Source organism: Rhodococcus sp. NPDC060176, from assembly GCF_042728675.1.
Classification (GTDB): Bacteria; Actinomycetota; Actinomycetes; order Mycobacteriales; family Mycobacteriaceae; genus Rhodococcus_F.
In genome coordinates this window covers 282791-338668 of sequence record NZ_JBHWYS010000004.1, presented here as the reverse complement: position 1 = coordinate 338668, position 55878 = coordinate 282791, and the positions used below count along the sequence as shown (strand labels likewise).

Annotated in this window: 59 protein-coding genes and 1 tRNA gene (2 of these 60 only partly in view); 25 read left to right on the top strand and 35 right to left on the bottom strand. The window is 61.2% G+C overall.

The window, feature by feature from the left end:
• Window positions 1-509: the 5' portion of a LamB/YcsF family protein gene (locus tag ACFWEM_RS21165; protein ID WP_054827080.1), read on the bottom strand. The gene continues 295 nt to the left of window position 1, outside the view; only the first 509 of its 804 coding nucleotides appear in the window; the start codon lies at window positions 507-509; its stop codon lies beyond the left edge, outside the window.
• 191 nt (window positions 510-700) lie between these two features.
• Here ACFWEM_RS21165 and nac point away from each other — a divergent pair, with 191 nt between their 5' ends.
• Complete coding sequence (gene nac / locus ACFWEM_RS21160) at window positions 701-1624, top strand: nitrogen assimilation transcriptional regulator NAC (protein ID WP_030535780.1); 924 nt, start codon at window positions 701-703, stop codon at window positions 1622-1624.
• On the opposite strand, the gene ACFWEM_RS21155 is transcribed toward nac, so the two are convergent.
• The 14 genes from ACFWEM_RS21155 to ACFWEM_RS21090 all read right to left on the bottom strand — a co-directional run bounded on the left by ACFWEM_RS21155 (window position 1618) and on the right by ACFWEM_RS21090 (window position 14634).
• Window positions 1618-2544, bottom strand: a complete 927-nt coding sequence (locus tag ACFWEM_RS21155; protein WP_007731707.1) for a D-isomer specific 2-hydroxyacid dehydrogenase family protein — start codon at window positions 2542-2544, stop codon at window positions 1618-1620. The genes nac and ACFWEM_RS21155 overlap by 7 nt on opposite strands.
• A 45-nt stretch (window positions 2545-2589) precedes the next feature.
• On the bottom strand, window positions 2590-3372 hold the full coding sequence (locus ACFWEM_RS21150; RefSeq protein ID WP_007731708.1) for an SDR family oxidoreductase: 783 nt from the start codon (window positions 3370-3372) through the stop codon (window positions 2590-2592).
• Complete coding sequence (locus tag ACFWEM_RS21145) at window positions 3369-3890, bottom strand: gluconokinase (protein ID WP_064442978.1); 522 nt, start codon at window positions 3888-3890, stop codon at window positions 3369-3371. The genes ACFWEM_RS21150 and ACFWEM_RS21145 overlap by 4 nt, the downstream gene beginning before the upstream one ends.
• 104 nt (window positions 3891-3994) lie before the next feature.
• Complete coding sequence (gene yut, locus ACFWEM_RS21140; protein ID WP_378536661.1) at window positions 3995-5038, bottom strand: urea transporter; 1044 nt, start codon at window positions 5036-5038, stop codon at window positions 3995-3997.
• 34 nt (window positions 5039-5072) lie between these two features.
• The gene (locus tag ACFWEM_RS21135) at window positions 5073-6020 is read right to left on the bottom strand and encodes an urease accessory protein UreD (protein WP_378536659.1); all 948 of its coding nucleotides are present in this window, start codon (window positions 6018-6020) and stop codon (window positions 5073-5075) included.
• Window positions 6017-6658, bottom strand: a complete 642-nt coding sequence (gene ureG / locus ACFWEM_RS21130; RefSeq protein WP_003943822.1) for an urease accessory protein UreG — start codon at window positions 6656-6658, stop codon at window positions 6017-6019. The genes ACFWEM_RS21135 and ureG overlap by 4 nt, the downstream gene beginning before the upstream one ends.
• Before the next feature lie 10 nt (window positions 6659-6668).
• Window positions 6669-7382: an urease accessory protein UreF gene (locus tag ACFWEM_RS21125; protein WP_378536657.1), complete on the bottom strand. Its 714-nt coding sequence runs from the start codon at window positions 7380-7382 to the stop codon at window positions 6669-6671.
• Window positions 7366-7953 (bottom strand): urease accessory protein UreE, encoded by a 588-nt coding sequence (gene ureE / locus ACFWEM_RS21120; protein WP_037131214.1) that lies wholly within the window; start codon window positions 7951-7953, stop codon window positions 7366-7368. The genes ACFWEM_RS21125 and ureE overlap by 17 nt, the downstream gene beginning before the upstream one ends.
• Before the next feature lie 69 nt (window positions 7954-8022).
• Window positions 8023-9741, bottom strand: coding sequence for an urease subunit alpha (locus tag ACFWEM_RS21115; protein WP_003943847.1), 1719 nt, complete (start codon window positions 9739-9741; stop codon window positions 8023-8025).
• A 35-nt stretch (window positions 9742-9776) separates the two neighbouring features.
• Window positions 9777-10214 carry an urease subunit beta gene (locus ACFWEM_RS21110; protein WP_378536654.1) on the bottom strand — a complete coding sequence of 146 codons (438 nt, stop codon included), beginning with the start codon at window positions 10212-10214 and terminating at the stop codon, window positions 9777-9779.
• Window positions 10215-10243: 29 nt separating this feature from the next.
• Complete coding sequence (locus ACFWEM_RS21105; protein ID WP_003943837.1) at window positions 10244-10546, bottom strand: urease subunit gamma; 303 nt, start codon at window positions 10544-10546, stop codon at window positions 10244-10246.
• A 51-nt stretch (window positions 10547-10597) separates the two neighbouring features.
• Window positions 10598-12277 (bottom strand): ammonium transporter, encoded by a 1680-nt coding sequence (gene amt / locus ACFWEM_RS21100; protein ID WP_378536652.1) that lies wholly within the window; start codon window positions 12275-12277, stop codon window positions 10598-10600.
• 574 nt (window positions 12278-12851) lie between these two features.
• Window positions 12852-13847 carry a squalene cyclase gene (locus ACFWEM_RS21095; RefSeq protein ID WP_378536650.1) on the bottom strand — a complete coding sequence of 332 codons (996 nt, stop codon included), beginning with the start codon at window positions 13845-13847 and terminating at the stop codon, window positions 12852-12854.
• A gap of 91 nt (window positions 13848-13938) precedes the next feature.
• Window positions 13939-14634 (bottom strand): Imm52 family immunity protein, encoded by a 696-nt coding sequence (locus ACFWEM_RS21090; protein ID WP_378536648.1) that lies wholly within the window; start codon window positions 14632-14634, stop codon window positions 13939-13941.
• Between the two features lie 245 nt (window positions 14635-14879).
• On the opposite strand from ACFWEM_RS21090, the gene ACFWEM_RS21085 reads away from it, so the two are divergent.
• Window positions 14880-15017, top strand: coding sequence for a hypothetical protein (locus tag ACFWEM_RS21085; RefSeq protein WP_378536644.1), 138 nt, complete (start codon window positions 14880-14882; stop codon window positions 15015-15017).
• Between the two features lie 285 nt (window positions 15018-15302).
• Here ACFWEM_RS21085 and ACFWEM_RS21080 read toward each other — a convergent pair whose 3' ends face one another.
• The 6 genes from ACFWEM_RS21080 to ACFWEM_RS21055 form a co-directional block, all read right to left on the bottom strand.
• The gene (locus tag ACFWEM_RS21080) at window positions 15303-15980 is read right to left on the bottom strand and encodes an SMI1/KNR4 family protein (RefSeq protein ID WP_378536642.1); all 678 of its coding nucleotides are present in this window, start codon (window positions 15978-15980) and stop codon (window positions 15303-15305) included.
• Window positions 15980-18739 (bottom strand): hypothetical protein, encoded by a 2760-nt coding sequence (locus tag ACFWEM_RS21075; RefSeq protein WP_378536640.1) that lies wholly within the window; start codon window positions 18737-18739, stop codon window positions 15980-15982. Before ACFWEM_RS21075 ends, ACFWEM_RS21080 begins: the two co-directional genes overlap by 1 nt.
• The gene (locus tag ACFWEM_RS21070; protein ID WP_029254242.1) at window positions 18736-19074 is read right to left on the bottom strand and encodes a hypothetical protein; all 339 of its coding nucleotides are present in this window, start codon (window positions 19072-19074) and stop codon (window positions 18736-18738) included. The genes ACFWEM_RS21075 and ACFWEM_RS21070 overlap by 4 nt, the downstream gene beginning before the upstream one ends.
• 62 nt (window positions 19075-19136) lie before the next feature.
• Window positions 19137-19529, bottom strand: coding sequence for a hypothetical protein (locus ACFWEM_RS21065; protein WP_095969688.1), 393 nt, complete (start codon window positions 19527-19529; stop codon window positions 19137-19139).
• Between the two features lie 91 nt (window positions 19530-19620).
• A complete protein-coding gene (locus ACFWEM_RS21060) occupies window positions 19621-20304 on the bottom strand; it encodes an MspA family porin (RefSeq protein WP_378536637.1) in 684 nt (227 codons plus the stop codon).
• Between the two features lie 590 nt (window positions 20305-20894).
• Window positions 20895-21746 (bottom strand): arabinofuranosidase, encoded by an 852-nt coding sequence (locus ACFWEM_RS21055; RefSeq protein WP_378537162.1) that lies wholly within the window; start codon window positions 21744-21746, stop codon window positions 20895-20897.
• Window positions 21747-21997: 251 nt separating this feature from the next.
• Between ACFWEM_RS21055 and ACFWEM_RS21050 the strand changes: the two genes are divergently transcribed.
• Window positions 21998-22492: a DUF1877 family protein gene (locus ACFWEM_RS21050; RefSeq protein WP_378536635.1), complete on the top strand. Its 495-nt coding sequence runs from the start codon at window positions 21998-22000 to the stop codon at window positions 22490-22492.
• A gap of 402 nt (window positions 22493-22894) precedes the next feature.
• Window positions 22895-23275 carry a hypothetical protein gene (locus ACFWEM_RS21045; protein ID WP_378536633.1) on the top strand — a complete coding sequence of 127 codons (381 nt, stop codon included), beginning with the start codon at window positions 22895-22897 and terminating at the stop codon, window positions 23273-23275.
• A 434-nt stretch (window positions 23276-23709) separates the two neighbouring features.
• Here the strand turns inward: ACFWEM_RS21045 and ACFWEM_RS21040 are convergent, their stop codons facing one another.
• Window positions 23710-23982, bottom strand: coding sequence for a hypothetical protein (locus ACFWEM_RS21040; protein WP_024488045.1), 273 nt, complete (start codon window positions 23980-23982; stop codon window positions 23710-23712).
• A 531-nt stretch (window positions 23983-24513) separates the two neighbouring features.
• Window positions 24514-24915, bottom strand: coding sequence for a hypothetical protein (locus tag ACFWEM_RS21035; protein ID WP_378536630.1), 402 nt, complete (start codon window positions 24913-24915; stop codon window positions 24514-24516).
• Window positions 24916-24950: 35 nt separating this feature from the next.
• Between ACFWEM_RS21035 and ACFWEM_RS21030 the strand changes: the two genes are divergently transcribed.
• Window positions 24951-25109: a hypothetical protein gene (locus tag ACFWEM_RS21030; RefSeq protein ID WP_378536628.1), complete on the top strand. Its 159-nt coding sequence runs from the start codon at window positions 24951-24953 to the stop codon at window positions 25107-25109.
• Between the two features lie 414 nt (window positions 25110-25523).
• Here ACFWEM_RS21030 and ACFWEM_RS21025 read toward each other — a convergent pair whose 3' ends face one another.
• Window positions 25524-27233 (bottom strand): hypothetical protein, encoded by a 1710-nt coding sequence (locus ACFWEM_RS21025; protein WP_378536626.1) that lies wholly within the window; start codon window positions 27231-27233, stop codon window positions 25524-25526.
• Window positions 27234-27569: 336 nt separating this feature from the next.
• On the opposite strand from ACFWEM_RS21025, the gene ACFWEM_RS21020 reads away from it, so the two are divergent.
• Window positions 27570-27737 (top strand): hypothetical protein, encoded by a 168-nt coding sequence (locus tag ACFWEM_RS21020; protein WP_378536624.1) that lies wholly within the window; start codon window positions 27570-27572, stop codon window positions 27735-27737.
• Between the two features lie 290 nt (window positions 27738-28027).
• The gene (locus ACFWEM_RS21015; RefSeq protein ID WP_378536622.1) at window positions 28028-28279 is read left to right on the top strand and encodes a hypothetical protein; all 252 of its coding nucleotides are present in this window, start codon (window positions 28028-28030) and stop codon (window positions 28277-28279) included.
• A gap of 135 nt (window positions 28280-28414) precedes the next feature.
• Here the strand turns inward: ACFWEM_RS21015 and ACFWEM_RS21010 are convergent, their stop codons facing one another.
• Complete coding sequence (locus tag ACFWEM_RS21010; RefSeq protein ID WP_378536620.1) at window positions 28415-28978, bottom strand: hypothetical protein; 564 nt, start codon at window positions 28976-28978, stop codon at window positions 28415-28417.
• Window positions 28979-29024: 46 nt separating this feature from the next.
• Complete coding sequence (locus ACFWEM_RS21005) at window positions 29025-29918, bottom strand: hypothetical protein (RefSeq protein WP_378536618.1); 894 nt, start codon at window positions 29916-29918, stop codon at window positions 29025-29027.
• 99 nt (window positions 29919-30017) lie between these two features.
• Here ACFWEM_RS21005 and ACFWEM_RS21000 point away from each other — a divergent pair, with 99 nt between their 5' ends.
• Together ACFWEM_RS21000 and ACFWEM_RS20995 are read left to right on the top strand one after the other, a co-directional pair.
• The gene (locus tag ACFWEM_RS21000) at window positions 30018-30671 is read left to right on the top strand and encodes a hypothetical protein (protein WP_378536616.1); all 654 of its coding nucleotides are present in this window, start codon (window positions 30018-30020) and stop codon (window positions 30669-30671) included.
• Window positions 30671-31819 (top strand): tyrosine-type recombinase/integrase, encoded by a 1149-nt coding sequence (locus ACFWEM_RS20995; protein ID WP_378536614.1) that lies wholly within the window; start codon window positions 30671-30673, stop codon window positions 31817-31819. Before ACFWEM_RS21000 ends, ACFWEM_RS20995 begins: the two co-directional genes overlap by 1 nt.
• A gap of 60 nt (window positions 31820-31879) precedes the next feature.
• On the opposite strand, the gene ACFWEM_RS20990 is transcribed toward ACFWEM_RS20995, so the two are convergent.
• From ACFWEM_RS20990 to ACFWEM_RS20980, 3 genes are all read right to left on the bottom strand, one after another.
• A tRNA-Ser gene (locus tag ACFWEM_RS20990) sits at window positions 31880-31966 on the bottom strand.
• A gap of 51 nt (window positions 31967-32017) precedes the next feature.
• Window positions 32018-32443: a MarR family winged helix-turn-helix transcriptional regulator gene (locus ACFWEM_RS20985; RefSeq protein WP_020968140.1), complete on the bottom strand. Its 426-nt coding sequence runs from the start codon at window positions 32441-32443 to the stop codon at window positions 32018-32020.
• 128 nt (window positions 32444-32571) lie between these two features.
• Complete coding sequence (locus ACFWEM_RS20980) at window positions 32572-33810, bottom strand: lactate 2-monooxygenase (RefSeq protein ID WP_378536612.1); 1239 nt, start codon at window positions 33808-33810, stop codon at window positions 32572-32574.
• Here ACFWEM_RS20980 and ACFWEM_RS20975 point away from each other — a divergent pair.
• A complete protein-coding gene (locus ACFWEM_RS20975; protein ID WP_192712875.1) occupies window positions 33809-34798 on the top strand; it encodes an NAD(P)H-quinone oxidoreductase in 990 nt (329 codons plus the stop codon). The genes ACFWEM_RS20980 and ACFWEM_RS20975 overlap by 2 nt on opposite strands.
• A gap of 15 nt (window positions 34799-34813) precedes the next feature.
• On the opposite strand, the gene ACFWEM_RS20970 is transcribed toward ACFWEM_RS20975, so the two are convergent.
• Entirely contained in the window at window positions 34814-36016 is a 1203-nt protein-coding gene (locus ACFWEM_RS20970) for a cysteine desulfurase-like protein (protein ID WP_378536609.1), read from the bottom strand.
• Between the two features lie 132 nt (window positions 36017-36148).
• On the opposite strand from ACFWEM_RS20970, the gene ACFWEM_RS20965 reads away from it, so the two are divergent.
• From ACFWEM_RS20965 to ACFWEM_RS20940, 6 genes are all read left to right on the top strand, one after another.
• The gene (locus ACFWEM_RS20965; RefSeq protein ID WP_378536607.1) at window positions 36149-36718 is read left to right on the top strand and encodes a bacterial proteasome activator family protein; all 570 of its coding nucleotides are present in this window, start codon (window positions 36149-36151) and stop codon (window positions 36716-36718) included.
• 64 nt (window positions 36719-36782) lie between these two features.
• Window positions 36783-37655 (top strand): ABC transporter permease, encoded by an 873-nt coding sequence (locus tag ACFWEM_RS20960; RefSeq protein ID WP_378536604.1) that lies wholly within the window; start codon window positions 36783-36785, stop codon window positions 37653-37655.
• A gap of 10 nt (window positions 37656-37665) precedes the next feature.
• Window positions 37666-38472, top strand: coding sequence for an ABC transporter ATP-binding protein (locus ACFWEM_RS20955; RefSeq protein ID WP_050655610.1), 807 nt, complete (start codon window positions 37666-37668; stop codon window positions 38470-38472).
• Window positions 38469-39365, top strand: coding sequence for a glycosyltransferase (locus tag ACFWEM_RS20950; RefSeq protein ID WP_019746444.1), 897 nt, complete (start codon window positions 38469-38471; stop codon window positions 39363-39365). Before ACFWEM_RS20955 ends, ACFWEM_RS20950 begins: the two co-directional genes overlap by 4 nt.
• 198 nt (window positions 39366-39563) lie before the next feature.
• Window positions 39564-40652 (top strand): ribosome small subunit-dependent GTPase A, encoded by a 1089-nt coding sequence (rsgA, locus tag ACFWEM_RS20945; RefSeq protein ID WP_378536601.1) that lies wholly within the window; start codon window positions 39564-39566, stop codon window positions 40650-40652.
• Window positions 40653-40698: 46 nt separating this feature from the next.
• Window positions 40699-41526 (top strand): TylF/MycF/NovP-related O-methyltransferase, encoded by an 828-nt coding sequence (locus ACFWEM_RS20940; protein ID WP_378536599.1) that lies wholly within the window; start codon window positions 40699-40701, stop codon window positions 41524-41526.
• Between the two features lie 3 nt (window positions 41527-41529).
• Here ACFWEM_RS20940 and ACFWEM_RS20935 read toward each other — a convergent pair whose 3' ends face one another.
• On the bottom strand, window positions 41530-43383 hold the full coding sequence (locus tag ACFWEM_RS20935) for a glycosyltransferase (protein ID WP_378536597.1): 1854 nt from the start codon (window positions 43381-43383) through the stop codon (window positions 41530-41532).
• Window positions 43384-43519: 136 nt separating this feature from the next.
• On the opposite strand from ACFWEM_RS20935, the gene ACFWEM_RS20930 reads away from it, so the two are divergent.
• Complete coding sequence (locus tag ACFWEM_RS20930) at window positions 43520-45739, top strand: hypothetical protein (protein ID WP_378536594.1); 2220 nt, start codon at window positions 43520-43522, stop codon at window positions 45737-45739.
• On the opposite strand, the gene ACFWEM_RS20925 is transcribed toward ACFWEM_RS20930, so the two are convergent.
• Window positions 45694-46377 carry a class I SAM-dependent methyltransferase gene (locus ACFWEM_RS20925; protein WP_378536591.1) on the bottom strand — a complete coding sequence of 228 codons (684 nt, stop codon included), beginning with the start codon at window positions 46375-46377 and terminating at the stop codon, window positions 45694-45696. The genes ACFWEM_RS20930 and ACFWEM_RS20925 overlap by 46 nt on opposite strands.
• Window positions 46378-46484: 107 nt before the next feature.
• Between ACFWEM_RS20925 and ACFWEM_RS20920 the strand changes: the two genes are divergently transcribed.
• Both ACFWEM_RS20920 and ACFWEM_RS20915 read left to right on the top strand, forming a co-directional pair.
• A complete protein-coding gene (locus ACFWEM_RS20920; protein ID WP_378536588.1) occupies window positions 46485-47513 on the top strand; it encodes a glycosyltransferase in 1029 nt (342 codons plus the stop codon).
• 2 nt (window positions 47514-47515) lie between these two features.
• Window positions 47516-48442, top strand: coding sequence for an NAD-dependent epimerase/dehydratase family protein (locus ACFWEM_RS20915; protein WP_378536585.1), 927 nt, complete (start codon window positions 47516-47518; stop codon window positions 48440-48442).
• On the opposite strand, the gene rfbB is transcribed toward ACFWEM_RS20915, so the two are convergent.
• Window positions 48439-49446: a dTDP-glucose 4,6-dehydratase gene (gene rfbB / locus ACFWEM_RS20910; RefSeq protein WP_378536582.1), complete on the bottom strand. Its 1008-nt coding sequence runs from the start codon at window positions 49444-49446 to the stop codon at window positions 48439-48441. The two genes, ACFWEM_RS20915 and rfbB, sit on opposite strands and share 4 nt — an antisense overlap.
• Window positions 49447-49553: 107 nt before the next feature.
• Between rfbB and rfbA the strand changes: the two genes are divergently transcribed.
• From rfbA to ACFWEM_RS20880, 6 genes are read left to right on the top strand one after another with little or no spacing between them, the layout of a single operon-like run.
• A complete protein-coding gene (rfbA, locus tag ACFWEM_RS20905) occupies window positions 49554-50429 on the top strand; it encodes a glucose-1-phosphate thymidylyltransferase RfbA (protein WP_378536579.1) in 876 nt (291 codons plus the stop codon).
• A gap of 1 nt (window position 50430) precedes the next feature.
• Entirely contained in the window at window positions 50431-51042 is a 612-nt protein-coding gene (locus ACFWEM_RS20900) for a dTDP-4-dehydrorhamnose 3,5-epimerase family protein (protein ID WP_378536577.1), read from the top strand.
• Complete coding sequence (locus tag ACFWEM_RS20895; RefSeq protein WP_378445565.1) at window positions 51042-51512, top strand: GtrA family protein; 471 nt, start codon at window positions 51042-51044, stop codon at window positions 51510-51512. Before ACFWEM_RS20900 ends, ACFWEM_RS20895 begins: the two co-directional genes overlap by 1 nt.
• Entirely contained in the window at window positions 51509-52339 is an 831-nt protein-coding gene (locus ACFWEM_RS20890; RefSeq protein WP_378536575.1) for a glycosyltransferase family 2 protein, read from the top strand. Before ACFWEM_RS20895 ends, ACFWEM_RS20890 begins: the two co-directional genes overlap by 4 nt.
• Before the next feature lie 42 nt (window positions 52340-52381).
• The gene (locus tag ACFWEM_RS20885; protein WP_378536573.1) at window positions 52382-53500 is read left to right on the top strand and encodes a S1C family serine protease; all 1119 of its coding nucleotides are present in this window, start codon (window positions 52382-52384) and stop codon (window positions 53498-53500) included.
• Window positions 53501-53534: 34 nt separating this feature from the next.
• A complete protein-coding gene (locus ACFWEM_RS20880) occupies window positions 53535-54407 on the top strand; it encodes a RimK family alpha-L-glutamate ligase (RefSeq protein ID WP_378536570.1) in 873 nt (290 codons plus the stop codon).
• Here ACFWEM_RS20880 and ACFWEM_RS20875 read toward each other — a convergent pair.
• Together ACFWEM_RS20875 and ACFWEM_RS20870 are read right to left on the bottom strand one after the other, a co-directional pair.
• Window positions 54393-55364 (bottom strand): alpha/beta hydrolase, encoded by a 972-nt coding sequence (locus ACFWEM_RS20875; protein WP_378536568.1) that lies wholly within the window; start codon window positions 55362-55364, stop codon window positions 54393-54395. The two genes, ACFWEM_RS20880 and ACFWEM_RS20875, sit on opposite strands and share 15 nt — an antisense overlap.
• Window positions 55365-55383: 19 nt before the next feature.
• Window positions 55384-55878 carry the 3' portion of a PIN domain-containing protein gene (locus tag ACFWEM_RS20870; protein WP_378536565.1) on the bottom strand. Its footprint extends 423 nt past the window's final position, so the window shows 495 of its 918 coding nt (coding positions 424-918); its start codon lies beyond the right edge, outside the window — the gene reads right to left on this strand; it ends in the stop codon at window positions 55384-55386.

Below are 55878 nucleotides of genomic sequence, written 5' to 3'. Positions count from 1 at the left end.
GCGCGATCCGCGATTCCGACGATGCCGACGCTCAATCCGCGGGCAGTCGCCTCGTCGGCCAACGCCCCGTCCTGGGCGAGCACGATCAACGACGGATCGAAGGCCGCGACCGCATCGACGACGGCGCGCGCGTAATCCTGGCGTACGGCAACAAGATTCCCGAGCTTGCCGTGGGGAGCGATGTGCGACAACGACGTTCCGTTCGCGACCGCAAAGGCGTGAAGGGCGCCGAGTTGGAACAGCACGTCGGTTCGGACCTCGTTCTCACTGAGATCCATCGCGCGACGTCCGAATCCGGCGAGGTCCGGAAAACTCGGATGCGCGCCGATGCCGATACCGCGCGATACGCACCCCCGCACGGTCGCATCCATGGTTCGTGGATCGCCTGCATGGAATCCGCAAGCGATGTTGGCCGAAGTCAGCGTGTCGAGCAGAGCATCGTCGGCGCCCATGGTCCACGTGCCGAAACCTTCGCCGAGATCGGCGACAAGATCGATGCTGGTTGCCATTTCGGTCCTTCCGGTTCGTTTACTTGTTCGTACGGGCGCCGTTGCCCGTGGTTGGTCCGACTGTCGAAGTTCTGTGTGTCGACTTCGGTGTTTCTGGGACGCTACTCAGGAACGCCAAAGGGTTGTTAATACCGTTTCGCGTTGGGGTGATCGGAATTCGATATGTCCGTTGAGCTGGTAGTTTGCACAGCATGGACACGAGAAGGCTCTACTCGTTCGTACGAATTGTCGATGCCGGCAGCATCACCCGAGCCGCCGACATCCTGCACATCGCACAACCCGCCCTGAGCCAACAGATGACGTCGCTGGAAACGCAGTTCGGTCAGCAACTTCTGATCCGCAGCAAACAGGGTGTCGAGCCGACCGATGCGGGGCACGCACTCTATCGGCATGCTCAGGTGATTCTGCGTCAGGTGGAGAGTGCTCAGGCCGAGGTGTCCGTGGTCGGACGGGCGCTGGCGGGTGGCGTCTCGGTCGGCCTCGCCCCGTACAGCACCGCGACGGCAATCGCCTTGCCGCTCTTGGCCCGTGTGCGCGAGCAGCACCCGAATATCTTGTTGCACATCAACGAGAACTTCGGTGGCGTGCTCAGCGAAGCGATGATGACCGGTCGCATGGATCTGGCGTTGTTGTACGACGCCGGCCCGATCAAGGGTGTGACGTTCGAACGCTTGCTCACCGAGGAGCTGGTGGTGGTTGCGCCGTTCGGTACCGGACTGGCAGGCGAATCGGGATCCGACATCTCCCTGCCCGAGATCGCCGAACTGCCACTATTGCTTCCGGGTCGGATGCACACCATCCGCAAGGTGGTGGAGCAGGCTTTCGACCGTGCAGAGCAGCAACCGAACGTCGTGGCCGAAGTGGAATCGGTGATGACGCTGTCCGAGGCCGTACGCACCGGATTGGGTGCGACGGTTCTGCCGTGGTCGGTGGCCCGCAGGGTCATGGACGTCGAAGCGCTCGAGCTACGACGCATCGAGCCGGGCATCGAAGTGCATGTCTCCCTTGGCACCCCGGCCAATCAGCCTCTCTCCAAACCGGCCGAGGCGGTGCGCGATGTTCTGCGCACCGTCGTTGCCGATTACGTGAAGGGAACCAACGCGAGCGGTCAGTAGCCCGCCGACGGATCGATCACGGCGGCGAGGTCCTCACCTGCGGCGAACCGGGCGACGTTGGCTGCAACGTGATCTGCCAGGACGCGGGTAAGCGTCGTAGCCGGGTTGGCGACGTGTGGAGTGATGATCGCGTTGGGCAGCTTCCACAACCGATGCCCGTCCGGCAACGGCTCGGGATCGGTGACGTCCAGTGCCGCCCCGCCGATCGAACCGGCTTCCAGTGCGTCGACCAATGCGTCCGTGTCGACGAGGGTGCCACGCGCGATGTTCACGATCCAGCTCGACTCCGACATCTGGTCCAGTTCGGCCTTGCCGACCAGATGCCGCGTCGCGGATGTCGACGGTGCTGCGATCACGAAGTGATCTGCCTTGGACCAGATTTCGCCGGTGCGGTCGGCCGAGAGCGTTTCGGAAGCACCCTCGACAGGGGTCCCGGAGCGGGTGATCGCGATGACCTTGACTTTGGACGCGGCGAGGTACGGGATCAACGCACGGCCGATTCCGCCGCAACCGATGATCGCCACTGTCGAGCCCTGCAAAGTGCCCACCCGCGGGTCGAACTCTTCCTTGCGCCACGATTGCGCCGCCAATTGTTCGGGGAGAGAACGAACTCCAGCGAGGAGAAGCATCATCGTATGTTCGGCAACATTGCCCGCGTACGCTCCGGCAGCGGACGTCCAGACCCGCTTGTCGTCGATCACCCCGGCGTCGAACCAGGGCTCGATGCCGGCGAACGGCAACTGCACCCAGCGAACCGAATCGGGTAGCGACGACGGGAACGTCTCCGGTCCGTGTACCCACACGACGCCCTCGGCGTCTGCCAGTGGAACGAGAACTCCACCGGCTCGGCGTATTCCGTCGGCGACGTGAGGATCCTCGACGGGACCGAGGTGGATGCGAGGGGCGCTGGCGTCTGTCATGTGGGTGCTTTCTGTTCGAGTAGCGGACGATCTAACAGCGGACAATCAGACGACGGCCGTCATTCCGCCGTCGACGTAGAGGATCTGACCGTTGACGAAATCCGAAGCCGGGGAGGCCAAGAACAGTAGCGACCCGATCAGCTCCTCGGTACGGCCCCAACGTCCGGCGGGTGTCCGCTTGGCGAGCCACGCGGTGAACTCCGGATCGTTGACCAGCGCAGAGGTCAGTTCGGTGTCGAAGTATCCCGGTGCGATCGCGTTGATCTGCAAACCGAAGGGTGCCCAGTCGGCGCACATTCCGCGGGTGAGCATCTTGAGCCCGCCCTTGCTGGCCGCGTACGGTGCGATTCCCGCTCGGCCGAGCTCGCTCTGCACCGAGCAGATGTTGACGATCTTCCCGTGTCCGCGCTCGACCATGCCGCGGGCGAATTCACGTCCGACGTAGAACGCACTGGTCAGGTTGGTGTCCATGACACGCCGGAAGTCGTCGTCGCCGAACTCGAGAAGCGGGGCGCGGTGCTGCACGCCGGTGTTGTTGACAACGATCTCGACCGGGCCGACCTCCGCCTCGATGCGTGTCGCCGCATCCCGGACGGCGGCCGAATCGGTGACGTCGAACGCGTATGCGTGCACCGTTGCGCCGGTCGCGTCGGCGATGCGTCGACGCTCGGCTTCGAGCACGTCGGAATTTCGGCTGTTGAGCACCACCACCGCACCCGCCTCGGCGAGACCAGTCGCGAGGGCCGAGCCGATGCCTCGGCTCGAACCCGTCACCAGCGCGACCTTCCCGGATATGTCGAACGGGCCGGGGCTTGCGGTGCTACTCACGCTGTGACGCTCCTCTGAGATGTATGGATGTAGTCGACTGCCTCGCCCACCAGTGTGCTCGGTTCGGAGACGACATTCAGCGTGATGCCGCGCTCGTCGTCTGTAAGCGGTTCGAGAGCCTCGAACTGGGAGATGAGCAGACTCTCCGGCATGAAGTGCCCGGCGCGGGAACGCATACGTGCGGAGATAGTCTCGAAATCACCGGCCAGGTGGACGAACTGCACGTCGAGACCGTCCGGGCGCAACCGGCCCCGATAGTCCTTTCGCAGAGCCGAACAGGCAACGACGCCTGTTCGTCCCGCATCGGCACGCTCGGAAAGCCAGGCCGCGATCGCGTCGAGCCACGGCACGCGATCTTCGTCGGTCAACGGTGTCCCCGAACGCATCTTGGCGACATTGGACTCGGGATGCAGATCGTCACCGTCGACGAAGTCTGCCCCGAGAGACGTGGCGAGACCCACTGCCACGGTGCTCTTTCCAGCACCGGCCACACCCATCACAACTACCTGCACGGTCATGCTTCGACCATGCCCGACTACCGAAGGCCAGACAATACTCGAGTGATACCGGTTCGCGAGGGTGCCATAGCGGAACGATCTAGGAACTTCTGCGCGTTCGAGCCCTATCCGTTCGCCTTCGCGATCGAGTCCTTGCCCTCGGCCGCTCCACCCTCGATGGTGTCGTGCTGGACAGGAACGAACTTCTTCTTCGGCAACAGGAACAGCCACGTCGCGAAGACGAACGGACCGGTGCCCGCCGGCAGACCGATCGGAGCGAAGGCAGATACCAGGGTGCCGTGGATGACAACAGTCACCAGCACTCCGAAGACCGTGTAGACGAACACGCGCCACGACGGGTTGTAGAACACCGAGCCCAGGGCGATTGCCGTCAGCACCGAACTGAGCCCGTAGAGACCATTGCCGATGTCGACGGTGTTGGCGCCCAGCGCGAGTACCGAACCCATTGCTATCGCCGAACCCATGAGCGCGAACACCGCCGCCCAACGCGACGCGACCAGCAGCGCGATCACGAAGATGATTCCGGTAATGGTGTTGTTGATCAGGAATATCTGGGAGACGTTGCGGAACAGCGTGTCCCACAGAAAGCTGAAGGTGATGTCGGCATGGGCCGACGCGTCCCCGATGTGCTGAGGAAACTGGCCCGCGCTGAGGTCCGACGTTTCGATCCGAAGAAATTGGAATGCTGCCAGGAGAAAGAACCAGTTGACGAGGTTGAACGGAAAGGTCAGCGCCGGTACGCCCCAGGTCTTGAAGACATTGGCGACAGCCAGGAACGCGATGGTCGACGCAGCAGCTCCCACCACGAGGTAGATCCACAGCATCACGCCACCGGCAAGGAACGTCGGAAAGGCAGCTCCCACAAGAATTCCGTTGTAGCCATACAGGCCGATACGCATCGAATCGTCGTCGGAGTGCAGCATCATGCCGGTGACGGTGGACACCACCAGACCCACCACGGCACCGATTGCGACGGTGATCGTGTCCGCGGCTATCGCGCCCCAGAAGATGCCGACCAGAAACAGCAGGCCGGTCAGCGCATTGCCCTGGAACATCACCTGTCCGGAGCCTTTGAGATTCGTGTCGATGAATCTGAGCACGACGTTCTTGTCCGCGACGTCGTCCCAGGGTTTGGTGATGGTGGTCATCGCACGTCCCTCGATCCATATCCGGCGATCCGCGTCATCCCCAGAGTGGGACGGGCGGAATGGTGGTGTCCAGAACTGCCTTTCGTACCAGAGCCCAGAAATCACGAACCTTCGCCTTGACGGGTTCGCTCTCGGGACCGAGGACTTTGAAGATGAGACCGGCGTCGTTCGGTAGCCGACTAGCTCCGGAAACGACCTTGCCGTCACGGCCCGGAACTATCTCCTCGAGAATGGCGTCGGCGTGCTCCTTCGGTGTCAGCAGGATGACATTGCCGAACACGTCGTGGTCACCCATGATTCCGCCGTATCGCACGGGGAAGCGTGCCGGTTCGATCACCAACTTCTCGGTGAAGAGATTCTTCCCGTCCGGACGCTTCGCCTTGATCAATGTGGAGTACAGGTCGTAGACGAATATCTCTCCGCCGTCGTGATACTTGCGACCCGGCATCACGATCTCCGAGAACAACAGCGTTGCAGTCGGATCCACCGTGATGTCGGTGCGCGCGTAATACCTCGCGTTACGGTGTGGGATCGTCACTCCCGGCATCAGTTCGAGATACGAATTCTCCGCGAGCACCACTTTCTGGAGTTGTGACGCGTGATTGGCATCCATCCGGTGGACTTTCGTGGCTGACTGAGTGGTTACGTGCGCGAGGGAACCCGGCTCCATCTCGATCGTCAGGAACAGCCGATCGCCTTGCAACACACTGCCGGACGTCGAGATCATGTAGACGCACGGCATGGTCGGCAACGCCTCGTCCCAGTACAGCGCCTGCTGAACGAGCAACGGTGTCTTGCGATACATGTCCCGCAGGATCGTCTTGTCGCCGCGGTCGACAAATCGCATCTCGAGAACGCCGGTCTTACCGACCTTGCCGGCCGGCGCCTGCTTCGGCTGGTCCTGGTATTGATCGAGTTCCGGGATGGTCGGGATCGGCCCCGGGAGCGACCGCGATGCTCCCGGGACGGGCGGTGCACTCACGGTACGCTCGCTCCCACTTCCTCTTCGTCGAAGAGGACTCCGTGCACGATGAGGTCCACCACTTCCTTGATGCCTTCCCCGGTCATGCAATTGGTGAAGACAAACGGCTTGTCGCCGCGCATTCCCTTGGAGTCGCGATCCATGACGCCGAGATCGGCGTTGACGTACGGTGCGAGGTCGGTCTTGTTGATGACCAGGATGTCGGACTGCGAGATTCCCGGACCGTTCTTGCGCGGAATCTTGTCGCCTGCGGCCACATCGATGACGTAGATGAAGAAGTCGACGAGAGCCGGACTGAATGTCAGAGTCAGATTGTCGCCGCCACTCTCGATGAACACCACGTCGGTGTCGGGGAACGTCTTCTCCATGTCCTCGACCGCCGCGAGATTCATACTCGGGTCTTCGCGGACGGCGGTGTGTGGGCAGGCACCCGTCTCGACACCGACGATACGTTCTTCCACGAGAACACCTTTGAGAGCCTTGCGCACATGCTTGGCATCTTCGGTGGTGACCACGTCGTTGGTGATGATCAGAACGCTGGTGCCCCGCTTGATGAACTCCGGTGTGATCGCCTCGATGAGCGCGGTCTTACCCGAACCCACGGGTCCGCCGATTCCGATGCGCGTTGTCTTCTTCATCGTTCTCCTTCTAGTTCATGAACATTCGGACGTGCGCCTTGACGTGAACGGCAGCCAGAATGTCGATCATCGGGGCGAAATTGGACATGTCGTCGAGTCCGTAGTCACGCACTGCGGCGTACTCACGGCCGGTAGTCTGATTGACCTCGAACAGAATCTCCTGTGTCGCGAGGTGATCGACTCGGACGATGCGAAGGGCAGCGCCGAGCAACGTCATCGCGACACCGTACTGATTGACCGTGAAAGCGTCCTCTTCCGGAGAACCCATCTCCGCGAACGCAATTCCGAGGCCGACGGGGTAGGTACCCGGCGTCTCCCCCGATGCGATCGCGGCCAACCACTTGTTGAACAGGGTCTCACCGGCCAAGCGCCCACCGAGTTCGGCCAATTTCTTACCCATGCGGGTACTCATCGTGCGTGCTTCTTCGTTGAGTTTGCGTTCGATCACTGCATGATCGGCCGCGAGGATCGCCGAGAAATCACCGGCTGCCGCACCCCGGTGCGCCGCGAGTACGGCGATACCGTCGCACGTCGCGCCCTGATGGGTGGCCGAGAGCACAAACTCCCGCAGCGACGGACCACCCGTGACAATTCCTTGCGTCACGGCCGATTCCAAACCGTTGGAGAACGAGAAGGAGCCGACCGGGAACATGGAATCGGAAAACTGCATCATCCGCATCGCGCGGTTAATGCTGAGCCCAGATCCCTCAGACGAGAGGGTCATGGGTATGCCCCTCGCCCTCACGCGCGGCCGCACCGAACAAACGGCGTGCCTCGTGTGGAGCGATGTAGGGAATGACCTCGGCGCCCGGGATGAAGGTGTACTCGATGCCCTCGAAAGCATGTGTCCGCATCACCGAGCCCATGACTGCCTTGTCGACGGTCAACGGAACATAGACCTTCATTCCCTTCACCACCGCAGGCCAGTGCTGGTTACCCACGGCATGTCCCAACTCCAAGCACGTCTGAATCATCTTCTCGGGCGTGACGTCGACCAGTGCGCTCAGGTCGATCTCCAACACGTCCTTGAGGTTGATCCTGGCCACGACCACGGTGTTCGCCGGCTCGTCCCACAGCAGAATGTCGCCGTCCTGCAACTGAATACCCCGATCGAGAGAAACGGCCAGTTCACGGCCACCGATCGTGGTGCGTCGCAATCGACTCTTCTGTGCTTCCCACTGATCGAGCGACAAGACGTCCACTACAGCCTTTTCGAGTCGACCGGCCCACTCCTCGTCGGTCTCCTTCCCGAGAAGCGCGTCGACTCGCGTCGGCTTGCCGCTCGGCGCTGTCATCTCGCCGTGCGTGTGTGGCGCCGCATCGGCGCCGTGCGTGTGTGTGATTGTTCCCGACACTGGAGACCCCTAACTGAAGAAGTAAAGTTGGTTCAAGCGAATGGATTCGGCGGGTTCGACGTACGCATGGACGCCGTCCGCAGTCACCGCGAAGGTCTCCGGGTCCACCTTGATTTCCGGAGTAGCCGAGTTACGAACCAGATCACGCTTGGTGACCGTCCTCGTGCCCTCGACGGCGACAACCTGACGTTCGAGTCCGAGTCGATCCTTGATGCCGTCGTCGAGCGCCGCTCGCGAGACGAACGAGACCGAACTCTGCGGCAACGCCTTGCCGAATCCACCGAACATCGGCCGGTAGATCACCGGTTGTGGTGTCGGGAGCGACGCATTCGGATCTCCCATGGCGTGCCAGCTGATCAGACCGTTCTTGATGATCGTCTTCGGCTTCGCGCCGAAGAATGCGGGCTCCCAGAGAACAAGATCCGCCATCTTCCCGACACCGATCGACCCGACCACATGCGAAAGACCGAACGTCAACGCTGGATTGATCGTGACCTTCGCGACGTAGCGCAACACGCGGAAGTTGTCGTGTGTCGGCGAATCCTCGGGCAGCTTGCCGCGGGACCGCTTCATGCAGTCCGCTGTTTGGATCGCGCGAAGCCAGTTTTCTCCAACCCGGCCCATCGCCTGTGAGTCACTCGAGAACATCGAGATGACGCCCATGTCCTGCAGTACGTTCTCGGCACCGATCGTCTCGGCGCGAACGCGAGACTCGGCAAACGAAACATCCGAGGGCACTTTGGGATTGAGGTTGTGACAGACCATGATCATGTCGAAGAGCTCGGCCTGAGTGTTGATGCCGTACGGCAACGTCGGATTGGTCGACGCCGGAAGTACGTTGTCCTCGCCCGTCACTCGCAGGATGTCGGGTGCGTGCCCGCCGCCCGCACCCTCGCTGTGATAGGTGTGAATCGTACGGCCTTCGAAGGCCGCGATGGTGTCCTCGACGTATCCGGCCTCATTGAGAGTATCCGTGTGAATGGCGACCTGAACGTCCATTTCGTCTGCCACCCGCAGAGACTCACGAATCGTAGCCGGTGTCGCACCCCAGTCCTCGTGGACCTTCAGACCGGCCGCACCGGCCTTGATCTGTTCGACCAGCGACTGATGCCCGGACGAGTTGCCCTTGCCCAACATGCAGACGTTGACCGGCAAACCCTCGTTGGCCTTGAGCATCATCTCCATGTTCCAGATACCGGAAGTGATGGTGGTGCCGTTGGTTCCGTCGGTCGGGCCGATGCCGCCACCGATCAGCGTCGTCACTCCCCCACTGAGGGCGTGGTACGCCTGCTGTGGTGACACGAGGTGCACGTGTGGATCGATGCCGGCGGCAGTGAGGATCATCTGCTCACCGGAAATCGCGTCGGTCGCCGGGCCGGTGGTCAGCCCCGGGGTGACGCCTTCCATCGTGCTGGAGTTTCCCGCCTTGCCCCAGCCGACGATCTTGCCGTCCTTGATTCCCACGTCTGCCTTGACGACACCGATGGTTGCATCGACGATGACCACGTTGGTGATCACGAGGTCGAGGGCACCGTCGATGCTGCACGACTCCGGATCCTGGCCCATGCCGTCGCGCAGCGTCTTGCCGCCGCCGTAGATCGACTCGTCTCCGATGGTTCGAAGATCTTCCTCGACCTCGATGTACAGGTCGGTATTACCCAGTCTGATCTGGTCACCCGTGGTGACCCCGAACAGACCCGAATACTCTTGTCTCGAAATGCTTGTCATGGGTGTTGCTCTCCTTCGTCCGCCTTGAACGAGAATCAGTCGGTTTGAGGTTCGGACAGGAAGCCGAGTTCTTCGGCACGCTGGACGGCTCCGGGGAGCCTCGGCCGGTAGGCGGCGTGGGTCGGCGCCCAACCGTCGACAAGTCCGTTGAAGCCTTGAACCCGTTGCTTGCCGCCGAACGGCACCAACGTCACTTCCTTCTCGTCGCCCGGCTCGAACCGGACCGCCGTGCCCGCTGGAATGTCGAGGCGCCAGCCGAAGGACTGTTCACGATCGAAGGACAACGCGCGATTGACTTCCATGAAGTGGTAGTGCGAACCCACTTGGATGGGACGGTCACCGGTGTTTCGAACTCGCAACTTCAAACGTGGACGACCCTCGTTGAGTTCGATCGGCTCGTCCCGCAACACGTATCCGCCGACCGGCACTTTCTTCTCGCCGCTGGAATCCTTCTTCGTCGATTTGCTTGCCATCTTGGAGTGCTCCTGACATCTCGGTCGGGCTACTGGATCGGGGAGTGCACGGTGACGAGCCGGCTACCGTCGAGGAACACCGCCTCGACCTGCACACGCGGGATCATCTCTGCGACGCCTTCCATCACGTCGTCGACCGTCAAGGCGTGCGATGCGTCGGCCATGACCTCCTCGAGAGTCTTGCCCTCCCGAGCTCCCTCCAGAGCGGCTGCAGTGATGACTGCGACGGACTCCGGATGATTGAGTTTGAGCCCCTTTGCCTTTCGCCTCAGTGCGACATCCGCCAACATGAGAATTGTCAGCTTGTCGAGTTCTCGCGGTGTCAGATGCATTCCGAACGCTCCTTGTCGATCATGCGGTAACTCCCTGTCGTCGAATACATGTCAGCTCCCCTGTTCCGTCGCTTCGGTGAGAGGTTCGGCCGCTTGCTGGACGAAACCGCTCCTCCTGCCGCCCGAGTACTCGTTGATCGCGTCCAGAACCGCCTGGGCATGTTCCGAGGCGACCAACACCTCGACACGCAACCGCTCTGTGAACACGACGTCGTTGCGTTGCCCGCGGAACTTGAGTGAGGCCGAGTCACTCGCGGAGACATGCGCTTCCGATACGACTATCGACTCCGCTCCAGCCGCCAGCAGCGCCTCCCGTAGCTTCTCGGACTCGATGGTCTGCAACACCGCGGTGATGAGTTCGTGCTTCGGGGCGCCGAGGTTCGGAACAAGTTTTGCCCCGTCGACCAGGACGCCCGAGTCGAACCCGCTGGTCTGCGGCGCACCACCTGCGTCGACGAATGCGGCGTTGTAGCGGTACGCGTCCATGCCTTGCTGACGACGGTCGATGTCCACCTGGTCTTTCGGAGCCAGCTTGAGACCGATGGTCTTCTCGATGCCCGTGGCGATCAGCCAGGTCACCACGAACGAGAATGCGATGACGACGATCAACGCCAGCGCCTGCTCGCCGAGTAGTCCTACGCCGCCACCGAAGAAGAGTCCGTCGCGGCCGATCGAATTGATCGCCTTTTCGCCGAACAAACCGAGAAGGAGTGAACCGAGGATGCCGCCGATGAAGTGGACCGCGATGACGTCAAGCGCGTCGTCGAACTTGAAGATCGACTTGAGCGCGAGCGCGAAGTGGCAGACCAGTCCGGCAAGCGCGCCGATCGCCAACGCGGAGAAGGTGCTGACGAAGCCCGCGCAGGGGGTGACGGTCGCGAGACCGGCTACCGCGCCGGTGATTCCACCGATCGCCGTGGCCTTGCCCTCGGTATACCTTTCGATGACGAGCCAGACGACCATGCCGCCCGCTGCGGCGATGTGAGTGTTCATCAAGGCTTGTGCCGCAACACCATCGGCGGCCAATCCGTCGCCTGCGTTGAATCCGAACCAGCCGAACCACAGGATGCCTGCGCCGATCAACGCCAGAGGTACCGAGTGAGGGACTGCCTCGGCGTTGGGCCATCCCGGACGTTTACCAACCACCAGCAAGATTGCCAGGGCGGCGGCGCCGGCGGATGCGTGGACGACAATTCCGCCGGCCCAGTCCTGAGCTCCGCGGAGCGCCAACCAGCCTTCGGGGTTGAAGAGCCAGTGCGCAATCGGGGGGTAGACGATGATCGACCACAGCACGAGCAGAACGGCCCAGCCCAAGGGCTTGAGCCGGTTTGCGGTCGCACCGGTGATCAGCGCGGGCGTGATGATCGCAAACATCATCTGATAGACCACGAACGCCAGAGTCGGTACCGCGACTGCACCTTCGATCAGGTGGAAGCCCGGGGCGGCGGCAGTGTGTATGTCCTGCAAGCCGAACAATTTCAGGTCACCGAGGAAGCCGGAACCCCAGTCTCCACTGAACGCGAAGCTGTATCCGAACACGACCCAGGTAATCGAGACGAGTCCGAGTGGGACGAGGTTCTGCTGCAGCATGACGAGCGCACTGCTACCGCGCACCAGACCGGCGTAGAAGAACGCGAGTCCGGGAACCATGAACAGAACCAGGCCCGCGGAGATCAGCACCCACGCCGTGTCCCCACTGTCTATCACTGCTTCTGCTAACACCATTTCCATCGACATCGACGACCTCCGAGCATTATTCGGACCTGAACAAAGTCATTGGTTAGAGCAGCAATTCGCGACGTTCCGGTTCGCTGCGACAGTTACGCTACGCCCCATAGTTGCACCTTCTGAGCACAATCGGGGGAACATCCGGTTTTCACGTTTAGCAGATCATTCTTCTGGGAAAAGATGTGACTTTGCCTGAACATTGCGGACGCTCCACAACTTACAATTGAGGGATTAAATCTCGTCGAAAGTGGTTTGAGTTTCACGAAATTGGGAAAGTCGCCACAGGTGAGCGCGGCTTTCGTTGGACAAATGCCGCTTCCATCTCGGGACTTAGCTCCCTAACCGAGACAGCCGCGAGAGCCTTTCTTGATGACCAACGTCGGTGCCCCACCTATCCAATCGGGTAGGTAATTTCGCCAAACATCTTCTCACTTGTTCAGATGATTAACCATTACACCACTGAGGGCAATCCTGTCGTTAATACAGCTTTCATCCCAGACTGGATATTCGACTGAAATATCGAAGATCACCTTTCGATAACCTTTAGCGATGAATGACTTTTGCTGTAACGCTTTTGTTATGCAGTATCCCGAAGGGAGGATTGATCCCACCAGTCGAGCACACGCATACCGGACAAAGTCAGCCACTTCGACGGCTCCCCCACCTCTGCGTCGACCTCGAACCACACCCGCCCCGGTTGGCGACCGGCCTGGAGCCACGTCCCATCCGAGGCGCGAGCGGCCCGGATCATCTCGATTGCGTCCGCCATTCGCGGATCCGGGTCAATACCGTCAAACAACGACGCTTCACGGAAATACTCGGCCGCGTTGAGCACGTTGTATCGCCACCGGAACGGGTACGCGAACCGGCCGACCCAGGGCCCCACCGGTTCGCCGGTCGAGAGTCTCCGGAACAGACCGCGCCGCATCAAGAATTCCTCACCGGATCGTCGAGCCGCGCAAGTCTCATTTGTACCCCCGGTCGCGATCTCGTACGCGAGAAGCCCTTTGAGTGAATTGAGGGTCGAATGAAACGACGATCGCGTAGAACCTTCGATCCACTCGCAGTTCCACCCACCATCCGGAAGTTGATGCTGCACAAACCAATCAGCCAGTTCATCAACACGCATGTCGAGCCACACACCGTTTGCCACCGTCCAGGCGTTGATGCAGCAATCGACCTCGCCGCCCCAGTACGGCCGGCCCTCGTACTCCCAGCGACAGTTCTCCGCGAGCAGTTCTGCGGTACGACGCTCCCGCAGAACACTGGCGTCGAGGCCCCACTCACGCAATGAGTTGAGCGTCCAGGTTGTTGCCGTCCAGGGTTGCGAACTTTGTTCTGCTGCTTCGGGTCCCGCAAAGCCGAATTCTGACGGGAAGAACGCCCCACCCGCCCATTGGCCGTCTCGGTCCTGCAATGAAAGCAGGCGTGCACCAAATCCTTTGGTAGCGATCGCCGCGCGCGTCGCCGCCCACACAGTGGGCGCTTCGTTCAGCAGGTCGCGCTCCACCTGCCACCGAATCGCCGGATCCGAATCAAGGAGCCACGCGAGCAAGTCGGTTCGGGATGCCATCTGGCAATACTATCGAAAGGCGAAGCAGGCCATCCGGTTAACGCATTTCTCGACGTCTGATGCAATGGTGAACTCCGGACCCGTTGCGGGCCTACACCGGGTAACCCAACGCCGCCCGCACCGCCACTATGTCGGCGGCAGCGACCTCCATTGGCTTGTCCCCCAACCGAATCAACGTGCCAGTGGGCAGTTCCTCTACCACCGCAGATTGGGGCAGCGCGCTGCGATCGAACGTAACTCCGGAATGGAAGTACGTTTCCCATCCCACCTGGATCTGACCTCTAACTCGCGGTTGCAGATCGAGGTAGTCGCCGATGCTCCACCGAGCCCGATCCGGTTCCCAATGCTTGACGATCACTTTCATGATCGCGTCCCCGACATCCGGTTCGAGCAACCGTCGCAATTCGGGGGGAACATCCTTCTCCGTCGGCAACGACACCCGGACACTGTTGGGGGCACTGGTTTCCAGCCCGCCGACCCTGGCGATGATCCGCCGCGCGGTCCCGTCTTCGGGCGACAAGTCGACGTCGTAGCCCGGTCCCGGAGTGTCCGAATACCCCATCTCCTTCGAGCGGGAATGCTCGAAGATTCGCACCAACCCGTCCACGCTGAGATCTGCTGGCACCTTGTCGAACTCGGCAGTCGAGACCCACGGCAACGCCAACCCCGGGTCGATCGCTTCCAGATCGTCGAGGAAGGCCCGCATCGTCTGCGCCACTTCCTGACTCGACTGCACCCGTGTCCCCCAATATCCGGCTAAAGTCGGCCGCCGCCCGAACATGCTCATCGCCCCGCCCTTTCCAACCATTGAACTTAGGAGCCCACGCTCGGCGGTCGTCACCACGTCAGAGGAAGATGGAGACGCCATCACATTCGTGAGCTGGGCGGGAACGCCTGGTGTCAAGTCTAGGGTGCCAGAGCCCTCGTGAACCTTGGGTAGACGCACCTCCGGTCGTTCCGGTCGGCAATCCTGCTGCAACGCGGATGCTTCGGATATCGTCGGCGGCCCACTGGGCGCTTGGATCACGCTGGATGACGATCGTTCTGTTCCTGTACGGAAAAGCCTCCACCCTGGGGCGGGAGTTGTGTTTCGTCGATCAGCAACTCAAGGCCGAAGTAGGTGCAACTGCCCACGATCGCGTCGCCGGGTACCTTGCGCTGAGGCGATGATTCGGTCCGGTGGTAGAGCACGGTGACGCGAGAGTCCCAGATATCGGCCAGCCCCTGTACGACCCTTAACGCCAGCGCAATCAGCGATTCGTCGGCAATGGTGCAGGAAAACGAGTCGATGCGTGAGGTACCCCCCGAAACCGATCATGACCTTGAGATCCCTTGTGGTCAGACAAATTGATCATCTGCTCTTTGGAGACTGGATCCCAGGCACGTGCCACGTGGGGCAAGACCGCACACAAATTGCTTAGACTGTCTCCAGTCTGGATATCCAAGGCGCAGGCTCTAGGCACCGAGTCCGACGTTGGTCCAGATATCAAGGTAAGTGGAGTAATCGACCAGTTCAGGGGGTTCCGTCGATGACCACACAACACCCCTTGTCGATTCCTCACCAAAGTACAAGCAAAGATAACCGCCGCCGCCCGATCTGAATGTCGCGATGCAACGAGCCGGATCTGGGTACTCTTCAGGGGACAGCCCGTCCAGAATAGACCATTCAAAGCTGTCAATTCGAAACATATCTTCAAGAGGCAGTGGCCCGACAGTCTTACCGGCAATATAGTACCAACCGTTGTGCAAATTTGAATAGAAATTCTTTAGACTGGGGGGGAATTTATTCCAATACCCTGGAAGTTCATCACCATCCACTACCGGTGGCGTACCCAAATAGTAGAGATCGGTCCCGTCTGCCATTTTAATTTTATATAGAAGAAAGAACCTATTTTCAGACCTGAGCAACCGAACATCGGATAGATTCTCTTTAATGTTTCTGTAAGTGTCGCCCAATATCGGTCGCCCAAATACATCCCATTGGTCCAATATCCCCGAAATTCGAGCTGCAAGGTCACCATTTAGTGCATCCAACCAATAAATCGGAAGCGCCGTACGTTCAAGTGGTGTCAAGTCGTCAATCTCCACAAGCACGGGCGAGTCGATATACCGCGAAATCTTGACCAGATCCACTACTGAACTCCATTCAATATACTAGATATCATTTGACGAATTTCCTCAGTAAGATGAGTTTCGATTTCGATCATAGCATCCCGGAATTCAGGGGAAACCGGGATTCCGCCCTTCACATAGCCCCACCAGTCTGCCCAACTCTTGGCGCCCTTTGACGTATTCGCAGTCGGGCTCAAACCCAGGAAGTTATCGACGTAGTTCAATACTTGAATTTGCTGCTCGAAGGTCAACTGCGTAAAACCAGGCATGTCGAATATGACCCTCATCGGTACGGTGTGATCCGCCTCGAGGACGTCGGGCAATGTGAGCCCGGGAAGAACCGGGTCCGGTCCGCCACCTTCGTGATCAAGGTTAACTATGTCGCGGATCACATTTGTCGGCGTTTTTCGACGCAGCGACGCATACAATTGAGCTAAGTCAGCGGCCGTCAGCGGGTTGCCTTCGGAATCCAAGCGAGGATCCTCGGGTGCAGCCTCACCCGAATCAGATGACTGCTGCGGAGGTGATTCTGGACTTGTCTCGGCACCATCGGTGAGTGAATCTACGACTTCTTGCACCGCGTGAATGAAGTTCGACGCTAGTACCCGCTCGACGGATGAACGTTCGGTGGGATCTGGGCGGACCGTCGGATCGGCGATCGTGCTCGGATCGGGATCAAAGGGGTCGAACTCCGGGGGTCCGGGCTGGGTCGGCGCACCGGGAGTCTCGGGATCGACCGGAATGTGGCCTGGGTTGACCGGATCGACGGCCGGTTGCTCGCCAGGTTCGGGAGCCGAAGGTTGTTCGGGGTCAACGAATCCAGGTGTGGTGGTGCCGGGGTCTACTGGTGGTTCGAAACCCGGATCCGACGGTGTTGCCGGATCGCCTGAATCCGGCTCGCTGGAGGGATCTTGCGGCTGGGTCGGATCGTGATCACCAGGCAGACGCGGTACAGGCCGCGGCGTGGGCCTCCGAGGCGGCGGCTTCGCGGCAGGTCCGGCCGGCCCGGGCTGGGTGTGGCCGGGAGTGTCCTGCTCATGCGCTGGTGGCAGTTTCACGAACGGAGAAAGGACAGTGCGAAGAAGTGCCTGATCCTGCGGAGAAAGCAGGGCTATAGCCTTCACAAGCACTTCGGCGAGATCTACTCCGGCCTCGAGCGCCCATTCCTCGAGGCTTTCCATGCGGCCGAACAGTTCCGAATCCCCCAGACCCACACCTGCAAGGATTTGCGCGAACAAAGCTGCGATTCCAGCGGTGAGCATGAGCCCGGCTTCGGCTGCACTGAAGATGCCGCCGATGATCGGAATTCCTGCCAATTCTGCTTGGGGTGTGTCGGTTTCGTTCGGTGTAGCGGGCGCTGGGTCGATGGATGGGGATGTCCCGGCACCTGGTCCGTCCCCGCCGATGTCTCCGCTGATGTCCTCGGCCGGCGACTGTTGCGGGATCTGCTCCGGCACTTGCGCCGGAGCCTGCTCAGGGACTTGTGGTTCGGGCTCGACCGCGGGTGGGACTGGTGGTTGAGTGGGTTTCGGTTTCTGGACTGGTGGATTGGGGGCCTTGTGGCCTTCGACCTGCGGTGTCTCGTTCCAATGTGGACCGTCATCTGAGCGGGTGCCGTCGTCCTCACCGGAGATCTTGGTCGGGCGCGCCGGAGCAGAGGATTTCTTGCCGCTCTGTGTGCGATCCTGCGGGTCCGCCAAAATCGGATACAGCACATTCTCGATACCCGTGGTGTCGACGACCTGGACGAGTTGCCCGTCCCGGATCTCGTAGTGCGTCGGGATGGGTGTGCCGTTGGCGTCGTAGGCCCACGGGGCATCGATCGTCGAGACCGGGTTTCCGTCGGCGTCGAAGACAGTGACCGTGCCGTCGTGGTTGACGCTCATGTGACCGCCGGGCGGCACCGTCACCGGAATCACGGATTCGTGCGACGACGTTTCGTCGTGGATCAGGAAGAAGAACCGGCTTCCGCCGGTGATCGGATCGAACACCCGCAACGAGGACTGTCCGCCAGGTGCGTACGCAGTCGACGGCGACGCGGCAGTCCCGACCGCCTGGGAGAGTACTGATTCGGGCGTGCGGGGGCTGAAAGGTCCCGGCCGCCCGCGCACTCCAATACCCGCAGCGGTGAACGCCGCAGCGCCGATCAGGGCGAGTTCGAGATACCGGTCACGACTTTCGCCCTCCCCGGATGTAGCGACATCTGCTGCCGGGTCCGGAACCGGCTGGACCGGTGCGATATTCGAATCCGAATCCGCGGGGATCGGTCCGGGACCACGATCGGTGGTGGTTCCCTCACCCGGGGTGGGTGTGGGTGAGGGAACCGCTGATGCCGATGCATTGGGGAATGCACCGACACCAGTTTCCGAGGCCGGGGACTCGGAAGCAATGGGCGGAACCTCGATCGTCGGAACCGGGACGATGGGGGTGCCGTTGTAGGTGGGAAAGTTCGTCGGAGCATTGGCCCCGACATTCGGGCCACCGCCTGGAGCCTGCACACCGGGGAGCCCGACAGTGGTCGTCGGCGCAGCTGTCGCCGTCGTGGACGGCGCGCTCAGGCACGGGTTGATGATCTCTGGCGGGATGGGCGCACCAGGTGGCAGCGACGCAATGAGATTCAGGTAGATCTGATGATCACGTGCCCGCACCGCCGCGCAGTCTTCTTCCGGCGTCGCATTCGCCGGAGCGGCGGAGAGTGCGATTCCCGCACCGATCGCTCCGGCCGCTCCGGCGGCAAGCACTCCCGCGAGAGTCCGGCGAAGGCGTCTACCGGACTTCACCGGTGCGCACCACGATTGTCACTCTTCTTCGTTCGGAGTAGCGCGATGAGTTTGTCTGCGCCCCACCAGAACAACCGTCCGGAGATCGACATCCACAAGAAGAACGCCAGGTAAACCAGGATCGTCCCGTAGTCGTTCGCCCAGCCGGCGAGCTTCCCGATCACCGCGAATGCCGCGATCAGCAACCCCAGTCCAACTGCCGTAGCGATCACAGCCTTGGAGAGTGGACTGAGTTCACTGTCCGGATCCCAGTCATCAACGTCTGCAACGTCTTTACTATCGACGGCAGTGGATTCCGACTGGACACTGCGGCGTTCGGCGTTGTTGACGGTCATGGCTGAAACTCCAAATAGGAAGGGAGAGCAAGGACAACGGGTCGCCGGCGTTCGGCCTGGTATCAGTTCCAGTACTGCTCCGTCAGCACTATGTGCCCCTCACTGGCGGGGTGATTCGGGTCGGAGACAAAGACATTGGCATGCCCACCACGCGCTGCTGCTTCACCGAGCACAGCTCCTTCGAGGGCGTCGACCTTGCCATCGGTAACAGTTATCGCGGAACCAGGCGCCAACCAGACCCCCCTCAGCGAACCGGGAACGATGTTCGCAATCGCATCAGGAATCGGGCTCGCCGCCAGCGCCGCCGTTTCGGCATTCGAAAGTGAAAGTCCGATCCGGCCATGTTCCGGTTGCACGATCGGAGTTGCAGCAGATGCCGCGCCGGCGCCGAGAACACCGATCAGGGCGATACCTGCGGTGAGGGTTCCGGCAGTGGCCAAGGTACGAATCTTCATGATTTCTCCTTTGTGAGCGTGATGAGTAACCACCCCGGGACGGGACGGATCAGGAATTACTCGCCAGCAGCGCCGGCGAAGTGTGCAAGGGTCAGAGCCAGGTGGGATCGGAGTACACGAACAACGTGTTGTCGGACGTCGCCGTCGACACCGAGAGTTGTGCGTACGAGCGGATCGTCACCGGCCCCATGCACGCATCAACCTTCACGTGCACGTTCTCTGCCGTGATCGACGCCTTCGACGACTCGAGATCCTTCTTCCCCAACGGAATCGTCGTGATGGTCCCCGGCGCAATCGTCGACTGGATGCTCGGATTCACCGACGCATTCACACCCACGTTCGCCGACGGGACACCCGAAATACTCACACCGACAGACGGACCGAGCGAAAAGCCAAGCCCCAAGCCAAGTCCGGAGGAGACATCGATCTGGCAGCCGATCTGCAACCCCTGCTCGACATAACCGGTTTTCACTGCCGAATCACCCTGACCGCCGATCGTGCCGGTCACCTTCGCCGACACGAACCCCTCACGGGTGAACGCCGTCGTCGCCAGATTCGGCACCGGGTTCGCCGACAGTTTCGTGGCGGCAAGATCCAACGACCAGCCGTCATCGGTGACCGTGCTCGCGAATTTGTCCGCCAACGCCGTTGGCGTTGCCGATGCGCTCCCTGCGAAGACAACACCCGATGACAGCGCGGCAACCGCACACGCCGCGAGCCCTACCGCGGCCCTCGATCGACGATGGGATACGCCGTTTTGCGATTCGATCGACATGAACTGCTCCTCCACGTGACACAGCAACCAGAGCGGTAGCCGGCAACTAACTGAATTAGTTACCGGACGGTACCAATCGTCCTGTTTGCCCGCCAGCGCGCCATCTCCCCCATCTTGGATTTAGGGTGAACTTTCGGTAACAGATATATATCGACAGGCTTATCAGCAGCGAAAAGGACCTAGGTCCCACTATGAGCAAGGTCACGGTTTAAAGGTAAGAAGATCCCTCAGAAACAGTGCGGCAAATCGAATCGAACCCGCATTTCACGGGCCTCAGAGCAGTTGAAGGCCGAACTTGCGGGCATCAAGCCAGTGCGCGTACTTGAATATGAAACTAACAGGCATTACTTGGCAATCGATCGCAAATCAAGGCGCCCGAGCGGGGCCTGGGAGCGCAACTCTGCACGGTTCACGCGGAGATACTCACTTCGTGGTCGGCGCGAACTCGTCGGACCCACTGGCATCGCATCGTTAGCTCGTCAATCACTGATTCATGCAGACGACGCACACAAGTAGTACGCCAGTACGAGAAAAGGCTCTGACCAAGACCGGAGTCCTTGATCAGAGCCCTAACAACTCGGGGTCGAAAGCTATGCCGGTTCTCTCATGATGCCGAGATGCCGTGCAGTCCCGGACACCCCAGGAACCTCTTGCACAGGCGACCAGGTGTTCAGCCCGTCCGCGCTGTCGGAGTAGAGATACTTACCTTCGGTATAGGCGTCGAGATAGATCCGCCAGTCGCCGCTCGGCAACTGAACCACGGCCGGACCTTCGACAAGGGAGCCCCAATTCCCGGGCGGGACAAACGAATAAGGTCCCGTCGCCGAAGGAGCGACCGCATGCTCGACGACCTTCCTCGTCTCGTTCTTGGTGAACGCATGATAGGTCGATCCGACTTTGACCACGGTGGTGTCGATGTGGTCCGCACCGATCCCGGCGAGCGGAACAGGCGGGCTCCACAACCGGAGCGACGGTTCCAACGCCGTCATCAGATACGGCACAAATCCTCCACCGGTCGACATCGACAGGATGACGTTGACGCGATCGCCGTCCACAAACCATTCAGGCGCCCAGGCCTTGGTGACGAATGGTGACAGCGACGGTCCGTCGCTGAAACCGGCCGAACCCGAGAAGCCCGGCGGGCTCGCAGAACCGGTGCCATCTCCCGTACCAGGCATCAAGGCGCAGCAAAACGGAACCGGATAGTTCCCCAGCGGCGTCCAGTTGATGCGGTCGCTGCTACGTGCGAACCCGATGTTCGCCCCACCACCCGTCGTGTAGGTGAGGTAGTACAACCCGTCCGTGTTCCGGAAGATGCTCGGATCACGCACGAGCCCAGACGGCGGCCTGTACGCCGACTGCTGGACGAGCTGAAAGCCGGTGCCGTCGGCCGACTCGTAGACATCCATGTCACGGTCGCTGGCAATGCTGAACGCCACCATTGTGTATTTCCAGTCAGGCGGCGGCGCGGCGCTGCTGGCAGGGGCTGCGACCAGCAACCCCGCGACGACGAGGATCACCAGCGATACAACAGAAAGGCCGGTCCGTTTTGTCGGAATCACCGATGAAGTATGTATGACAGCAGGCCCACCATGGGTAACTTCGGCCGGAGGCAGAGCAGGATCGTTACCTAAGGCGATTCGTCTTGTAGTGACGGCGGGACGCCGGCAAGGTCGGCCGTTAGCATCACGCCATGGAACTTGGGGTGCATTTCGCGCTGTCAGACAGCGTGGCAGCGGAACTTCTGGACGCGCGCGGCGACGACGACAAACTCGGCGCTGTGGTCGAGGACATCGAGGAGACGGGCCGATCCGAGTTCTCGTGCGACACGGACAAGGCGTGGGATCCGATCCTGTGCGCCCTCTCCAGCACGGGGTACGAGCGCGTGTCCGAGAACTGGCCGGCCTACGGCGTGATCTTGGGGGACGAAGACCTCAACACCGACACCGACGACCAACTCGTCACCTACCTGGCACCCGATCGGGTCGCCGAAGTCTCCTCGTACCTGGCGGAAATCACCGAATCCGAGTTCGGCGTGCGCTACGACGCGATGCCACTCGACGACCGCAACCCGGAGTACGGCTCCGACGAGCGCGGGTACGCCTGGGGCTGGCTTCGGGAAGTGGCGGACTTTTTCCAGCGCGCGGCCCGAGAGAATCACCACGTGGTGTTCACCGTGCGGTTCTGACAGTCGAGAGCCCACTGCCGAAGCAGCGCGCCCTCGAAGAATGAAAGACCGCTTGACAGTGGCGCTCAACTGCGGAGGACCCTCTGCGCGGGTTCTTGCTCTGACAATTCCTGTGCCGCAGCGTTTCTGGGTGACCGAGTGCGTGTCCTTCTCGCAGCCAGACTTACCAGTAACGGAACCGTAACGACAGTCCGCGCGCTTCTCTGGCATTCACGATCTTGACCAGCAGATTCACTGAAACAGTTTATTCTTCAACGGATTTCCAGTAGTGAGCTGCATCTCAAACCAACACAATGGATTGCTCATTGTTTGCGACATGTCGTTGACTGTTACCGGAAGAATCAGACAAAGTGGCCCGTGGAGGCGCCAACTCGAGTGGGCCACCGACGAGGGAGAAGCCGAATGACGCACCTACGCAAGATGATTACCGCGGCCGCATTGATACCTGCCGGTATCGCAGCCATCGCACTCAGCGGCGCGGGCGCAGCATCAGCTGTTACTCCGATCGCCGACAACGGGCGCATCGGCGTGCAGATGAACCAGGGCGAGACGGCATTGTTCGGCCAGCTCAATGCCGGCGCTGCGATCGAAAGCATCACTAACTCCACCCAGATCGGCGTGCGCCTCGCACCAGGATCGCGCTTCGAGAGCGGCCCAAACGTCGTCTGGGGACGTCTCGACCAGTTCGCCAACGAAGCAGCCTCCCGTGGTGGAGAAATTTCTCTCGGCGTACTCAACCCGGCGAGGGGTTCACAGCAGTTCTTCTTCATTCAGAACTGGTAGTACCCTTCGCCGTCGAATTGATGCTTCGCTCTTCCTGTGGCGGGGCGGAGCATTTTTCGTTTCCCGTGGCCACGTTCGTCGCCGAGTGTTGAACAGGCGACGTTATCCCGGACGACTTTTGCGAGGACTGCAAACGGGCACCGATGCGTGCGGGAATTCCCTGTGCCGCTGCGTAATAACGCATCCACAACCGACCCCTGAGGCGAACGAATGAGGTGGACTCGCAAAGAGATAGCGATCATCGTGACCGCCACCGCGGTGAAACGGGTGCTGCCGTCATGGTGCGAAATGGTGTGACGCTGTTCCCAGCAGGATCCGGTCCCACAGGGTTCAGCGTGTGCATGGTGAATGGCAAGCAAAACAGCAGCGCGGGACCATCGCTGAGGTGGTCAAGACCGTCTTTGATTAATCGTCCCCGGACCGAACAAAAAGGACTACGGAAGCAATTCCAAGAATTCTTGGATAAATTCTCGAACTGCCGTCTCATTTTTGGATGCCTTCGCGGGATCGTCCCACCGCACCGCATTTACTATTTCAATCTGAAACCACGCACCCCTCAATTCCTCGAAATCGGGCGCATTTTCGGATTCACGTGCGTCCACATAACTCTCAAATATATCGACGAGCGTTTGTAAGGATATTTTACCTTCCCTGTAATCACGACTAACTTGCTCGCCTTCAGTGCGATATTTTCCGTTTCCCGTCATATCAACTTCACTTTCCTCTTAGCCGTCCAAATGAGGTCGTCACAACTGTACCGACCTCGTTTACGACGACTGATAGGTTATTTGCCGAATCATAGAATACGATCGTTGCGTCGCTGCTAGGGTGGCCACCCCATTTCGAATTGCCTGTTCGACAAGGGAGGGGAGGCTGCCGCGCCTCTGCATTCGATCAAACGCATGCCCAGTGTATTCGCGACCGTTGACCACTTCCGGAGGATTGGTTCCTGGCTTTACGTCCAATTCGCGGCGGATGCTCGAAAAAATGGGATGAGCTGCAGAGACTAGGGGAAGAGGACTACCGCTCGCGATGGCGTTGACAGCTACTGAATTGGGCTGCGCGAAGAGCAGTTTCGAGCCATCGATCATCCTGGTTGCTGTACAGCTTGCGCAAACCGGGCGCGTGTACGCCGCCATGTGGAAAGTACTGTTTCCCATGGCATCTCACTACAAGCTGTTCGGGTACGCGCGAGGGTGGTATTGAGGACATCACGTCAAAGCGCTCTACGCGCCGGCTCAGGTGTTGACCTGATTTCCGTCAGAATCGGTATCTCGTGCTTGGCGGTCAGTGTCTTTGTAGTGCAGTTTGTCGTACCTGTTTACCGGAGGTGCATCCTTCTGCTCGCGGTAGAGCGCCCGTGTCAGCCAAGCACCGAAAACATCGTTGAATCCGGTGGGATGCCTTCGCGTGAGGAAGGGGGTCCACCACCACGCCACGAACACAGCAGCGAAACCGCACAAAAGGACAGGTCCGAGAATCGACCGCTGAGGAGCGGTGAGCCAAGCGAAAACGATGGTCAGGATCGACGAACTCCAGTAGATCGTTCTCGCATGACTGCGGTACATCACGTAGGGCGTGGATGCGATCAACGCCACAGCCCCTGTGGTGATCGCACAAATTGCATAAAAGGTGGTCATGGTGCCGATTCCGCTTGAGGAACGGTGTGTTGTCGGTGCACAGGACTCTTCTGCTGGACGCTGCTGTACAGGTAGTCGATTTTACCTGGAATCATCAGGATGTGGTCGTGTTCCACTGGGATGCGGTAGGCGAGGTAGTCGTGATCGGTGATCAGGGCAAATGGATGGCCGCCCTCGAAGGCGAAGACGTCTGAACCGTCAGCCTGCGAATCCTAGTCTGCTCCCACATCACAATAAGCAACTGCTGGCCAGTGTCACTTGACATGACACTGGTCGCGCAAGTGAGTCAAAGCCTGCCTTGATTAGTCGCCCCTGGACCGAGAAAAGAGACTACGGAAGCAAGTCCAAGAATTCTTGAATAACTTCTCGCACCTCCGACTCATTTTTGCTCGAATTCGAAGGATCATCCTGGTTAATTGCATTCATTATTTCAATTTGACCCCAGGCCCCCCTCAGGGTTTCGGAATCTGATGCACGCTCCGATTCGCGTTCTCTCACGTACCTCTCGAATATTTCAACTAGCGCATGCAAGGATATTTTTCCGTCACAATAATCGCGATTAACCTGCTCAGCTTCCAGGCGGTAAATTGATTGATCCGTCATGTTTTTCACTTTCCCGATAAATTGCCAAATGAGGTGGTCACAACTCTGCCCGTTTCATTGATGATAACTGATAGGTTGTTTATCGAATCATAGATCACGGTCGTGTTTCCTCTGCTCGGGGTCGCCACCCCTTCACGAATGGCCTGTTCAACCAGGGATGGGAGTATGTCGCGCTCTTGCATTCGGTCGAACGCATGCCCCGTATATTCACGACCGTTGACTATTCCAGGACGATTGGTTCCGGGCTTTACATTTATTTCGCGATCTCCGCGCCCACCCACAGGTGTCGAGGCCGGTCTGTCTCCGACGGGAATAGTCGGATCGCTAGGGGCTCTATTCCCGGCCTCACCGGCGGTGGCGGCTGCCCTGCGACCTGCGGCTTCGGCGTCTGCGGCGGTTCCGCCGCGCCGCAGAACAGCCTCCACCGCTTCTTGCACGGCAGCTCCGCCGACTCTGCCTCCTGTGCCTACGATCGGAATGAGGGAGACGATATTTGCTGCTGCGGCAGCGATCTCAGCCGGGGAATGCTCGGGTGAAGGGTGTGCTCGTTGACCGCGATTGAACCCGAACGGATCGACGGCGGCATCGTGCACGGGGACTACGAGGAAATTTCGCCACGCATCCCCGAGCGTTCCGACACTATCGACTGTTGTGTCGACCGCGCTTTCCCCGACACCCCACGCGCTGTCCCACACTTTTTGCGGGAACGATCGATCGTCGGGCGCGTTCGGATCTGGCGGGATCGGCACATTGCCGGTGAACCCGGCAGGCACGTCCCCGTGAGCTTCGGCAAGCTGATTCGCAGCTTGTTGACGTGGACTGACAGTGGGTTTGGGGCCCGGGCTGGTTGTGGTGCGTGGCGACTGATTTGGTTGCGCGGGTTTCGAAGGTGCAACCGGAGAGACTTCGCCGTGTGCTTGGGCGAGTTGGTTCGTTGCTTGTTCCTGAGAGGTCGGCGCGGGCTTCGGTCCAGGTTTGGTGGTGGTGCGCGGTGACTGATTGGGAGATGCAGGTTTCGTGACCGGAGCGGAGCCTTGGGTGGTGGTCCCGGCGTACTTACCAGCGGTGGTGCCGCTGTTCGTGGCTCCGGAAGTGTTGCCCGAGTTCGTGTTTCCACTGTTCTGCGGTTTCTGCGGACTTGTGCGCGAGGTCATCGAATTCGGCTTGGGTGCGGCGGTGTTCGTATTTTTCTGGACTTGTTTCGAAGCGACAGAGGTGGGTGCTTTCGCCTTCTTTTCCGGCGGATCAGCCAAAATCGGGTACGCGGTCGCTTCGTCGGCGTACACCTTCTGGATGAGACAGCCGCCGCGAACTTCGTAGCCGGTCGGAACACGATTGCCGTTGGCGTCGTACGCCCACGGAGCTGCGACGACCGAGATCGGGTTTCCGTCCGCGTCGAAGACGGTGACTGAGCCGTCCGGATTAACGCTCATATGCCCGCCGGGCGGGACGTCGACGGGGATTTCCGCTTCGCGTGAGGACGTCGCGTCGTGGATGAGGAAGAACGTACGACGTCCTCCGCCGGGTTCGGTGACCGTGATCTTCGACTGGCCACCCTTGACGTACTGCATCAGCGGTGAGGCGAGGGTACCGACTGTCTGGGAGAGGATCGATTCCGGCGTACGCCCACCCAACGGTATGCGTGGGCCGAACGGTGAACGACGCCCACGTACTCCGATCCCGCCGGCTGTGAATGCGGCGGCACCGACCAACACGAGTTCGAGGTACCGGTCACGGCCGTCGCCTTTGTCGAGCCCCGAGGGGGTGACCGTGGGATTTGATTCCGATTGCCCGGGAGCACTATTCGGCGTTCCAGAGGGAACAGGTCCGGGACCACGATCGGGGACCGCTGTGGGTGCGGTCGATCCAGCGGGCTGCGGGGTAGTCGGGGCGGAAGCGGAGGGATTTGAACTCTTATGGCGCCCCCCGTGGACGGGCCAAAATGACCACTACCAGCGGATACACGTCTCGCTCAATACTCCCAGATCGGCCCGAATCGTGGGTAAGTGTGGGCAAAATGTGGGCACGAGAACGCTGGCACAATCGACCGCATGGACCTCAATACCGACTGGCGGCAGCGCATGCCACCGAAGTCTCGACTACAGGATGTGCCGCGCGAGACGCCGATCGCCAGACGCAAGCGCGAGAACGAAGAGTGGACGTCGAAGTGTGGGCCGGTGACGGTGCGGAAGATCGGCGAGGGCGTAATTTCTCCGTGACGCCTTCCGGCGTACTGCTGACGTGAAGGGCTGGGCGTGAAATGTGGATAGTGGCCATAGGCAAGGCTTTGGAAGTTGGGGGTCTGGCGTTAGCGGCGAGAGGACTATTCCTCGCATGGCGACACTCCGCCGATGGCGCCCTCTTCTTTCCTGAATGGGTCCGCGACTTGAATACGTTCCCCCGTCGACGAAACGCCACCGTCTTCGCTACCGCTACCACCCTCTCGATTGGCTCAGCGGCGGCACTTGTGGAAGTCGGGGTAGATCCCAATCAGCCATTGGCGCCCAGAGTGGCCGCGCTCGAAGCGAATCTGAATGCCGCGCGAAGAGACATTTTCGAGCTCACATCTGAGCTACGCCAGCAGGCGCACAAGTTCGAGGCCGAGGATAGGCGGATCGAGCGAACCCTGCTTTCCGCCTTGGCGGAAGAAACCCGGACGCAGAGCGGCTACGCGGTGATCGAGCTACGGACGGCTGTTCTGGGACTCTCTTTGTCGGCACTTGGAGTCGTGATCCAACTTCCACAGTCACTTGGCATGTAGCCCATCCGTGCAGTTCAGTTTCTGACTGCGCGCCCCGAAGCACGGATAGACGACACTTACCACGGGTCCTACAAAAAAAGGTGCGTCCGTCCGCCGATGATAGGTTTCAACACCGATCGGGTCCAATCACATGCGTCAGGAGTGTATTTGGCGGCCAGCTACTGGCGTGACGCGAGTGGTTGAACCAAGCTGCACGATATCGTCCGGCACGTCCAGTGCCTCAAGTTTCAACTCTACGAACTGCACGAGAGTATCGAGTCCAGGAATCAGACTGAATAGAGTCCAGAAGCCCGCGAATGCCGCTATCCCAACCACCGCGATAAATGGCGCCGCGGGTGCAGTCGGAGTGAAGCATGCAACGGCCGTCAGTAGGGCCACCGAGAAGATCCCCAGAACTGCAGTGAACAGAAATGGTGCAAGGTACCTAACAGGACTCTGGTTAATCGCGCGAAGCTTCCGAAGGAACGGTTGATCGAGAAATGCGACCAAGACGGATAGCCCGGCCACAACCGCTCCGATGACTACGCCAACAGAAGCTGCCATCCACGGACTAACTGCAATGACCACTGCGGGCTGCTTCCACGCGAGAAACCCTGCCGCGGTCCCGCCGATGACACCAAGGAGCAGATCGAACCGCAGCACCTCACTGAGCTTGAAGTCGAGTGCTCCGCGTAGGTCCGCGGCGAACAATTTTGCCACTACATCCACCTCCCGATGCCTGACCGTACGATCCCGGTCCGACACATCAGGGTAGACCGCCAGCGTTCTTGGCATCGACATAGTCGGACAATGCTCGTTGTACCAATTCCATACCGCGATGAAGATCGGACCCAAATTCGTCAATTAAGACCGTATCTGATGTCATCGAGCTCCTGAACCGCACGATTGGTCCGCCATCCGTGGGTCTAGCCTCGAGCTCGATCGAAGCGTCACCGGTCTCAACACCTTCGAGTTTGGCTGCGAAATCTGCGGTATCGGTACTAAGCACTCCATTTCGCCCGGCCTGGAACTCTTCCCTCATCGCCGTGGCGTTCATGGCCCTCATGTGTTCACGGGCGCTATCGAGGTCCAGTCCTGGGTTCGAGAATTGAAGCCTTCGCACCAGTTTCACAACCCTAGGGTTAGTTTGAATCCAGTCTTGAACAGTCTTACGAGAGGTAACTAGGTCGAATTCCCAATCTGTCGGCCAGAGGTTCAACTCCCGCACCGCGTGATTCAGCACTGCTGAGAATCCATCTTGGAAGACTCGATACTGGATTCTTCGAGATGTGGCGAAAGCTACCCAGCGGCCCCCTGCTTCAAGATTGACTGCAAATGGGACCATGGTGCTTGGCGACGCGCCGGCAGACGGCGTTACCTCGCCCTTGACCCAGCTCCACGAATCGTTGTCGAATACCGTTCGCGGGTCAATCACGGTGTAGCCGAGCACGCCGGTCATATACACACCGTGCGGATCGACCGACAAGTCAGCGGCTATCCATTCGCGGTCCTGACCACCTTTGACCTTGACCACGGCTCGCGTCATTCGACTTTCGGCCAGCGTTTTCAAGTCATCGCAGAACGAATTCGCGCCAAGGGCGATTTGCCTGTCGGCGCGTCGATTTATCCGGCCAAAGGTGACGGTTCGAGTTTGACTCACCTGGCTGAACATAGTGGCTGCGAAACAGGCATCCGACTAATGGGTCGCTTTCGCCACGTCCGTAACGCACTCCAGCATTTCAAATCATGTCGATGAGACGTGCAGCCGCGTCGCGGCCGCACGTCCGCCACCATCGCGTTTTCGATACCAGTATTGCTATACAGCTACTTGAAACTTGAGCTGTTCAGTCCATCTGCGAACGCAGTCGCCATCGGGCGCAGTGTCCGGCAGAACTTCGAGGAACGCATCGATGTGGTCGCGGATGCCGGCAGGGATGACGAGGTCGAACTCGATAGCATCTTGCAACACGAGATCGACAGCAAAGGCAGGGTCACCAATATCGAGGACGCTCTCGATGTAGGTACGAGCCTCGACAGGCAGGCTGGGCAGGATCGCAGCGGCGATGATGCCCGCTTCACGATCGGCCTGCTCCTGATTCATACCGCCACCCTTCTCATGCCACCGGGCTTCGATACCGACCGGGAGGTGAAAGCAACTGGAATTCGGTCGATTTCGGCAAAGAATCTGTGGTACTTCCTGGAGGGCATGCGATCATCGAGGACGGAGGGTCTCGATTTTCCGATCCGGTCACTTCCTCCCTTTTCGAGGCTTGTGCAGGGCCAGAATTGGCGATCAACGAAGAATCCATCAGACCTGTTGGTCAGTCGAGAGATGGAGACCGACGGTACGGAGGTGAGCATGCAGACAGGCTTTGGGTACAGCAGCATTTTCGCCGAGGACGAAGACGACTAATGGCAACCATCGAGAGCTACACGACGGCGGCCGGCAAGCGCTGGCGCGTCCGCTACCGAACACCCGATCGTCGACAGACCGATAAGCGCGGATTCGCGACTAAGCGGCAGGCTCAGGACTTCGCCTCCACTGTCGAGGTCGAGAAGATGACCGGGCAATACGTGCCACCGAAGCTTGGCCGGATCACAGTCGGTGAGATTGCTCCTCAGTGGCTTGAGCGCAAAGAATCCGACCTCAAACCGTCGGCGTACAAGTCGCTCGAAACGGCGTGGCGCATCCACGTTGAACCGCGCTGGGGCAGCAAACGACTCTCAGACATCGACCTCGATGCCGTCGAACGGTGGATCGCGGATATGGGCCGGACCATCAAAGATCCGAAGGACAAAGACAAGATCCTGAAGAAGGGTAGCGGCGCAACGGTCGTGATCCGCGCCTACGGCGTGCTCGCCGGCATTCTCGACAGCGCGGTGAAGTCGAAGCGCTTGGCGAAGAATCCAGCGCGCGGCGTCGAGAACCTGCCACAGAAACAGAAGAAGCCACGCGTGTACCTCACCCACGACGAGGTTGGCAGACTCGCTGCAGTATCCGGCCAGCACAAAACTCTCGTACTCACGCTGGCCTACACAGGACTGCGCTGGGGCGAAGCGATCGGATTGCGCGTCGAGCACCTGGACCTGCTCCGTAAACGCCTGCTGGTGGTCGACAACGCGGTGCAGGTAAAAATGACCATGCACGTCGGCACACCGAAGAGCGACACGCATAGAAGCGTGCCGATACCCGATTTCCTCGTGCTCGAGTTGGCGAAGCAATGTGAGGGCAAACAACGAAGTGACCTCGTGTTCCCCGGCCGTGATGGTGAATACTTGCGCCGGTCCGTCAGCTTCACCGGCTGGTTCACCAAGGCCGTCGACAAATCCGGTGTCCCCCGCGTCACTCCGCACGATCTGCGGCACACCGCGGCAAGCCTGGCGGTATCGGCCGGCGTCAACGTCAAAGCGCTACAGCGGATGCTCGGACACGCGTCGGCGGCGATGACGCTGGACACCTACGCGGACCTGTTCGACGACGATCTCGATGCCATCGGAAGCGCCCTCGATCAGGCACGTTCTGACGCAAGTGTGGGCAAAGTGTGGGCACGAGCGGACTGATTCCCGACTAATCGGGCACGGAAAAGCCCCTCACCTGCATGAACAAGTGAGGGGCATCTGCGGAAGCGGAGGGATTTGAACCCCCGGTGGGTTTAACGCCACGCTCGCTTTCAAGGCGAGTGCATTCGGCCGCTCTGCCACGCTTCCCTGGGCGATCCTATCGGGTGTTCCCACGGACCGCGAAAACGGCTCCAGAAGTCAGCGCTCGCCGATGGCTTTGTCGACCTTCTCGAAGACGTCTGCCAGCACGTCCAGTTCCTGGGGAGTCAGCAGATCGACCAGATTGTTCCGAACCCCGGCCACGTGAGTAGGTGCCGCCTCGGCGAGGCGACGCCTACCCTCTTCCGTGATCCGCGCGAGCACGCCGCGACCATCTTCGACGCAAGTGTCGCGCACGACGATGCCCTGAGATTCCATCCGCCTGATCTGGTGCGTGAGGCGGCTCCGCGAAGACAGCACGCCGTCTGCCAAGTCACTCATCCGCAACGACCCGTCAGCTGACTCCGAGAGCATGACCAAAATGCGGTAATCGGCCAACGACAGGTCGTGTGAATCCTGCAGTTCGCGGTTGAGAACCTCCATGAGGCGCTGATTACCGTCCATGTAGCCGCGCCATGCACGCATCTCGCATGGCGTCAGCCACGGTGTCTCACCGTGCGCCGCCTGCGATGTCTCCTCGGTTGTCGCTTCAGCTGTCACAGGTTCCAAGTTTAGACCTGTGTCCGCCCGTCACAGTAAGACTCACCCTAAAGTCACGAATTGGACATCAGGATCGAACGGTCGATTTCGGCGACCGATGCCAGCCCCGCCAGCCCCATCGTGAGATCCAGGTCGGCCAGGAGACTCCGGAGCGCATGACGCACTCCGTCCGCTCCGGCCAATCCCAATCCGTACACCCACGGCCGCCCGTACAGCACTGCATCGGCACCCAAGGCCAGAGCCTTGATTACGTCTGCACCACAACGAATTCCGGAGTCCATCAGGATGTCCACCTCATCCCCCACCGCATCAGCGACGGGACCGAGAGCATCGAGTGCCGAAATCGACCCGTCGACCTGACGCCCACCATGGTTGCTCACGACGATGCCGTTGGCGCCGGCCGCGACGGCCTCACGTGCGTCGTCGGGGTGGACAATTCCCTTCACCGCGATCGGAAGTGTCGTCCACTGGCGAAGTTTCGCGATATCCGCGATCCGCACCGCGTGATTGCCGAACAACGACACCCACGTCAGAACCGCGATCTGCAAGGCTTCTGCACTCTCCTCGGGAGGCGTCGCCAGTTTGGCGCGGAACACCGGATCCGACAGGTAGTTTGCAATACCCTTCGCCTGCAGGAACGGAAGGTGACCGAGCTCGAGATCCCTTGGACGCCAACCCATACCGGGAGTGTCGGCAGTCAGGACGATAGCCTTTGCGCCCGCCGTCTCCGCTCGGCGGACAAACGACTCGGCAAGCTCGTCGTCGGCCGGCCAGTAGAGCTGGTACCACCAGTTCTCGCCGGAGGCCGCCGCGACGTCTTCGATGGTCGAGGATGCCGCCGTCGAAAGAATTGATCCGATCCCCAACTCGGCAGTGACCGAACCGACAGCAACCTCGGCGTCGTCGTGGACCAAGCCGAGCACGCCCACCGGAGCGGTGAGGATCGGTGCGGCCAACCGCGTCCCCAACACCTCGACGCCCAGGTCGCGTGCGTCGGGCGCCGCAGTCCCCCGCAACATCCGCGGCACAATCGCATGCTTGTCGAACGCCCGCAGATTCGACACCGCGGTCCGTTCGGTCGACGCGCTACCGGCGATGTATCCGAAAGCCTCCGGTGAGAGTTGCTCGCGCGCGGCATCTTCCAAGCCCGCCGCAGTCATCGGCAAAGCCGGCTTCGCGCCGCTCAGTCCCGTCAGATAGATCTCGTTCTGCATGTTCCCGAAGTAAGTCACGTCCGCGACGGTAGCGGCAAAACACCCGTCAGCGGGGAGATTCGCTAGCGTCGTATCCATGTACGCCATAACGATCGATCAGCCCGGCGGTCCCGAGGTCATGAAATGGGCGCAACAGCCCGATCCTGAACTACCTCGCGGGCACGTACTCGTCGAGGTCGCCGCGACCGCGGTCAACCGCGCCGACCTGCTCCAACGTCAAGGCTTCTACCCGCCGCCGCCCGGCGCGAGTGACATCCTCGGCCTCGAATGCTCGGGTGTGATCACCGAACTCGGCGAAGACGTCACCGGTTGGTCCGTCGGCGACGAAGTCTGCGCATTGCTGGCCGGCGGCGGCTACGCCGAGAAGGTTGCGGTCCCGGCAACACAACTTCTCCCGGTTCCCGCGGGCGTCGATCTCCGTGTCGCCGCGTCCCTGCCGGAAGTTGCGTGCACGGTGTGGTCCAACGTCGTGATGCGCGGAGGTCTACGACGCGGACAGGTCCTCCTCGTCCATGGCGGTGGCGGCGGAATCGGCACCCACGCCATCCAGGTCGGCAAAGCCCTCGGCGCCCGCGTCGCAGTTACCGCGGGTTCGGAGGAAAAATTGAACCGCTGCCGCGAATTGGGCGCGGACATTCTGATCAACTACCGCGACAGCGACTTCGTAGCATCACTCGCCGAAGCCACTGACAACCACGGCGCCGACGTGGTTCTGGACAACATGGGAGCGTCGTATCTCGGACGCAACGTCGACGCACTCGCCATGGACGGCCACGTCGTGATCATCGGAATGCAGGGTGGCCGCAAGGGCGAGGTCGACATCGCCAAGCTGATGGGCAAGCGCGGAAACATCACGTCGACGGGCCTGCGTGGGCGTCCGCTCACCGGCCCCGGCGGTAAAGCGGACATCGTCGCCGACGTCCGCGCGAAGCTGTGGCCGCTGATCGCAGACGGATCGGTTCAACCGATCGTGTCGACCGAACTTCCGATCACCGAGGCGCCATTAGCCCATCAATTGCTGGATTCGCCGGAAACCGTAGGCAAGGTCATCCTCACCGTGAAGTGAGCCGAGCGGGGTCGATCAGCCCAGGGCGCCGAGTTCGGCGACCAGCTGATTGATCTCGTACCGCGTCGTGTACGGCGCAAGGCCGACGGTGACCGCGCCACCTTCGTCATTGACACCGAGGGCGTCGAGCAGCCTGGAACCGCCGTGCGTACCGCTGACCGTCGCGATGCGCTTGTCGGCCAGATGCGCCGCGACCTTGTCTGCCGCCATGCCCTCGAGCGTGAAGCTGAGCGTCGGCACCCGCGTGGGTGCGCCGCCGATCACCATCACGTTGGGCAGGGCTGCGAGCGAACGCATGAGGTGATCGAACAGACCGTCCTGGTAGTCCTGCAGCGAGCTGATCGAGGTTTCCAGTCGCTCGCGCCGAGTTCCGGTTGCCGATTCGTCCAACCCGGCCAGGAAATCGATCGACGACGTGAGCCCGGACAGCAGCGCGAACTGATGACCGCCCACCTCGAGCCGCTCGGCGCCACGGGCATACGGATTGAGAGACACGGCAGGAATTCGGTCGAGCAATCCGGGATCTCGGAAAACGAGCGCACCGACCTGCGGACCACCCCACGACGGCGCACTGACGGCGACGATGTCCGCCCCGAGATCAGCCATGTCCACATGCGCATATGGCGCTGCACCGACGGCGTCGACCACCATCAGTCCGCCGAATTCGTGCAGACGATCAGCTGCGGCACGGACGTTCGGAGCCGAACCGACGATCGGCGACGCGGCCGTCAAGGCCACCAACCGTGTGGTCGAGGTGATGAGATCGTTGAACTGCCAACTCGGGAGTTCGCACGTTTCGATTTCGACCTCTGCCCATCGCACCTGAGCGCCGTAGCGACTGGCCACGCGAAGCCAAGGCGCGACGTTCGCCTCTTCGTCGAGGCGCGAGAGTACGAGACCGGTTCCGAGGCCCAGACGCGAACTGAGCGACTCGGCGAGCCAAGCCAACAACACCGCTCGGTCTGATCCGAGAACGACTCCCGCAGGATCTCCGCCGACCAGGTCGGCGACCGCGGTGCGCGCACTGTCGAGAATGGCAGCACTACGACGGTTCGAGACGTGGCGACCGGAGGAAGAAGATGCAGAGGCACGGAACGCGGTGGAGACCGTCCGCGAGACGGCGTCCGGGATCTGCATTCCGGCCTGCGGATCGAGGTGGATCCAGCCGTCACCGAGTGAGGGAATCAACCCCCGTACGCGGGCAACGTCGTAAGCCATGCTCGACACTCTAGGTGCAGACGCCCGCTTAGTCGAAGGCAGTCACCCAATTACCCGTCAGTACAGTTATTCGATAGCTAACTTTTTGGGGGTTACGCGGCGTTTGTCGCCCACACACGACAAGATGGAAGCATGACGAACCCCGACAAAGAGCAGGTACTCGTTATCGGACCCGACGGTCGACCCGTCGCGATGCCGGCGGCCGAGGCAGAAGCCGCCGCCTCCGGCACCACCGAAGGCGCGGAATCCGAAGCCGAGTCCGTCGCCGAGATGGTCGAGCAGCCGGCCAAGGTCATGCGAATCGGCACGATGATCAAACAACTCTTGGAGGAAGTGCGCGCCGCGCCGCTCGACGACGCCAGCCGCAAGCGCCTCAAGGACATCCACACGTCGTCCATCCGAGAACTGGAACAGGGCCTGGCACCCGAACTCCGTGAGGAACTCGAGCGACTGAGCCTCCCGTTCACCGACGACTCCATTCCCTCGGACGCCGAACTTCGCATCGCACAGGCCCAACTCGTCGGCTGGCTCGAAGGACTGTTCCACGGAATTCAGACCGCACTGTTCGCCCAGCAGATGGCAGCGCGCGCTCAGCTCGAACAAATGCGTCAGGGCGCACTGCCTCCCGGGATGAGCATCGGGGCTCCGCATTCACCGGCACATCCAGACCAACAGAGCCCAGGAACCGGCCAGTATCTGTAACCCGGACCACCACGAAGTCCGCGGGAAAACCGGCTCCGACGCCAGGCCGGTAGGCTCGACCTCCGTGTCAGCATCCGCAATCGAATCCGAGACGCCGGGCGCACCCGCGCCCGTGTCCGACTCCCAGACGTTCCGTCGTGCGTTCAAAGACCTTCGCGACGGTCTGAATCAGCGTGAGTTGTGGCTCAGCCTCGGCTGGCAGGACATCAAACAGCGCTACCGCCGGTCGGTGATCGGACCGTTCTGGATCACGATCGCCACCGGCGTGCAGGCCACCGCCATCGGCATCCTGTACGCGGCCCTGTTGGACATGCCACTCCAGGAGTTCCTGCCGTACGTGACGGTGGGCCTGATCGTCTGGAACCTCATCAATGCCTCGATCATCGAGGGTTCCGAAGTTTTTGTCGCCAACGAAGGCCTGATCAAACAGCTGCCATCGGCCTTGAGCGTGCACATCTACCGTCTGGTGTGGCGGCAAATTCTGTTCTTCGCACACAACCTCCTGATCTACGTGATCATGGTGGTCGCGTTCGGAGTCTGGCGGAATCTGAGCTGGGCGTCGCTAGCCGCGATCCCGGCGTTGGGACTTATCGTGCTCAATGCACTGTGGGTCTCGATCGTGTTCGGCATCTTCGCCACTCGATACCGCGACATCGCACCGATTCTGTCTTCGCTGACGTTGCTCCTTTTCGTGCTGACACCGATCATGTGGACAACGCAAAGCCTCGAGGCTCAGGGCGGCGCCGTCCGAGATCGCGCAAAGATCGCCGAACTCAATCCGCTGTTCCATTACCTGGACATCGTCCGCGCGCCGATGATCGGGCAGCCCCAAGAGCTTTACCACTGGTACATCGTCATCACGATCACCGTGGTCGGGTGGGCCGTCGCCTTGCTGGCGCTTCGCAAATACCGGGCCCGCGTGCCCTACTGGGTTTAGGGACATCGCAATGACCGAACATGTGAACATCTCAACGCACAACGCCTGCGTCGACTTCCCGATCTTCGACGCGAAGTCCCGGTCGATGAAGAAGGCATTCCTCGGCAAAGCAGGTGGCGCCATCGGCCGCAACAGTTCCGATGTCGTGGTCGTAGAAGCCCTGAAAGACATCACGATGAACCTCAAAGAGGGCGATCGTGTAGGGCTGGTCGGCCACAACGGCGCCGGAAAGTCCACCCTGCTGCGCTTGCTCTCCGGAATCTACGAACCCACTCGAGGATCCGCCAGTATTCGCGGACGCGTCGCACCTGTTTTCGATCTCGGCGTCGGCATGGACCCCGAGATCTCCGGCTACGAGAACATCATCATCCGCGGCCTGTTCCTCGGTCAGACCCGCAAGCAGATGCTCGCGAAAATGGACGACATCGCCGAATTCACCGAACTTGGTGATTACCTCTCGATGCCGTTGCGCACGTACTCCACCGGCATGCGCGTGCGCGTTGCCATGGGCGTCGTCACCAGTATCGATCCCGAGATCCTGCTACTCGACGAAGGCATCGGGGCTGTCGACGCCGAATTCATGAAGAAAGCTCGCATCCGGCTTCAGAAGCTGGTGGAACGCTCCGGCATCCTGGTATTCGCCAGCCATTCCAACGAATTCCTCGCCCAGCTGTGCAACAGCGCCATGTGGATCGACCACGGCCAGATCCGCATGCAAGGCGACATCGAAGACGTCGTGCGCGCCTACGAAGGTGACGACGCCGCAGAGCATGTGCGCCACGTCATCAAGGAAATGGAACGGGAGAGCACCCCGTGAGCGCACCCGAGAAAATCATCGGGGTCGTCGTCACGCACAAGCGGCGTGAACTGCTGGCCGAATCCCTGAAGGTCCTCAGCACCCAGTCGCGGCCGCTCGACCATCTTGTTGTCGTCGACAATGCCGACGAAGCCGATGTGAAAGAGCTCGTCGACAACGCTCCACTGCCGACCAGTTACATCGGTTCTCAGCACAACCTCGGCGGTGCCGGAGGATTTGCTCTGGGCATTCTCTACGCACTTTCGCTCGGCGCCGACCGCGTCTGGCTCGCCGACGACGACGGGCGCCCGGAGGGTCCCGAAGTCCTGGAAACACTGCTCGACTGTGCAATTCGAAACGACCTGGCCGAGGTCTCCCCCGTCGTCTGCGACATCGACAACCCCGACCGCCTCGCTTTCCCACTTCGCCGCGGTACGTCGTGGCGCCGGTTGCGTTCCGAACTCGGCGACGAGGATCTCCTGCCCGGCATCGCGTCTCTCTTCAACGGCGCACTGTTCACCGCCGACGCGATCGATGCCGTCGGAGTTCCGGATCTACGCCTGTTCGTTCGCGGTGACGAGGTCGAGGTACACCGTCGTCTTGTGCGCTCCGGCCTGAAGTTCGGTACCTGCCTGCAAACTGCCTACGTCCACCCCAACGGCGCGGACGAGTTCAAGCCGATCCTCGGCGGACGCATGCACACGCAGTACCCCGACAACGACACGAAGCGCTACTTCACGTACCGCAACCGTGGATACATCCTCGCCCAACCGGGAATGCGGAAACTGCTTCCGCAGGAATGGGTTCGGTTCGGCTGGTACTTCCTGATCACACGCCGCGATCCGGCAGGACTGCGCGAGTGGATGCGACTGCGCAAGCTCGGCCGGGAAGAAAAGTTCGAACGCCCGAGTTGAGTCAGCCGTCCTGAGTTGAATCAGTTACCCCCATCTCTCTTAAATCAGTTGCACAGTCGCGTCTGCGGCTGAGAGCATTCTGATCCGACGCATGGTGCGTCCCGAGGTTTACGAGGAGTGAGTATTGATGACTGTCGTGTTCCGCAGTTTCAGCACCGTCAACATTCACACTTCTTCATACTCGAGGACACACTCACCATGTCGGAAAACCGCACGCCCCTGACCGAATACGGTTGGAACCCAACACTCTCGACTAAATTCACTACCCTTGCCTCACCGGACTCCGCACCCGGGCGCGTTCTTCGCGTCGACCGCGGACGGTGTGACGTGGCCACCGCCGAAGGCACCGTCCGCGCACTCAGCGGCAGCGATCCGCTCTGCACGGGCGACTGGGTGTCCGTGGTCGAGGTGCCGGACTCACGCGAGCCCGAAATGCACACGGTCACTTCGATACTCCCCCGATCGAGCAGTATCGTCCGATCCTCGGCATCCGGAAAATCGGAAGGCCAGATTCTGGCGGCCAATGTCGACACCGTCGTCATCGCCACGGCTTCGGACGGCGACGTCGATCTCGGGCGCATCGAACGGCTACTCGCACTCACTTGGGAGAGCGGCGCGACACCTGTCGTCGCACTTACCAAATCCGATGCAGCTCACTATATCTCCGACACTCTCGCCGAGGTCTCTGCTGTTGCGCCCGGCGCAACAGTGCTGGCCGTCAGTGCCGAGACCAACGAAGGAATGGATGTACTCGATGCAGTTCTGGACGGCACCGTGGCGATACTCGGTCCATCCGGCGCCGGTAAGTCGACGCTCGCGAACGCCCTCCTCGCCGACACAGCGCTCCCCACAGAAACCACCGGAAACAACCGACTCGAGACCGGTCGCGTTCGGGCCGGCGACGGAAAGGGACGCCACACCACCGTCACCAGAGAGTTGATCCCCTTCTCCGGCGGTCGGACGCTGATCGACACACCCGGCCTGCGAGGGGTTGGGATGTGGAACGCGGCAGAGGGGATCGACAAGGCGTTCCCCGAGATCGAGGAGCTGATTGCAGAGTGCCGGTTCTCCGATTGCGCACACAACTCCGAGCCGGGATGCGCAGTCCTGGGCGCACTCGGGCGCGGCGATATCGATGAGCGAAGACTCGCGAGCTACCGGAAACTACAGCGAGAGAACGCGTGGAATGCTGCGCGAAGCGATGCTCGTCTGCAGGCAGAGAGGACGCGGGAGATCAAAGTGATCTCCCGACAACTCAAGAGTCACTACCGCGGTCGCGAACGGTAGCGAACGAATCCTGGCAGCATGGGGGTGATACCGACGAGAGGTTGCCATGTTCGAGCGGTTCCGTTCAAGCGCCAGGACCAAGCTTCAGCGTGCGGTATCCGAGGTGGTCGAGGCCGCCGACCGGCGCAACGCAGATCGCACGCAACAGATCCTCGATGCGCTGACGCTCTCACGTGAGGAACTGGCCGGGGCCCGCGGTGACATCGCGGGCCTCCGGTTCAGGATCGACGAGCTGGAATTTCGTCAGCGACGGGATCTGGCCTACGCCGTGGACCTGGAAGCGACGGCGTCGACTGCGAAGTTCATCCTCGAGCACCTTCGCGTCGCGGAGACATTCGGCCACCCGCACGACACGCTTCGCCATGCCCTGAGTTTGATCGAAATACCCGGTATGGCACTCGAATTCGGCGTTGCCAGCGGAACCACACTCAGGATCGTCTCGGAGGCATTCACCGAACGCGAGGGAACCGTCGCGGGTTTCGACGTGTTCTCCGGCCTTCCGGAGACTTGGCGGACCGGGTTCCCGGCCGGCGAGTTCGCTCAGGAATCCATACCCGAAGTCCCAGGGGCGCAACTTGTTCCGGGCCTCTTCGAGGACACCTTGCCCTCGTTCCTGAACGACGAACCCGGCCCCGTTGCGTTCCTGCACCTCGACGCCGACCTCTACTCGTCCACCAAGACGGTGCTCGATCTCCTCGGCGACCGACTGGTACCCGGGTCGATTGTCGTCTTCGACGAGTTCTTCAACTATCCCGGATGGAAGCAGCACGAGTACCGGGCGTGGACGGAGTTCGTCACACGCACCGGCATCTCGTTCGAATATCTCGGGTACACCGTCGACAACGAGCAGGTCATCGTCGAGATCACCAGCTGAGAATCACTTCTCGTAAAGACGTGCCCAGTTCTCTCGACTCGTGAGTTCCGGCATCGCAGCACGGTACTTCGCCGACACGGCAGGGGCTTCCTTCTGGAACCGACGCAGTAGCTTGACCGTTCGGACAAGGAGAGCGCGCGCCGTAGCCTTGTCTCTCTGCCGGATGCGTACCCCCGATTGCGAAGCATCGGTGACGACAACATGGTCGAACCGCGAGATGTGCCACCAATGCGCGTCTTCGCGCGGGATATTGATCAGTCCGCCGCGGGTGCGACCCAACCACTGGTCCACCGCACGCTTGGCCAGGATCACTCGCATCAGGCTCGGTTCGCCGCCGGCGCGCTCGGTGTGGAGTTCGTTCGAGGGAACCGGAGCCGTGGCAGCGTCGTGTTTGATCGTCTCCGCATATTGCGCTCGGCCGGCGCGGATACTTGCCATCGCCTCGATGCCGCCGTCCCGCAACGCCTCCGGACCGTCGAGGTAGTCCTCGATGCCCTTCAGCGTCGTGAATGCCAGGCCGTATTGCATTCCGACGAGGAATTCGGAGATCTGACGGAAGAACTGACGTGAGAGTCCCTTGGTGTCAAGGTCGCTGTGCAGTGACCCGACGACGAGCGAGTTGCGCGTACTGAAGTAGCGCGCCCAGTCGTCGAAGTCCTTCCAGTAGAAGTCGGCATGCCACACGGCAGCGTTGGGCAACGTGACGGTGACGAATCCCGCTTTCCGAGCACGGATTCCGTACTCCACGTCATCCCACTGGAAGAAGATCGGAACGGGCAATCCGATGGCTTCGACAACTTCGGCGGGAATCAGGCATGTCCACCAGGCGTTGTATCCCGCGTCGACTCGACGCTCTTGGCGCTTCTTGAGCATGCTCGTGTTGATGAGAGCCTTGGGCACTCGCTGCCCGTGGTGCAGGGTCTTCAGATCCACGTCTTCTGCGCCGACATTGAGAAAATCGGGATTGAGCAGATACATCATCTGCGCACCCACCAAAGTCGGTTCCACCGTCATATTGGCAAAGGCATTGAGGCGCAACACTGTTTCCGGCTCACACAGAATGTCGTCATCCATCAGGATGACGTCGGCGACATCCACCCCCGTGGACGTCGCCTCGAACAATCCGCGTGAAAAGCCGCCTGCTCCACCGAGATTCGGCTGCTGAAGATACTGCAACTTGTCGCCGAGCTTGTCTGCCGCCTCGACGAAGCGCGCCCGATCTTTCACCAAGTCGTTACCCTGATCGACGACATACACCGAACTGATGAGGGCACGCACGGTAGCGTCGGAGGCCAGCGCAGCAACCGTCTCGGCGCAATCGTCGGCCCGATTGAAGGTGCAGATCGCCACCGAGACCGGGCGAACCGTCTCCGGAGCTGCCACGGTCCATTCCAAGTTCTCGATCACCATCGGAGCGTCGAGGGAATCCACCTCGAGCCACAGGGCGCCGCCGTCGACGAACTTGTCCAACGGTGAGGTCAATGCGACCTCCGAAGACCCCGATCCGTCGCGTGTTTCGAGGATGCGGCGATGCCCGGCGATATCCGAAGCGACCATCCGGACGCGGAACCGGCCCTCGCTCTCGATTCGCAGCGATGCCTCGACCTCGGTGACAGTCGTCCACCGCTGCCAGTAGCTGGCGGCGAAACGCCCGAAGTAGGTGTTGGTGCTGATCCGCGCGCCCTTGTCGAGAGCAACTCGGTGCCGGGTCCGCTCACCGGAGCCTTTCCGGAACTCGACGTACAGGTCGTCGTTGACTATCGGCGACATCCCGACGAACACGCCGCGCTGGACCACCAAACGGTGAGCCTTGACCTGCCCGTTCTCCGGCACCCCCGCCTTTACCTGCTCGGGCATATGACTCCTACCGTGAATCTTGAAAAAGCTGTACCTGTCACTCGCAGGGTATCCGAGGTGGAATTGCCCCCGAAACTCGAAAACACGGCCTCGGCTACTGTCTCTGGTGCATCCACCCGTGCGACCTGGAGATCCCTTGACACTCGAACAACCCGCTCCCACCCGTCGGGAACGCTGGAGCTGGGGCGCTGTGATCCCAGCAGTCGTGTGCCTCGCATTCTTGGCGATCGTCACGGTGGACCCTCGCTACTTCTACGTCGACGACACCGAATCCGGTGCTGTCGGCAACTGGGTTCAGCTGGGCCATCTGATGAGAGAGGGTCAATTCCCGTCCCTGGTCCTGGATCAATGGATGGCGGGAAACTATCCGGTCGAAGGCCAGGGTGGGCTGTGGAACCCGGTACAGATCTTCATCAACTACATCGCACCGTCCGTCGACAATCTCGCTCTACTGGCCACGCTGGTCAAGCTGGCATTCGCGATCATCCTCGGGTGGGGCGTCTATCGAGTCTGTCTCGAATACGGAGCTCGCCCTTATTGGGCGGCCGTCGCCGGAAGCGCAGTTCCCTTTGCCGGTTTCACTCTGTATTTCGAGTACCCGTCGTGGGTTACGTCGGTGATCGGAATGGCGTGGGTGGTGCAGGCATGGGCAAGCGGCATTCGCTATGCCCGCGGCCGGTCGGGGCCGATACCGGTGTTCGTCTTCCTCTACCTCGCGATCAGCGTCGGCTACGTCCACGCGGCATTGATGGCCGGAGTGACCGTCGGGGCACTGATGCTGGGCGAATACATCCGCAGTCCGCAATGGCGGACAACGGTGAAGCTCGGTCTTGTCGGCATCGCGGCCGCCGCCTGCGGAGCCATCACATTTCTGCCCGGCCTGCTCTCCTCTGCGGTCACCTGGCGCACCGGCGAAGAAGGCACGTTCAACGACAACTTCCTGACCGCTCCGTGGTCGGAAACGCTCACAGCGAGCATTCCGTCGTCGGTCTCGAGCATCGAGTCCTGGACAGGTGAGACAACCTACGCACCGATCACGTACATCGCGTGGTTCGCGATACCGGCGCTGGCCTTCATCGGCTGGCGGAAAGCACAGGGGTCGCTGCGCGATTTGGTAACCCCGCTGCTGCTGCTGGCGTTTATTCTGCTGTTCACCGCGGGTCCCAGCGACATCGGTCAGATTCGGTGGCCGGCACGGCTGCTTCCCTTCGTCGCGGTGTTCTCCCTGGTGTTGCTCGGTGTGCTGCTCAGTCGATTCGGGACTTTGGACAAGCTGCGATCCCGCGTCACCGCTGCAGCGTTGATCGTGTTCGTCTTGATGATTCGCGCCAGTTCCTCGGGTCCGCAGTACTTCATCCGACATCTCACCTGGGCTGTCGTGATCATCGCCGTCGGAGCACTCGCCATCTACCTCGGCCGTAGGTACGGAGCCCCGGCGATCGCTGGTCTACTGATTCTCACCATCGCTCCGGTGACCCTTTATCAAGTGATCGCGTATCCGCAGGCACTGAACAAGTGGTACCTACCGACCAGCCAATCCGAAGCCAAGGCGAACTTTCCGGATTTCCCGGGCACGACCCTTCAGCTCGGCAATCGCGCGCTGATCCGAATCGATGCCGAAACGACCGAACTACCGTGGACTTCGCAGGTGTACGGAAACTACGCGAAAGTCCTCGATCTCGACTACGTGAACGCGTACACCCCCGTCGGCCACGCCGACTTCGCATCACTGTTGTGCATGGGATTCGACGGTTCGACCTGCGACGACGCTTATCGAAATGTGTTCAGGCCGGACGAATACACCGGCAGAACCAGCGCAGACCTGATGCTGCTCGACCGCGTCGTCCTTCAGCGCAAGCAGTACCCGGGCGCCGACAACGAGCCCGCCCCGCCCGGATGGCACTGGGCAGACGTGCCCGAGGTCGCCCAAGAACAGATCTACATCCTCGAACGCGACGCCGGCCCGATCTCCGGTCAACCGGGCCGAGTGTCCGCAACGGTCAATGCCGACGCACGGTCCGAGTACATGAGCGTCAAGAGCGAGCGTGTACGAGTCAGCTCACCGGGCGGTGGCAGCGTCGTCTTCGCACGGTTGGCATGGCCGGGCTACACCGCGACCCTCGACGGCGAACCCATCCCCACCAAAGGTCTCGGCGGAACGTACCTCTACGTCGATCTGCCTCCAGGCACGGACAACGCCGAACTCGTGATCAACTTCCGGTCTCCAGGACAGCGGATCGGTTTCGTCGGAATGGGCTTCGGACTCGTTCTCCTCGCCGGTCTCTCCGTGATCTACTACCGCGACAGGCGTCAGAGCCTGGACGGAACCTCCGCGATCACCACGGACTCGTTGTAGATGAACGGCTTTCCCATCCACCGAGGAAAGGGGAACGACAGCGAGCGCCTGACGACAAGACCGTTGTCCGCACAGATCTTTTCGAGGTCGACGCCGTCGAGGAAGACGGTGTGCGTGGGATCGCTGGCGAAGCCACGCTCCTGAGGGCAGATCAGCATGACTGTCGCGCCCGGTTCGAGGAAAGGAAGGTACTCGGCGACGATGCCGGAGGCTTCGCCCGCCGGAAGGTGCTCGAGGAGATGCGCCATCAGCATTCCGTCGAAGGTTCGCGGATCGCTATCGGCGTGAAATTCCGCCGACGAGTACGCCTCGAAACCGAGCGATCGGCAGAACTCCACCGAATGTTCGTTGTGGTCCACCCCGACGCTGCCAGGGGGAAGATTACGCAGATTCCGGCCGATTCCGCAGCCGACATCGAGGACTCTCCGGCCACCGAGGAATCGTCTGATATTCCACTGATAGGGCGCTTGGACATTCAGGACGCGCTTCCATCTGGCGCCTTGTAGCTCCCGCAACCTCGCGGTGTACTCGGTGTCGGTGGTGTCACCGCCGTCAGCCATGTCGGCTCTCCCAGGAACGCCGGTGTTCTCGCGATTGTTCTTGCGTCGATCGTTGGTGTGATCTTCGAACTCGGCCACCGGGACTCACTTTCGTCGAGTGATCCGGATCATAACTACACGATTCGCCGACACGTACGCCCCCACGCCGAGAAGCCGACCCCTGGCGACGTATACACTCCCCGCCTGTGAAGACCGATGGCACACCCGAGTCGGTGCAACCGCACCGAATTTCCGTCGTCGTGCCGGTTTACCAGGGCGAACGCACTCTCAATGCTCTCATCGACGAGATACTCCCCCTGACGAAAACGCAGACCACTCCCGGCGGGCGACCGCTGGTCGTCGAAGAAGTCCTTCTCGTCTTCGACCACGGTCCGGACGGATCAGCTGCCGTCATCCGTGAACTGGCGAGACGACACGACTTCATCCGACCCATCTGGCTCTCACGCAACTTCGGCCAACACCCGGCAACACTGGCGGGAATGGCATCGAGTGGGGGCGAATGGGTCGTCACCATGGACGAGGACGGCCAGCACAACCCGGCGGACATCGGTGGACTCCTCGACACTGCACTGGACCAACAAGCCACCCTCGTCTACGCGCAACCAGTGAACGCGGCACCCCACGGAGCGCTACGGAACGCGGCGTCGAAGTCGTCGAAATGGCTGACCACCAAGATTCTCTCGTCCGAGAACTCCGTGAAGTATCAAAGCTTCCGCCTCGTCCTCGGCGAGGTCGGACGGTCGGTCGCCGCATACGCCGGATCCGAGGCATATCTCGACGTGGCGCTCGGCTGGATCGCCGGCGAGGTCACCACCAGTCCGGTTCAACTGCGCGAGGAACGCGGACGCGCATCCGGATACCACCTCAGAAGCCTGCTGTCGCATTTCTGGCGAATGGTGCTCTCCAGCGGCACCAAAGGCCTTCGCATGGTCAGCCTGATCGGTTTCCTGTTTGCCGTCGGTGGCCTCGTCATCGTCCTCTACGTGTTGGCGTCGTACGTGTTCTTCGACGCCGGCGTCGAGGTACGTGGATGGGCGTCGACGATGATCGTGATGCTGTTCGGTTTCGGGGCAGTGCTCTTCTCGTTGGGTGTGATCGCCGAATACATCGGTGTCGCGGTCAAGACAGCAATGGGAAAGCCGCCGTATCTCATCGTCAGCGACCCCGCGGCAGGCCCATTGGGGCGCCGGAACGCCACCGAGCCACCCGCGTAGCAATGGATGTCCCCACGTGGGTAGTCGGCAGCGGCGGCCTCCTCGGCAGCTCTGTGGCCCGCGAACTCGATCGCCGTGGGACCGATATTCGCACCAGCCGCGTCCCATGGGGCGAACCCGCTCTGGCCAGGGAAATCCTGTTCGCCGATGCCAGAAAACTGGTTACGGACGCAGCCGGTGGCCCGTGGCGAATGGCGTGGTGCGCCGGCGCAGGTGTGAACGGTACGAGCAGTGACGAGTTCGCTCGCGAGAACCAACTCATGAAGGACGTCCTGGACGAGTTGAGGACCGCAGGTGCCGGCGTCGGGACCGTCTTCCACGCATCTTCCGCCGGCGGCGTCTACGCCGGGGCTCCTGGCGCACCGCACACCGAAACAAGCGCCACCAGACCACTGGCCGACTACGGGCGAGCAAAGCTCGATGCCGAATCGATTGTTCACGAATTCGGCTCCAGAAGCGGAAACCGTACTGTCATAGGAAGATTCGCGAATCTATATGGTCCGGGCCAGAATCTCGCGAAACCCCAAGGCCTGATTTCGCATCTGTGCCGGGGCTATCTATTGTCGATGCCCATTTCGATCTATGTCCCCATGGACACGCTTCGGGACTACATCTACGTCTCCGATGCCGCCGAAATGGTGGTCGACAGCTTTACTCGAGCGGAAATATCGCCGGAATCAACGATCACCAAGATCTACGCGTCCGGACGCAGCGTCACCATCGGAGCGATCCTCGGCGCCTGCCACACGGTATTCAGAAAACGCCCGAACGTGGTGCTCGCCAGTTCTCCACTCGCCTCGGCGCAAGCCCGCGACCTGAGGCTGCGATCGACCGTGTGGACTGATCTGGACCAGCGCACACATCGCCCGTTGCCTGCCGGAATAGCGTCGACCCTCGACTCCATCCGTCGTAATCTGGCTGCACGCTAGGAGGTGGTCTTCTCCCCCGCGGCCACGTATGCCTGCTCGGTTGCGTCCTTCTGCGGACGCCACCACGCTTCGTTGTCGCGGTACCAGTCGATTGTTGCTTCCAGACCACTGCGGAAGTCCTCGTAGCGAGGTGACCAGCCCAGTTCTTCCCGGAGCAGACTCGAATCGATCGCGTACCTCACGTCGTGACCCGGGCGATCGGTGACGAAATCGAACTCGTCGGCGCCGCGACCCAATATCTGCAGAATCGTCTCCATGACGGTTCGGTTGTTCACCTCACCGTCGGCGCCGATCAGGTAGGTCTGACCGATCCGGCCACCGTCGATGATCGCCCAGACCGCGCTGTTGTGGTCGTCGACATGAATCCAGTCACGGACGTTCAAACCGTCGCCGTACAACTTGGGACGCAATCCGGCGAGAACATTGGTGATCTGACGCGGGATGAACTTCTCGACATGTTGATACGGGCCGTAATTGTTCGAACAGTTCGACAGGGTCGCCCGGACGCCGAACGAACGCGTCCACGCGCGCACCAACATGTCGCTCGATGCCTTGGTCGACGAGTAGGGGCTCGACGGGTTGTACGCCGTGGACTCCGTGAAACGGTCCGGATCGCCCAGTTCGAGATCTCCGTACACTTCGTCGGTGGAAATGTGGTGATACCTGACATCGTGCTTGCGCACAGCCTGCAGCAGCGTGAACGTTCCCACGATGTTGGTCTGCACGAACGGCCACGGATCAGCGAGCGAATTGTCGTTGTGCGACTCGGCGGCAAAATGAACGACGACGTCCGCGGCGCCCACCAGTTCATCGACGAGAGATGCGTCGGTGATGTCGCCGTGAACAAACGTGATGCGGTCGGCTATCGAATCGAGCGAAGACTTGTTGCCTGCATAGGTCAGCGCGTCGAGCACCGTGACCTCGGCGTCAGGACGCTCCGCAACCGTCTGATGGACGAAATTGGCGCCGATGAAGCCTGCCCCGCCAGTCACGAGAACTCTCACGTTTGCGCCTCCACGATCACCGAATCGAACCGATCAACCTACCGGCCACGCACGATACCGTGCGCCCGAGATTTGTTTCTCCAGCGAACACTGGAACACTTCGAGGCATGCGCGGAATCATTCTGGCGGGCGGCACGGGGTCGAGGTTGCACCCCATCACGCTCGGCGTGAGCAAACAGCTGGTCCCCGTCTACGACAAACCGATGATCTACTACCCGCTCAGCACCCTGATGCTGGCCGGGATCCGCGACATCTTGATCATCACCACGGAAGACGACGCACCGCAGTTCCAGCGGTTGCTCGGCGACGGCTCCCAGTTCGGCGTCGACCTGACCTACCAGATCCAGCACGAGCCGAACGGTCTCGCACAAGCATTTGTACTCGGCGCCGGCCATATCGGCTCCGAATCCGCGGCGCTGGTCCTCGGTGACAACATCTTCTACGGCCCGGGTCTGGGCAGTAAGCTCACGCGCTTCGAGAACATCGACGGCGGCGCCGTCTTCGCGTACTGGGTTTCCGACCCCACGGCCTACGGAGTCATCGAGTTCGACCGCGAGGGCAAAGCCGTCTCGCTGGAGGAGAAGCCGACAAACCCGCGCTCGAATTACTCGGTGCCCGGATTGTATTTTTACGACAACGACGTCGTCGCCATCGCCAAAGACCTCGAACCATCGGCACGCGGCGAATACGAGATCACGGACGTCAACCGTGTATATCTCGACGCTGGTCGCCTCCAGGTCGAAGTACTTCCTCGCGGCACCGCATGGCTCGACACCGGAACTTTCGATTCGCTTCTCGACGCGTCGAACTACGTGCGCACGATCGAGGAGCGTCAGGGACTCAAAATCGGCGCGCCCGAAGAAGTTGCCTGGCGACACGGATTCATCACCGACGACGAGCTACGCATTCGGGCTGAAAAGCTCCTGAAATCCGGATACGGAAAATACCTTCTCGAACTTCTCGACCGCGGCAAGGACTGGTGACATGGCAGATACTCACGTGATGAGCCAGTATCGCGAATTGAAGGTTCCCGGCGCCTGGGAATTCACGCCCAAGCAGTTCGGCGACGACCGCGGAGTCTTCCTCGAATGGTTCCGCGAACCCGGATTCTCCGAAATCACCGGCCGCACGCTCGACCTTCAGCAGGCCAATTGTTCGGTCTCCGCTGCCGGTGTCCTACGCGGCATCCATTTTGCCGACGTCCCTCCCGGCCAGGCCAAATACGTCACGTGTGCCAAAGGCGCGATCCTCGACATCGCCGTCGACCTACGCGTCGGATCGCCGACCTTCGGCCAGTGGGATTCGGTCCTTCTCGACGATGTCGACCGCAGAGCGATCTTTCTCTCCGAGGGGCTGGGGCATGCCTTCATTTCCCTCGAGGACAACTCGACGGTGGTCTACCTGTGCTCGACGGGATACGCCCCCGAACGCGAGCACGAGGTTCATCCCCTCGATCCCGACATCGCGATCGACTGGCCCACAGTGGGTCGTGGCGGTGAGCCCTTGAACATCACGCTGTCGGCAAAGGACACAGCAGCACCGTCGCTTCAAGATGCCGTGTCAGCCGGGCTGCTGCCCATGTTCGGCGAAGGCTGATGGCTTCACCGGATTCGACTGCAACACCCCCCGCCGGAATGGACGGCAGGCCGGGTCCGTTGATGCGCGTCGTCAAGAATCAGGCCCTTGCGTTTCTGCTCGTCGGTGGAGTCAACACAGTTCTCGGAACTGCCTGGTTCATTGCCTGGCAGATCGCGCTCGGCGATCAGTTCGGCTACCACTTCGCGATCGTTGCCGGATACGTCTGCAACCTGCTGTGTGCTTTTGCGATGTACCGCTACCTGGTCTTCGAAGTTCGCGGTCACTTCCTGCGCGACTTCTGGCGATTCGTCGTCGTCAACTTCGGCGCCTTCGTGATCAACCTTGCGCTGATGACCGTCGCCGTCTCGGTCTTGCACTTTCCGCCCATCCCGTCACAACTCGTCATAACAGCAGTAACCGCAACGGCAAGTTTCTTCGGTTACCGCGATTTCTCGTTCAGTCGAAACAAGAGAACAGGCACCTCATGACTCCGCGTGTTTCCGTCGTCGTCCCGGCCTACAACAATGCCGACTACATTGCCGAGACGATCGACTCGATCCTGAATCAGACCTATCAGGACTTCGAACTGATCATCTCGGATCATTCGTCGACCGACGACACCGTCAAGGTCCTCGCCCGGTACGCCGACGATCCGCGAATCGAAATCCTGACTACCGAAGCCGGCGGCGGAGCGAAGCGAAACTGGGACCGGGTCAGCGAAGCCGCGAACGGCGAACTCCTGAAACTCGTGTGCGGTGACGACACCATCTACCCCGAGTGCCTGGCGGAACAGGTCGCGGCATTCGACGAGCACCCATCGGTTGTACTCGTGGCCTCGCAACGCAAACTGGTCGATGCAAACGGAAAGACCATCCTTTCCGCGCGCGGACTGGCCGGGTTGAAGGGACTGGTCACCGGGCGTGACGCAGCCCGCAAGACGGTGACGGCAGGAGCGAACATCTTCGGCGAGCCCGGATGTGTGCTCATGAAGCGGTCCGCTCTCAAGGCAATCGGTTGGTGGGACGACACCAACCCGTACGTCATCGACGAAGCCACCTACACCGCAGTCGCACTGCAGGGCGACGTTTATGCGATCGCCAAGCCGCTCGCATCCTTCCGGGTCAACGCCGGACAGTGGAGTGTTCGTCTGGCCAAAGATCAGGCACGCCAGGCAGCGGCATTCCACAAAGATCTCCGGGAATCGGATCCGACCCTGATCTCGGCGATGGACGTCCGAATCGGCGATGCTCGCGCACTCGCCACCTCGTTCATGCGTCGCGGTGTCTACATGTTGTTGCGCCATCGCATGTCTTGATCGTTGCCGGTTGGGTAATCTTCAGCTTTCACACTCGATGGGATGACGACCGGCGGGACGGACGGCTGGATGACCAAACGTGCGAGCAGACGCGGCCTGTGGACGGCCGTCGTTCTCGCAGCCGGACTCGGCGGTCTCGCACTGGTCGCCCCACCCCTGACTCCAGGCACGATCGAGTCCGCCCCCGTCACGGTCATCACGACCACCCCACCCGCGCCGGTTGTTCCGCTCTCCCCGGAGGAGCTCGCGGCCCGGGTGGTCCCCACCATCGTCACCATCACCGCGCCGGCCGGATTCACCACCACCGCAGGAACCGGGATCGTGCTCTCCCCTGACGGAGTGGTGCTCACGAATCACCACGTCATCAGCGGAGCCTCGGACGTCACCGCCGTCAGCATGTCCAACGGACTGATCTACGACGCCGAGATCCTCGGTTACGACAGCGTCAGCGACCTTGCCGTCCTGCGCCTCGCGGGCGCCACCGATCTGCCGGTGGCAGTGGTCGGCAAGTCCGCGGAAGCCGCTCGTGGGGATGCCGTCACCGCTATCGGAAATGCCGAAGGTGGCGGAGTACCCGTCCCGGCTCCCGGCGTCGTCACCAACCTCGGTGTCACCGTCAACACCCGCAACGTGTCCGACGGATCGCGAAACCAGTTGAAGGGCCTCATCGAGGTGGACGCGGACATCCGGCCCGGCGATTCCGGTGGCCCGCTGGTCAACGCTGTCGGCGAGCTGATCGGTGTCAGCAGCGCGGGAAACGCCGTCACCGACCGCACCGAAACCTCGCCGGCGCCTCAGTCCTACGCGATACCGATCGACACCGCACTACCGATCGTCGAGCAGGTACTCGGTGGCCGATCGTCCGAGACCGTGCGCGTGGGACCGACACCCGTACTGGGCGTCGCGGTGAAGGACCACGCTGAAATGCCGCCCGGAGCGGAAGTTGTTGCCGTGAGCTTCGATTCGCCGGCCGAACGAGTGGGGCTCACCAAAGGTGCGGTCATCACGGAGTTCGGGGGCAGCCGGATCGCGTCGTCCGCGGACCTCAACGCGGCGATGAGCTCGCGCCGCCCCGGCGACACCGTCGCGCTGACGTGGGTGGACGCAACGGGGCAGCCCGGAACCGGTTCCCTGGTCCTCGACGAGGGGCCACCTCGCTAGCCTCCAAAGGCGCTAGCCGTGAAAGCATCGTGGCATGACCACGGTTCTCCTGCTCACCTGTGACGGCGCCGCCCGCGAGGCGGATGTCGAAAGCAAACTCGTCATGGAAGCTCTCACCACCTACGGCATTGCGTCGACGATGGCGCCGTGGTCGAGCCCGTCCCTCCTCGATATCGACGCCGACCTGGTTCTGATCCGGTCGACATGGGACTACACGCAGCGCCTCGAGGAGTTTCTCGCCGTTCTCGATCAGCTGACTGCTCCGATCGCCAATCCGCTCTCGATCGTGAAGTGGAACGCCCACAAGGGATACCTCACCGAACTTGCCGCGGCCGGCGTACCCATCGTCCCCACCGCTGTGATCACCGCCGGAATCACCGCCGGAAAGAGCGAATTACTCACCCTCCCTTCGTTCGAGAGTGCCGACGTCATCGTCAAGCCTGCGGTGTCCGCCGGCGCTGTCGGAGTGGGAAAATTTGCCGCCGGGTCCGCGCAGGCCCACGCTCACCTCACCTCCATCCTCGAGAGCGGCAACGACGCATTGGTCCAGCCCTTCATCTCGGACGTCGTCGACGGCGAGCGCTCGATCATCCACCTCGGCGGACGCTACTCCCATGCGGTCCGGAAGATCCCGGCCGACAACGACTTCCGTGTGCAGGAATACCACGGCGGAACCAACCACCTCCACGAACCGTCCGCCGCCGAACTCGCGTTGGCGGACGCGGCACTGGCCGCGACCCCATGCGGCCCCGGCGAATTGCTTTATGCGCGTGTGGACGTCGTGGGTCCGGTGGATCAACCACTGCTCATGGAAGTGGAATTGATCGAGCCCGAACTCTTTCTGCCCTTCGCCCCCGGATCTGCCGACGCCCTCGCACGAGCAGTTGTCGCGTCACTGCGCCCGTGACTCCTGGGGCGGGACAGCATCCAGCCTGGTGCGAATGAACCTGGCAACGTCACGTAGCGCCGCCCGGCTCTCCGGCAAGCCAGGCCAGACGGCGGGAAACGCGTGAACCTGACCGTTCCAGATCTGCAGCGAGCACGGCACCCCCGCGGCGGCGAGCCGCTGCGCCATCACCTCCGAATCGACTCTGAGCACCTCGGATTCGGCGGCGATCAGCAACGACGGCGGCAACGCGGCCAGATCGCCGTCGACGGGCGAGTTCGTCTGTCCGCCAGGCTTTCCGATCGCCACCAATGCCGACACCGGAGCGATCACGTCGCGTCGAGCGTTGGCATGGACCGACTTGGTAGTGCAGTCGAGATCGAGAAGCGGCGAGAGCCCGACAAGACCGGCCGGAACCTCGAGCCCCGCGGAAACTGCTGCAAGCGCCGTCGCGAAGACCAGGAAACCTCCGGCCGAATCGCCCACGAAGACAACCTTTTCCGGCAAGGCTCCCTGTTCGAGGAGCCATCGGTACGCATCCAGGCAGTCGTCGACGGACCCGTTGATACTCGTCTTCGGCAACTGCCGATACGCGATGTGCAGGACCGGAAGGCCGGTTCGCTTGGCGATGCCGGCAACAACCGGCCGATGCGTGTTGAGCCCGCAGCACATGAACCCGCCGCCGTGCAGGTAGAGGACAACACCGTCGCGCAGATCAGCCGTCGAGCCTGCCGTCCGGACGAGTTCACCGTCGAAACCCGGAAAACGAATCGCCTCCCGATCGATCCCGGACGGAATGCGCACACCCGCGGCCGAGTCCAGAACTGCGGCGCGGCGCATCGCGCCAGGCGTCAGCGGGGCGATCCCGACCACGGGCCGAAGCATCCATCGGCACGCGTTGTAGAGGACCTGCGATTCGATACTCGGCCTGCCGTATCGAGTTCCGGTCCTGCGACTGACAGTCGGCAACAGAGACATCTGTCCAGATTAGAAGCGATCAGGCACCGAAGAGGTCGACTTCGTCGAGATCGTCGACGATCGTGACCTTTCGTTTCCGCCCGCCGATGACCTTGCCCAGACCGCGCAGTCCGCCGGACTGAGCTTTCGGGGCGGGTTCTATGCGCTGAGGCGCAACTCTCGTTCGCGCTGCGCGCTGAACGGGCTTGGGTGCGGGAGCTACTGCCGGTGCCGCGGATTCGGCAACCTCTGCGGGAGCCACGGGTTCGGGAATCTCTGCGGGAACCACCGCTTCCGGCTCCACAAAACCCTGAACAACCTGGGCCTCGGGGGTCGGCTCAGCGACTTCCTCCACCTGAACCGGTCCGTCGATCACCGGGATGTCCGACGCCCACCGGACCCGATACTCGAGGCCACGCGCCGCAAGTTCACGCGTGAGATCGCCATGCCAGACCCCGTCTTCGCCGTCGCCGTATGCCCGTGCGTCGGAGCTGACCCAGATCACGTCGACGCCCGGGTTCCGGTCGGCGAGATC

Bases quoted from the DNA above. Each gene is read 5' to 3' on its own strand.
- ACFWEM_RS21085 (WP_378536644.1), top strand. From the start codon at position 14,880: ATGACGATCGTTCTGTTCCTGTACGGAAAAGCCTCCACCCTGGGGCGG.
- ACFWEM_RS20995 (WP_378536614.1), top strand. From the start codon at position 30,671: ATGGCAACCATCGAGAGCTACACGACGGCGGCCGGCAAGCGCTGGCGC.
- ureE (WP_037131214.1), bottom strand. From the start codon at position 7,953: ATGACAGCGCCGAGCGGCAAGCCGACGCGAGTCGACGCGCTTCTCGGG.
- ACFWEM_RS20880 (WP_378536570.1), top strand. From the start codon at position 53,535: ATGACCACGGTTCTCCTGCTCACCTGTGACGGCGCCGCCCGCGAGGCG.
- ACFWEM_RS21020 (WP_378536624.1), top strand. From the start codon at position 27,570: ATGGACCTCAATACCGACTGGCGGCAGCGCATGCCACCGAAGTCTCGA.
- ACFWEM_RS20900 (WP_378536577.1), top strand. From the start codon at position 50,431: ATGGCAGATACTCACGTGATGAGCCAGTATCGCGAATTGAAGGTTCCC.
- ACFWEM_RS20965 (WP_378536607.1), top strand. From the start codon at position 36,149: ATGACGAACCCCGACAAAGAGCAGGTACTCGTTATCGGACCCGACGGT.
- ACFWEM_RS20875 (WP_378536568.1), bottom strand. From the start codon at position 55,364: ATGTCTCTGTTGCCGACTGTCAGTCGCAGGACCGGAACTCGATACGGC.
- ACFWEM_RS20940 (WP_378536599.1), top strand. From the start codon at position 40,699: ATGTTCGAGCGGTTCCGTTCAAGCGCCAGGACCAAGCTTCAGCGTGCG.
- amt (WP_378536652.1), bottom strand. From the start codon at position 12,277: ATGGAAATGGTGTTAGCAGAAGCAGTGATAGACAGTGGGGACACGGCG.
- ACFWEM_RS21045 (WP_378536633.1), top strand. From the start codon at position 22,895: ATGACGCACCTACGCAAGATGATTACCGCGGCCGCATTGATACCTGCC.
- ACFWEM_RS21065 (WP_095969688.1), bottom strand. From the start codon at position 19,529: ATGAAGATTCGTACCTTGGCCACTGCCGGAACCCTCACCGCAGGTATC.
- ACFWEM_RS21050 (WP_378536635.1), top strand. From the start codon at position 21,998: ATGGAACTTGGGGTGCATTTCGCGCTGTCAGACAGCGTGGCAGCGGAA.
- ACFWEM_RS20985 (WP_020968140.1), bottom strand. From the start codon at position 32,443: ATGCGTGCATGGCGCGGCTACATGGACGGTAATCAGCGCCTCATGGAG.
- ACFWEM_RS20890 (WP_378536575.1), top strand. From the start codon at position 51,509: ATGACTCCGCGTGTTTCCGTCGTCGTCCCGGCCTACAACAATGCCGAC.
- ACFWEM_RS20970 (WP_378536609.1), bottom strand. From the start codon at position 36,016: ATGGCTTACGACGTTGCCCGCGTACGGGGGTTGATTCCCTCACTCGGT.
- ACFWEM_RS21115 (WP_003943847.1), bottom strand. From the start codon at position 9,741: ATGACAAGCATTTCGAGACAAGAGTATTCGGGTCTGTTCGGGGTCACC.
- ACFWEM_RS21145 (WP_064442978.1), bottom strand. From the start codon at position 3,890: ATGACCGTGCAGGTAGTTGTGATGGGTGTGGCCGGTGCTGGAAAGAGC.
- ACFWEM_RS21105 (WP_003943837.1), bottom strand. From the start codon at position 10,546: ATGCATCTGACACCGCGAGAACTCGACAAGCTGACAATTCTCATGTTG.
- yut (WP_378536661.1), bottom strand. From the start codon at position 5,038: ATGACCACCATCACCAAACCCTGGGACGACGTCGCGGACAAGAACGTC.
- ACFWEM_RS21040 (WP_024488045.1), bottom strand. From the start codon at position 23,982: ATGACGGGAAACGGAAAATATCGCACTGAAGGCGAGCAAGTTAGTCGT.
- ACFWEM_RS20955 (WP_050655610.1), top strand. From the start codon at position 37,666: ATGACCGAACATGTGAACATCTCAACGCACAACGCCTGCGTCGACTTC.
- ACFWEM_RS20935 (WP_378536597.1), bottom strand. From the start codon at position 43,383: ATGCCCGAGCAGGTAAAGGCGGGGGTGCCGGAGAACGGGCAGGTCAAG.
- ACFWEM_RS20980 (WP_378536612.1), bottom strand. From the start codon at position 33,810: ATGGATACGACGCTAGCGAATCTCCCCGCTGACGGGTGTTTTGCCGCT.
- ACFWEM_RS20885 (WP_378536573.1), top strand. From the start codon at position 52,382: ATGACGACCGGCGGGACGGACGGCTGGATGACCAAACGTGCGAGCAGA.
- ACFWEM_RS20915 (WP_378536585.1), top strand. From the start codon at position 47,516: ATGGATGTCCCCACGTGGGTAGTCGGCAGCGGCGGCCTCCTCGGCAGC.
- ACFWEM_RS20975 (WP_192712875.1), top strand. From the start codon at position 33,809: ATGTACGCCATAACGATCGATCAGCCCGGCGGTCCCGAGGTCATGAAA.
- ureG (WP_003943822.1), bottom strand. From the start codon at position 6,658: ATGAAGAAGACAACGCGCATCGGAATCGGCGGACCCGTGGGTTCGGGT.
- rsgA (WP_378536601.1), top strand. From the start codon at position 39,564: ATGTCGGAAAACCGCACGCCCCTGACCGAATACGGTTGGAACCCAACA.
- ACFWEM_RS21090 (WP_378536648.1), bottom strand. From the start codon at position 14,634: ATGAGCATGTTCGGGCGGCGGCCGACTTTAGCCGGATATTGGGGGACA.
- rfbA (WP_378536579.1), top strand. From the start codon at position 49,554: ATGCGCGGAATCATTCTGGCGGGCGGCACGGGGTCGAGGTTGCACCCC.
- ACFWEM_RS21055 (WP_378537162.1), bottom strand. From the start codon at position 21,746: ATGGTGGCGTTCAGCATTGCCAGCGACCGTGACATGGATGTCTACGAG.
- ACFWEM_RS21070 (WP_029254242.1), bottom strand. From the start codon at position 19,074: ATGACCGTCAACAACGCCGAACGCCGCAGTGTCCAGTCGGAATCCACT.
- ACFWEM_RS21110 (WP_378536654.1), bottom strand. From the start codon at position 10,214: ATGGCAAGCAAATCGACGAAGAAGGATTCCAGCGGCGAGAAGAAAGTG.
- ACFWEM_RS21125 (WP_378536657.1), bottom strand. From the start codon at position 7,382: ATGACCCTCTCGTCTGAGGGATCTGGGCTCAGCATTAACCGCGCGATG.
- ACFWEM_RS21155 (WP_007731707.1), bottom strand. From the start codon at position 2,544: ATGACAGACGCCAGCGCCCCTCGCATCCACCTCGGTCCCGTCGAGGAT.
- ACFWEM_RS21060 (WP_378536637.1), bottom strand. From the start codon at position 20,304: ATGTCGATCGAATCGCAAAACGGCGTATCCCATCGTCGATCGAGGGCC.
- ACFWEM_RS21035 (WP_378536630.1), bottom strand. From the start codon at position 24,915: ATGACCACCTTTTATGCAATTTGTGCGATCACCACAGGGGCTGTGGCG.
- nac (WP_030535780.1), top strand. From the start codon at position 701: ATGGACACGAGAAGGCTCTACTCGTTCGTACGAATTGTCGATGCCGGC.
- ACFWEM_RS21095 (WP_378536650.1), bottom strand. From the start codon at position 13,847: ATGGCATCCCGAACCGACTTGCTCGCGTGGCTCCTTGATTCGGATCCG.
- ACFWEM_RS20895 (WP_378445565.1), top strand. From the start codon at position 51,042: ATGGCTTCACCGGATTCGACTGCAACACCCCCCGCCGGAATGGACGGC.